Below are 56,274 nucleotides of genomic sequence, written 5' to 3'. Positions count from 1 at the left end.
CAAGCGTGGCTGGCGAACGGCCTAGGTTGCCAAGTAGCTGCAACCATTCGTCGACCAGCGGATACCGATCGAGGGCGACCTGCAATGACGTTGCTCGACGCATAGACGCGCGCTCCATCCTGCCGTCCTTCTACCGGAAGACGAGCATTCCACCTAACTTACTAGAGCGCATAGTTCGACGACCGCACCTGGATGCCATGCTGCTTCACCTTGTCGCGTAGGTGATGGATCGGATCCCCCATCTTTATACCAAGCGCCTTGGCTTCCGCCGATCGGGCGATTGCGCACCCGTCGTTGTTCGACAAGACGATGACCGGGACCCCGACCAGGCTGGCGTCGAAGGCGCGCTCGCAGGAGACGTAGTAGTTGTTGCAGTCGATCAGGGCGATCGGCGTGCTCATGTCATCTTGCGCGCCACGCCGACGACCGTGCCCCAAATCTCGACATGCTCATCGACCAGAATGTCCGCGAACCCTTCGGCCTTGGGGACAAGCCAGTGGCGGCCGTCGACATATCGCAGACGCTTCAGGGTCCGTTCGCCATGCACCAGTGCGACGACGATGGCACCCGTTCGCGGCGCCTTAGCCCGGTTCACGACGAGCAGATCTCCGTCGATAATCCCGGCTCCCGCCATCGACCGCCCCTCGACGCGCATGACATAGCTGGCGGCTGGATGCTCGATCAGCCACGCGCTCAAGTCGATCGGCTCCTGCATGTCGTCCTGCGCAGGCGACGGGAACCCTGCCGGCGTGTGGACCAGGAAGAAAGGCACCTCACACGGCACCAGCTCGAACGGGACGTCGTGAAGTCGCAGCGCGTCGTCGCGACGGTGCAGCGGGACAACGACCGGGCGGCCCGGGTTGGTTGAGGGCATGACCTATAGGATCGCGGCGAAGAGGAGCTGGTCGTGCTGCGCAGCCAGGACGGACCGTGCGTCCTGAGCAGCGCCGACGGCTTGCCGGTACTCCACGGTCCCGAACCGTTCGGCCTCGTCAAAGCTGAACGGGGCGGGATCCGCGGGCGGATAGACGTTGTAGTATATCACGCGGGCAGCCGCTCTCAGCTGCAGATCATGCTGCATTTTCTTGTTCCATCACTGTCGAGTCGCCGCGAGGGGCGGGGCCTCAAGCTAGGCATGATACCGAATGATTCGCAAGAACATTGCAGGAACATTGTTCTAATGCGATTAGCCGGGTCAACGATTAGAAGAATGCCAGATGTCTGATCACGATCGCTACCAGAAGGAGCCGAGGCCAGCGTTCGGCCGGTGGCTTGTGACCCAGAACGACCGAAGCGATCTCGTAGGTCAGCTCGCGGTCGGAGCCGTTGCCGACCGCCGCTTTCCCCGGACCGGGGATCCGGAAGCCGTTCGGAAGCATCTCAGCGCCATGCAGGGCGAGGGTGACATGTTCGCTGCGGTGGACGACGCGGAGTCCGACTGGTTGTCGGTGTGACGCAGGTCGCGTGGGACTAGGCGTTCGCGCTGATAGTTGATCACGGGCAGATGGGCGCCTGCCGAGTCGCGGCGTCCGGCACGCAGAACACGCCGCCAGGACAATCTGAAAGGTACCGGCAATGGGTGGTTCTAGCCGACTGCCTAAACGCCGTCGCCGACGCCAGCTGGACGAAGCACTCGTGCGTCAGGCGGACGCCTGACATTCTTTGACATCGTGGAAGGCATAGTTCCGTGAAGCGGATTTGCGCCGCTCGCCTTGTCGATGAACAGCTTTTCGCATCCGGCTTTGTTCAAGGCGGCGGCCTGCAATGGCAGGTCCCGATCGACCGTCGAAACTGGCGCATCACCGATCAGCGCCTTTCCCGTTTTTCCGTCGAAATTGGCGTTTTCGGGAAAATTGAATTGGGAACAGATTTTGGGAAAACGAAGCCCGCGTGTCGTTGTCAGACCTATCGCATGGGTCGAATTCCCGCTCTACGTTCCCTCGCGAGAAAGCCGGGCCGGTAAAGAACGTCCATTTGCAGACATGGGACACCTCGCTTAGGCTCGGCTATGATCGAACTCCATGATCCTCGTTGGGAGAAGCTGTCGCATGCCTACGGCAGCGCTGCCGACACCCCGGAACTATTGCGCCAACTCGCAGACGCGACCGGTCCAAACATCAGATACGACAGCGATCCTTGGTTCACGCTCTGGTCGAGCCTATGCCACCAGGGCGACGTGTATGAAGCATCCTACGCTGCCCTCCCGCACATCGTCGAGATCGCGTGCGACGCGAAAAGCGCAATAGATCCCAGCTTCTTCCAGCTACCCGCCGCGATCGAGATTGCACGCCATGGCGGAAAAGGGCCTCCAGTTCCGGTTGATTTGGCGACTGCCTATAACGATGCCGTTTCGCGCCTGACGGAGTGCGTTGCGCTACATCGTCACGAAGACTGGGACCAACCCACGCTTCTCTCAGCCGTATCTGCATTATCCGTTGCGAAAGGCCATCATAGGGTCGCGGAAGCAGTAATGCATCTCGACGACGATCTTATAACCAAGCTCATCGAACTAGATTTTGGCAATAGCTGACTGTCCACTATCCTCTTCAACCCGGACATTCCCGAAATGCATCGTCAACGGGAAGGGAAACCGCGGAATTCCTCAAGGCGTGACGACTTCATTCTGACCGCCAGTGCGTCACTGCCTACAACAGGATCTGACTGCATCAGGCAGTTACGGATGATAGTTCTCAAGGTAGATTATTCGCTCGATAGTTTGCCGTAAGACGCAATCACTAATGATAACCTCGTCTAACGTCCCTCCCACGTCATCGCCTCGATCTCGACGGCATCCCTCTTTCTTGGAAACGATCCACTTGCGTTCAGATTCTCGCAAAACCGATTTCTTCGCGGGATTTAACCGTAACATAATCATCTTATATGCTTGGTTTAGCCGATCATCCTGACGCTGAATTTCGGCGTAATTGCATGCGGTGTTATCATGATCGGTATTTCCCGCAGCAGTCGCTGCGGACATGCAAGAACGGAACTCGCGAGAGTATCGATGGGCAGGATCAGAAGCCGCATAAGCCGGCATCACAGCTCCGGCAGCTGCGATTACCACGATCATTGCATACGTCCGCATTTTCGTCCTCAAACAGCAAGATGCAGTGAATCTACGTTCCGTATCGCGCTCGACTGAACGTATGTCTATTCCCGATTAAGCATCCCTCGCGAGGAAGCCGGCCCGAGCAAAAACGCCGACTTGCAGTCATTCCGAGAGACCCGCTACGCTAGTAAAATGGCACTGCATCCTGATGTTGCTCGGCTCGCTGGAACACTCGAAGCAATGGTGACATTGCTAAAGCTGCACGGTGACAACGGATGGGCCGAGAAGGTTGAGCGGTGTAGATCGAGTATCGCACAATCCGATTATCACGGCGTCGATCGACTTTTGCGTCTCTACGGTGGAATGGGATCACTGAACGACGTGGTTCTGCAATCCGGTGGAATTGCCCCGGCAGAAGACAATGAGAGGTTTAACGCGCTTCGAACAGATGCTTGGAAACAGGTGAATGCACTGGCGCGAGACAGAGCGCGCGATGACGGTAACTAACCACCCAACCCGGCCATTCCCGAAATTCGATCGATACCGAGAACGCCGATCCCTTCCCGGCAGCCGTTCCTTTGTGGGAAGCTGACCTTGGCGACCCTACCGTCAGCGATTATTGACCGTCATTAGCAGGGCGGAAAAGCCGGATAAATGATGGATATGGATCGGGAAGAGGCATGTGCGGCCATATCGGTGCCGGAGAGCCTGTCCGCACCCTTGGTTGGGTATGAATGGGAGCGAGATAACGTCGGGGAGTCAGGCGGTGCCGTTTACCGGCACTTGGGGACTAGGCGATCCCAGCTTTTCAAAGGCGTCATGTCGGTATTGACGTCGCTATAAGGCAGCTTATTATGGCACCTGTTGCAACGCTATAAGGTGCTTTATGGGGATTCAGGATACCGCGAAGCGGATGCGTGAGCTTGCGGAAAACGCGAAGGAAAACGAGAGGGAAGAGGTATCAGTCACCTTTACTCCCAAGGATATTAAGGCGGTTACAGGATGGGACAGGACGTCAGCTCGGCGCGAAATGCAGCTCGGTGACGAGCTTAAGTCAAAAGGCTGGGGACACAGAAACCCGAATGGAACCTTCACCGTATTCTCTGGTGATGGGTGGAGATCTTTATCATTCTCCGACGCGGTAAACGCTGAGGCTGAGCTACACGAGTAATCTTCTCAAGAGCCACATCAGGCTTTTGCGAGCAGCGAGATTAGAAGGGTGCCAGTGAGTGATAGCACCGACCAGCTATTCCTGATTTCAGCCATTCCTGATCATCGATCGAGAGAGTTACCAAAGCCCACAAATATTGGACATCGGCCGGTGTCACGGCGGGGATCTACCTCGGTCTCGCGCTATGCGGCCACATGGCGGGCGATGAGTTGGCCGCTTCCGTTAAAATGACGATGGAATATGATCTAAAGCCGCCATTCGGCACCGGTGATCCGCACAACGCGCCCGCGGATCGCCAAAAGATCGTGACGGAAGTTCTACGGGGATAGGTTGATCGGTCCGGTAGCTTTGCACTGCCGGATAACGGCTACCGGGCCGATGACACCAAAACAGCCTTATTCCCGAAATTCGATCCCGATCGGGAAAGCCGGATCGGTACAATTCGGTCATGCGGGCAGAGCCTCCCTTCGCCGAAAGCGCCGTGCGTTTGCGGCGTGGAGGAAACGATGGCCCCGTGCCCGGCATTACGGACAGTGCCCGATCTAACGTTTGCCGGCTTCCCTACCGGCAAGGCCAAGGCCGCGATGGTCGAAGCCGTGGAGTTCGCCATCTGGCGGGCGTATTGATCTGCATCGGCTAGCGAAGTTTTAAGTCTCCCTGCCTTAGCGTTCGCCGGTAACGGGAGGGCGAGGGATGTTGAGACTGGCCGCAGCAGCTCTGCTGATCATGGGCGTTGCCTGGGGCGCGCACGAGTTCGCCAAGCGCGACAACCGCCACTATTGGCCCGTGGAGGCCAGCATCTCACGAATCGTCCGCAGCTGTACCTTTATCGCCGACGAGCCGGATGGCTATGGTCCGATGGTGGCCGGGGAAAGCTGCGATGCGGAGCTCGAACTGCTTACGCCGTTGCGCGGCAATCGACCGGGTAATATCGCCGCCGAAGCATCGGTAACTGTCGAGTACAAGGATCCGGTGAGCGGTATCGACACGACCGGCGTGGTGACCGTCCCCAAGAGCTCGGACGAGTTCTTCACAATGGACCGGGGCAAGGCAATGACCGTGCTGGTCGACAAGAATCAACCCGGTCACTTGATTTCTGCCTACGGTCGTTGACGTCGGTGCCGCTCACGCGAGTGACGAACCAATCGAAGTAGATTGCGCACGAGGCGCGCGTACCCACTCGCCACCGACCATCACGCACGGCAATTCTCAAATTACCATCCTCAATCGGGAATGTCGGCACTGGCTGGGCAGTGGCGGTAGAAGGTCGGTGTCGGCCGATCGTCGGTTTAGGCCATCGGTTTGGAACTTAGTGCCTGATATTAGGTGGTGAAGCTGGTGGAGCGGGAGAGCGCGTCCCATTCGTCACGCTCGACCTTCATGGCGGCGAGCTTCTTGTCGACCAAGCCTAGCGCGTCCTCGCCCAGGAACAGGCGCGTCGGAGGCGTGTCTGAGGCTACGATCGTGAGGAGCGCCTGCGCCGCCTTGGCGGGATCGCCCGGCTGATTGCCGCTCTTGGCCTGCCGCGCGGCACGGATTGGATTCATCACCGCGTTATAGTCGGCGATGCTACGCGGCGTGCGATCCATCGAGCGGCCGGCCCAGTCGGTGCGGAACTGGCCAGGCGCAAGCGCGGTGACGCGGATACCGAAAGCGGCTACTTCCTGGCCCAGCGCTTCCGAGATTCCCTCCAGCGCAAACTTGCTCCCGCAATAGGACGTGATGCCGGGCATGGTGATGAATCCGCCCATCGAGGTCACGTTGACGATGTGGCCGCGACGACGCTCGCGCATTCCCGGCAGCACGGCCTTGATCATCGCAACTGGTCCGAACACGTTGGCGGCGAATTGACGCTGGAAGTCATCGATCGACGCCTCCTCCATTACGCCTTCGTGGCCGTAGCCGGCGTTGTTGACGAGGACGTCGATCGGGCCGACGCGCGCTTCCATGTCAGCAACTGCAGCGGGGATCGCGCCGTAGTCGGTGACGTCGAGGACGAGTGGGTGGGCACGATCCGGAGAGAGCGCCGCGAAGGCGTCGGCATCGTCCTGCCGCCGCACTGTGCCGATCACACGATGTCCGCCATCGAGCGCGCCCAGCGCAAAGGCGCGGCCGAGGCCGGAACTGACGCCGGTGATGAGGAAGGTTTTGCTGCTGGGCACGTGACGACTCCACTAGATTATTGTCTATATCATGATATAGATCTCTGATGACGCGTGACAAGCCCGATCGTTCTCAGCCGGCGCGCGGCGAACCCGTCCGCCAGCGCGTGCTCGATGCAGCGGAGCGGCTGCTGAACGATGGTAAAGCCGAGTTCTCGATGCGCGACCTGGCGACCAAGGCCGGGGTCAGCTTTGCGACGCCGTTCAACCAGTTCGGCAGCAAGGCGGCGATCATGCACGCCCTGTCCGGACGCCGCATCGACACGATGACCGAGCGCTTCGCCGCCTTGCCGCACCCCACCGACATCGCAGCGCGCGTTGCCTTGGCGGTTGAGACCGCCGTCACGGTGATGCTGGAAGAACCGGCGGTGAACCGCGCCGTGATGGGCTGGATGGGCACGGGCGGACCGGCTCGAGGTGACGCCCTGGCGCGGTCGCAGGCATTGTGGGCGCTCGCGCTCGACCTTGGTGACGGGAATACGGAGGCGGTTGCGAGCGATCTTGCGCGGCACCTGGCGCTCGCCTTCCGCGGCGTCCTGTCCTTCTGGTCGGCGGGTGAGCTTGCCGACGAAGCGCTCGGTGTCGCGGCGCTCGACATCGCGGGCGCCCTACTGTGATCGTCACCGGACAGATGTCGGCGCCCAAGATTCAGTGTTTAACCCGGCAAAATCGAGTGAGGTATGCCCACCTGCTAAGGGAGCCGTTCATGAGGGCAGAATGCCAGTGCGGCCAGTCGACCGTCGAGGTCCCAGCCTTACGTCCGCCAGCGTCGCATACCATTGCATCACTCGCCAGCGCCGTACCGGGTCACCCTTCGGGTTGATGGCCGACTACCACACCGATGGACTGACCTTCGTGGGTGACGCTAGTTGCTACCAGCGCCCGACCGATGACGGGAATACGTTCGAGATAATCTTCTGCTCGACATGCGGTTCGACCGTTGATGCCCGCGCCTGCAAGCACCCGGCCATGATAGGCGTCGTTGTAGGAGCCATCGCCAATCCCGAGTTTCAACCACCCCTGCGATCTGTGTGGGAACAGACGATGCACCGCTGGATCACGATGCCTGGAGATGTCCCGCACTTCTCGAAAGTGCGGGAATAACTTTCCCGAAATGCGATCCCAGTGGGAAAGCCCTGACCGTCTCGGTCGTAGTTGCTTTCCGAGAAAGCTCCGGCCACCTCAAGCACCGTTCGATGTTGGAAATTTGACAGCGGAAGCAGTTAGTCGCGGAAGGCCCTCACGATCCGGCTGACCCCGTTTGACAATGCGAGGACCCTCAGGCTTGGGCTTGACCAAACGCAGTTCGGGCCGCGCGGCCTTCGCATCGGCAGCATCGTTCGTATGTCGCATCACGAACGGCTTCACATAGCGCGGCGCAACCAGCTTCACCTCAGGATTTTGCCCAATCATCCTTCGATGCCAGTGACGAGCGCTGCAACTCTCGGCAACAGCAATAAGCGATGCAACAACCCTCCATCGTGACCAAAGCAAGAGCCGACTGACCATGAACTTAAACAAGCTTGGCAGGAAAGCTTGTTGCGATAACTTGGTCGTCCGGTCATCGATGCCGTGTGAGTCTGAAACCCCCTCCGCCAGATCTACGCCTATCATGGTTTCGCTCGTGATATTCGCCGTGAGCTTCATTAAGCTTGAGCGATTCCCTTGAAGGATGCGATGCCGTCCGGGAGAGCGACAACCACCCCATCTGGTTGTTCAGAGCTAGAAGATGACGGTGGCGCAGAGCGCGATAGCCGTACTCGTCGCCGTGCTTCTCAAAGAAATTTGACATTAACCTTGGTGTTCTGGCCCGTCGCAGCTTTGAGATCTGCATATCTCGGCTGATTGTCAGCGACTCGTGTACTAGTAGCGAACGACACGGTAGAATCCAAGAGGGGTATGCGCCATCACCCCCGGTGGTCTACTTTCATTCGATGAACGGGATAATCACAAAGCAAAATTCGCCGGAGATGATTCGGTTGATGCGGGGACGACGCGCGGCGTACGCGAATGCCGAAGTCTGGCAACAACTTCAGATCGCCGTCGTCGTAGCTCTTCCCGCGCTCGGCGCCGCGGTTGGTTTGGCTCTACCGGAGATACGGCCATGGGTTGCCGCAATCGCGCTCGTCGCCACATTGCTCGACGTCTGGTTCCTGGATCCGATGCAGAAGACAGCCATCAAACTTGCGGCCCGCATCTCCGAGATATTCGACTGCCACGTTCTGGAATTACCTTGGAACGAGTTCGTAGTCGGCTCGAAGCCAGATCCCGAACTCATCGAAACAAAATGCGCCGCTTTCAAAGGTGATGAAGAAAAGCTGCGCGGGTGGTACAAGCCGATCGAGATCGCGAACGCCCCATTGCCGCTTGCAAGGATCATCTGCCAACGGGAAAACCTCTGGTACAACGCCGGCCTGCGCCGTCGAGCGGGGGAAGTGCTGGCAGCCATCGCGGCGTTCGTCGCCGTGACCGCCTGCATCCTCGGAATGGTGAACGACCTATCGATCGCGGAGTTCGTCGTCTTTCTCGCTGCACCCTCGTCACCGGTCATATTTTGGGCACTGCGTGAACGTGTCCGGCAGAGAGATGCAGCCGATGCGCTAGAACACGTGAAGGCAGCCGCCGATCGCTTTTGGAAGGTCGCATCATCGGAGGGCTGCCCTGACGCGGAGAGCGCGGCAAGGTCGAGGGAATTCCAAGACGCCATATATCTTCGGCGCGCGCTGAGCGCTTTGCCGCTCCCCGTAATCTACCGCGTGCTACGTCCGACAATGGAGCGAACTATGAAGGTCGGAGCCGCCGACCACTTGCGACAGATCGGCGTGACGGTTTCGTTGATATGACGATAGCATGCCGGCGGAACAACGGACGGTCGCGACGGTCTCTGCCGCCCAATAGGGAAACGTTCGCGCCGCGCAGATCGGCAAAAAGGAACGAAGCGTTGCGTGCATGGGCTGCGACCCATGAGAGTTTCTAGATCTGCCTTACGAGAACGATTGGTTGCGAGCGTGTGGTCGACAGGTTCATTTTCGATTATTCCGTTCTACGAGGCTTTTGTCCAAATAGTCGTCACCGCGCCTTGATTGTTCAAATGGTCTCGCCGATGCATCGTGCATGGCAAAGATGCGCACCCGACGAGGGCGGAACGGACCGCTCGACGACTACAACCTAGATGAGAATTGGTGGCAGAGTTCGGATGTCAAAACCGCTCGTCCAGCGGTTGGGGGCGCCGTTTACGGAACAAATGACACTCCCGTGGTCGTCAAGCAGTGGCCTCGCAAGAAGAACGTCGAAGATGCCGTTTTGCGGGAGATATGGCACGACGAGGTGCGGCAGCTGAACCGGCTGAAGGGACTGCCCCGGGCGTCCGCCTTTCTGGCGACCATTCGCGACTCGTTCGAAGACGAGTTCGCCTTCACCCTGATCCTCGATTGCGGCGACCGCGTACCGCTCGCTGAGCGCATCGGTACCGGGCGCGGACGCGGCTGGCTTGCAGCTCCGCGCTCGCTCGGCAGTCGCATTCGCCTGTGGGCAGAGGTCCGCCGTCTCTCGTGCGCGATCGGCATCCTCCACGGTCAGGGGCTCCTGCACCGAAACATCGACGCATCAGCAGTCATGACCGGCGGCGAAGGCGAAGCGGACTTCCTGCTGACGGGCTTCGAATGGTCGATGCGACTGATCTCCTCCGCGTCGCCCCGGCGAAGCAGAAGCGAGGGCGCGGTCCATTCCTTCTACGAGGACTGGCGGGCACTCGGGCATCTGCTTGCGCAGGTTCTCCAGATACCGTCGTCGTCTAAGCCCGGCGAAAGGTACCGGACGGATCCCTCTGCAAACATCGACTTCCTGACCGGACCCGAGAAGGATCTGCTCCGAACCTTGATAGCGGCGGATCCGCTGAGCAGATTGGACGCCGACGTCGTCGCCGAACAGCTCGACCTGATCACACCCACGCTGGATCAGCAACGACAGGGCACGGATCCGAAGCTCGTGTTGGCACTTCGTCTGGATGAGATGGGAGATTTGTCCAAGGCGCTGCGCCGGATCAGTGGGATGACGATCTCGCTCACGGACTACGAAGGGCAGAAGCGTCTGGTTCGCGAAGCCCTGCTCGAACGTCCGACGCTCGTAAAGATCAGCTCTAAAGGCGGTTTGGATCAATATCAGCTCAGTTGCGCGCGGTTCGTCCTGCCCGTGACCGCCATGGCGGCGAGTCGGGGAGGCGAGGCGACATGGTCCGTCGCGGAATGCCGGACGCTTCTCGGTGAATTGCCGCCAGCCGCCCTCGTGGAAGGGACGGGATCGCTCGAAGGGTGGGAGGTCGAGGTCACCGACGTCGGCGACGCGCGGCGCAGGATACCGAGACTTCAGGGGAAGACCACGAAATGGGACGCGGTGATCCGATCACCGATCAGAGATCCTCTAGCCATGGCCGTCGAGAAGGGTGGGCCGTATGCAGCGGCGATCTTGGTCCAAGCCATCGACATGCTGTGGCGTGCCACACAGATCTGGCCGGTGCGAAGAACATCGTTGGAGGACGACGGATCGATGGTCCATTTGAGGGTCGAAGGTCGGGATGACCGGATATTGGGAGCGCTGTCCGATGCACTTGGGATCGGACGACCGGCGGCACGGTTCCTACGAGCCGTCGGTGAAGAGGCGATTCGCATCGATGGTGAATGGCAACTCGTTTCGGAAGCCACGATGGGGAAAGTGCGAGGACAAGCAACTTCCTGGAACTTCGTCCAAGTTGAGCAGAAGGAGGCTGAAACCCGTTATCTTTTCCAGGCTCCCTCCGGCAGATCAGGCCTGCAGCTTGATGCCGATCTGTTTCTCAGATTGGGCGGTGGTGGCGACGATGCTCAGACCGAACGTCGCCTGTCTATTCTGAAGTCGCTTGGGGAGCATGGTGAGCTGCTCGACATGATCGCCGATCCCACCGAGGGACGACGTCCGTCCCGCGATGATCTGGGAGCCATCGAGGAACTCCGGGACGAACTGGACGCCTCCAAGTTCGGCGCTCTTGAAGGCGCTTGGAGCGACTTGCCGCTCTACCTCGTCCAGGGACCGCCGGGGGTCGGAAAGACCCGACTGGTGCAGGGACTAGTCAGTCGCAGATTAGCCGCTGCGCCGATGGATCGAATACTGCTCTCGGCCCAGAGTCATTCCGCCGTGGATCATCTTCTCGAAGAGGTGTCGAAGAGCATTGCGGACACCGTCGGCGGCGGTAGTGGCCGGATTCTGCCGCTACGTTGCAGAGCCGTCGAAGCCGAAGCCAGAACCGACTGGGATCGGGAAATACAGGCATCGAGGATATCCGGTTCGCTGTCCGCCAGCGACCTCGTCAAGGCAGCTCGTCCATCGTTGCGGAGAAAGGCGGTGCGGCTTGCCGAGCGCTATCGGCAGGGCCGAGTCAAGATCGACAGGGACGAGGTGTCGGAGATGGAAACTGGAGGCGTGGCGGCTGGAGCGGACGAGTCCGGCATGGATCGCATGGATCGCTCGTTTGAAAGTCTTCTCCTCCGGTCGGCAAACCTCGTCTTTGCGACGACGAACTCATCCGACCTCGCGCGGCTACTGGAGCAGCGTGGCCATTTCGACTGGTCGATCATCGAGGAAGCGGGAAAGGCCACCGGCGTCGAACTCCTTGCGCCGATGATGCTATCTCACCGGCGCCTGCTCATAGGTGATCACCAACAGCTGCCGGCATTCGATGCCGATAGGCTGAGCGCGATCCTCGGCGACCCGAAGATGGTCAAGGCCGCCTTGGAGGCCGGATGGTCCGTCATCGTACCAGTGTTCCGTAAGCTTGACATGGAAGATGCGTTGGAGACCCTGAAGGAAAGGGTGGACGAGCGCCTGTGCGCGGAAGCTGTCGGTATGCTATCCCTGTTCGAAACCTTGGTAGTGCCCCACGTCATCAAGCGGCCGCAAAATGCGGAGGGTAGCCCCATCGGGCGCCAACTCCTCGAACAGCACCGCATGCATCCAGTCCTCGGCAAAGTGATCTCCGACGTCTTCTACGAATCGAAGATCGTCACCTCGCAATCGACCAGAGCGAGGTTCGCCGGGACCCCGCCGGTCTCGTCGCGCAATTCGGACATTCTGCCGGACCAGCCGTTGGTCTTCATCGACACGCCCTACGTCCAGTCGACCAAGGGTGCATCGATTCCCGAGAAGAGACCGGCATGGAGTAATCCCTCGGAAGGGCAATTGATCATGCGCGCACTGCGAGAACTCGTGCCGACTCCGGGAACACGCCCGAGTCTTGCGATCCTCTCGCCGTACAGTCGCCAGGTCAAACTTCTCAAAGACCTCGTGTCGTCCGACGAGGAGGTGCAGAAAACTCTAGAAGGGTTCAGCCGAAAGCTGCCCGACTGGGTCGGCACCGTCGACTCGTTTCAAGGTAACGAGGCCGACGTCATTTTCATCTCGACCGTACGCAACAACGGTCGCACGGGGAGAACCGCGCTGGGCTTTCTCGGAGACCCCCGCCGGATGAACGTTCTTTTGAGCCGGGCGAAATGGCGGCTGATCATTGCAGGCAGCATCGATTTCCTCAAAGCCGCGGCGAGCGATACGAGCGCGGTGGAAACGACCGACCTCGGCTTCGTGCGCCGGTTCGTCGAAGCTCTCGCTCCCGCAGATGGCACCGTGTCGGAAGGTGTCCGGGTCGTTCCGTCTTCTGGTTTCGCGGGGACCGGTCGATGAGGATGATAGAATTCGCGCTGCCCGTGCTCGTCGGTACCGTAACCGTCCATGTCGCCAAGGGCCGCCGTTGGAGCGTCGTCGAGCATTTGCTTCTCGACGCGGTCTGCCGATTGCCACGCACTGCCGAGGACCTGGCCTTATCGGCGCAACTGCCGGAACGCATGGTGGTCGAAGCGTTCATAAACCTAATGCGGGCGGGTTGGATCGAACTGCGAGCCGAGGGGCGCAGCAGCGTTTTCGCGGCAACGGCCGGGGGCAGGGCAGTCGTCGATCAAGACGATCTCCCTGTCGTGACCCGACTGACGAAGAGGTCGGTGCGCTACGCGGTGGAGCAAGTAGGGGGATCTATTCTTCGCTACCGGGAACTGGACTTCATTTGGGCCGCACGCTTCGCGTCCCTGGACAACCGCGACGTACGTGTCATCCAGCCGGCGGCAAGGTTACCCGAACCACGGCAGGCGGATGTCGTTGCGTCCATGCTGCAGGAGGATGAGGAGTTTCGAGGCCTCGTGCCCAACACCGCCCGGCAGGGTAGTGGTTTCGCGCTGCTCAGTGTGAACGGCCAGAAGGTCAAAGGCCTTCCTACGGGAAGTTCAAGGCAGTTGAGGGATGCCGTCATTGCGGCGGCGGCGTCGCTTCCTCGGACCGGTGATGAGAAAGTCCGTCTACCTCCTGTCCCCCGAGCTTCCATTGCGATGCCCAACAGGCGGGCGACTTTTTCGAACGACGATCTCGTCGTCGGCGGTCCGGCGCACCGTGAACTCCTCGTCGGGATGATAAGGGCGGCGCGATCGTCTGTGGTCGTGCATTCGACATTTGTCGGCACCGGCGACTATCAGTCGATCGTGAAGGAGATGATGGTCGCGGCTCGCGACAAAGGGGTCAAGTCGGACATTCTTTGGGGCAAGGGCGACAGACCGGAGCAGGAGAACACGACGAGGGCCGCATGCGAACGCATCAATGCCGATGTGAAGACGGCCGGCTTGGATCAATTCATACGCGCCCACGCGTTTTCGACGGGATCCCATGCGAAGATGATCGTGGCCGATCACGGGCGCGGCGGCTGGGCCGCTGCGGTCGGTTCGTGCAACTGGCTGTCATCGGGGTTCACGTCGATGGAGGCGTCGGTCCGGCTGACGGATCCGTTGCTGGTGAGCGACGTCATGGAAACCCTGTCGCAGATGGCGCACCGGGTGACAGGGCTGAACGGCGGCGTTGCGGCAAGGCTCGCCGGAACCGCAGTCAACATCCGACGCCGTACAGTGCCCAGCTTGGCGAAGCGCGGAGAACTGAAAGTTGTTTTGGGACCCCAGCATGCGGAGTACGTGCTCGCGGCGCGCGACGCCGCTCGGCAGCAGATCGATCTAGGTAGCCACAAACTCGGTAGAAGTGCTCGGGCCTTGGCCTTGTCGCCAGCGGCTGCGGCGGTACGTGACGGACTCGTCGCCGCGCATCTATACTACGACGAATTGTCTGAAGGCGTATCCCATGAAGCGGCGGAGCGCCTCATCGAGGAATACGCCTCTGCGGGCGTATCGATCATTCCCGTCGGAGAGCCGAGGATGCACGGCAAGTTTCTGGCATGGGACGACGACGATCTGCTCATTACTAGTCAGAACCTTCTGTCCGCAGATCCGACCGACCCCTATGCCGAGGTCGGTATCGTCATCAAGGCCGTTGGCGTCGCCCGCAGCTTCAGGGAAAAATTCATAGGCAAGCTGGCTGCGCGACAACGGGCGTGAACTCAGGGTCGGCGCTACGCTAACGCGCCTTATCGAAACGAGCATCGGCAGGGGGGACATGGACCGACGTCAGTGGACCATCCGATGCAGCCCCTTGGAGCAACGGGAGAAGGACGAGGAGCCGCGCGGTGTCTTCGGTATGCACCGCCTGTCGATTGGTGGGATAGGCCGCTGGTTCCGCCCCGATCTCGATGATCTGACTACCCCAGGCGTCGGCGACGGCCAGCAGCCTGTCGATGAACGGATAGGATGCACTAGCGATCACCGTCGGGAAGGGCAGATGGGTCGAGAGTCCTTGCCGCGCCGCAGCCGCAATCGCCTCCTGGCCGAAGCCGACGGTAAGCGGAGACAGGAACAGTGCACCCTTGACCGAGCGGAGATAGCTTCGCGGCGACAATCACGCCCACCACGCGACAGCGAGGCATGCGACCCCTTGCGCAATGATGACGGCAGGTTCGCGGCGGCACGCGAAGACCGCATCGAGTTGGGATGCCCAGCGACCGGCCTGGAATTCCGCCAGATCCAATTCGAGAGTTAGCATTAACGAGGCGCTGGTAGCATCGCCCTTTACCCTGACGATCACCGAGTGTTGGGAATCGATCGAAGCTGGATAGCACACGGTCATAGGTGCGCTCCCACGAGGACATCAGGGTTGCGAGACACTTGCCGGGCCGACGACTCGATGCCGGACGTGATGGGTGCGAAGATATTCCTATTGTAACCATAGGCAATGGCGTTGCGCCGGTTTGCACGGAATACGTGCCCGATCGTCGTCCATGCGGCTCGCCCAAGAGCATCCCCAATCATGTGCCGGCCAGCGTCACGCGTCCGGCTTTCGCGCGTCGATCGCGGCTTGCCAGACCCGCAGCACGTTGCCGCTCCTACAACTTGGCGATCTGATCGGCGGTATAGTGGCGACGCTGGAGTTCCATGGTGACGTTGCCTGTTTAGCGGACGTCGTTCCAGCCGACCACGCCACCGCCATGGCAAAAGGGATTGAGTATCGTCCTCAGTTAGCCATGACTTGAGGCCAGTGCTCTTCGATCCGAGCCTTCGTTTTCAAGGCCGATGGAAGGCCCAGAGTTAGACCCGGCCTGTCCGCAGCTTGTTCGGCCAGCTCCTCGAATATCGAGATCGCTTCCGATATCTGCGTGTACGCACGGTGAGGATCCTTCTGAAGCTCCATGATGGCAAGGTCGGCGCGCCCGGTCGCAAGGCTGCTCAGGGCTTCCAGGGAACTACGGTCGGCGTCGTAAACCTCAACACGCATCTTGAACGCCTTGATGATGTTCGCCGATCCTGCGTCGACATCGCCAGAAGCAATTTCAATGTTCCCCAGAAAACCGATCGCCGCCGTCAGATCCGAATATATGCCTCGTTCGTGCGGCATCGCCGCGGCTATCGGCTCAAGTACTGAGACCGCCCGGCGCAGATGTTGCGCTCCGCCCGCAAAATCCCTTGTCGCAACGGTCATCTTCGCGAGATCGTGCACGCTCTCGGCGAAATCGCTGGCCCAGCCACCCGCCCCGCCATCGACCTGCACCAAGGTGCCGAATATGGCGGTAGATTCTATCGCGTAGGTAATGGCCTCGGATCTATTGCCTTTCCCCCATTCGGCTTTGCCGAGGAACTTCAGGCTGATCGCAACATTGCGGCGCAGTTCGTTGGTCGGTGTTCGTTCAATAAGCTCTCGGAAGGTCATCAGCGCTCCGGAGTAGACGTCCGCTGCGCGAATTAAATCGCCTCTCATAAAGGCGACGCGGCCTAGCTTCGCCTTCGCCATCGCCAACTCGCGACGATCATCGTCGTCATCGGGAAATGCAGAGAGCAGCTGTTTACGAAGGTCGACGGAAGATTGAAAGAAACGCTCAGCATCCGCCGCTTCTCCCCGGGCCAGGGCAAGATCGCCGAATCGCATCAGGAACACCGATCTATCGTGGAGAAGAAGGTAGGTCCGTCCCTCGACCTCAATCAGTTCGTCGTTCGCCCGGATGGCGTTGACCAAGCGCTGGCTCGCTTCGTCGAATTTCCAGTCGCTGATGAGGAGGGCGGCGATCTCCGAGTCTATGCACGACTTCTCTCTTGAATCGGCTTCCGTTTCCGCTGCCCTTGCCAAGTTTGCGGCAGCGGCGACACGCAGTCCGGCTTGAGATTGAAGACGCCCCATCTCCATCCAGGACGCGGAGTCCGAAGCGTCGACGCCAACCGCTTGCTCGTAGGCGGCGATGGCTCGTGATGGCTGCAGAGGTGCCAAAAGCCGGGCGGCTTGTCGAAATCGTTCGTTCTGCCTCGTTCGTTCAAGTTCCGCTCTGCGGAGCAACTGCTCGGCAGCCTCTTGCGGGGAGCTGGTCAGGACGTTCTGACCAATCCGACGATCGTCATGATCGTCCGAAGCCATCAGCTCACCCGTTGTCCTGCCGGCGAGTTCGGCTTGTTCCGCCCTCGCCCCTTGCTCCACCAGGCGACGGACCATAATCGCGACGGATTCCAGTGCTTCGGCTGAGGATACTGCGTGACGGTCGCCTGCGACGAGTACGCCTTCGAGCTGACCTTGCAGAATGCTGGTCTCTTCCTTCAGCTCGTCGATCGACGCAGGTTGAGGCTGGAACATCTCCCAGAACGACCAGCCGGCGCTGACCGCGGATAGGATCGCCGTCGCGACGGCAAGCGGATCACGCCCACTAACGAGATACGACAAGATGGCCTCAGGTCCGGGAACTGGCGGCTGCGGCAGAGCTGATTTAGCCGAAGTCCACGCCGTGACACCCGTTGCTACAGCAACTACCAGACCAGCCGCGACCTTCCGAAGTCGATGAAACAATGCGCAACCCTCCCGTAGCGGCGCCCGGTCTTTCGCCTGCAAACATTGCGGAATTGTTAGCGGCATCGTGGCCGTCATAGCCCGTGAAGTCGATGGGCCGCTTCGCACGAGGTCGTCGATGGCTTGGTGCAGCGGACGAAGGAGACCCGCGCTGCAGCGAACACGCCGCCATAGTTCATCCTTCGCGGGTGTACCGGACCTGCCGGTCATCCGAACCGACGGCTTTCCAGTCATGTCGAGTACGGAGGGAACGTGGAAATTGGCATGCGCGGTCGATGTACGGAACGAGAACGGACCGATCCGGGACCGCCCAGCCGATAAGGCATTGGAACGGCTCAACGGCGGTGCTCGGGACCACCGCTCAATCAAGACATCGTGGGTCATGGGCGGCAAGGCCGACATCGCGTGGAGGGCGAGAATTCGTCACGGCATTCAAGAAATTGGCGATCCGGCCCGGTGCATCGTCGAACCGACCGAATAACGATTGCGGACTTTCGCGGACGATCCCATAATCGATCGATGGCTAATGCACGTTCAACCGGCGTCCTTTCTTCCGGAAAACGGAGAAGTCTGACGAAGCGGAGGTTTTTCACGAAAGGGAGGAAACCTGCCGGTTTGGCGGCAGGCAGTGGAACAGGAATGTTCCTTTATCGCGGTCTCAAAATAAAGCCGACGTTCGTGGAGGACGATCGGTCACGGCAGCTCGAGGACGCGATGCGCGAGATAGCGATGAAGAATCACCTCGTTGGCGAATAGCACGCTGAATAACGACGTCTTCATCAACTGTCCGTTCGATGCCGAATACCTAGACGTCTTCCGCGCCATCATCTTTGCCGTGAAGGCGTGCGGGTTCATGCCGCGTACTGCGCAGGATGTCAGCGACTCGGGGCAGAGCCGGATCCAGAAGATCACGAATCTGATAGTCGATTGCGACCGGGGCATTCACGACCTGTCAGCCGTCACGTTGGATCCGGATACGAAGATGCCTCGATTCAATATGCCGCTCGAGCTCGGGATATCCCTCGGCATCAAGTGGACGGGGACGCCGCGTCAGCGCCTCAAGCGACTATTAGTGCTCGACGAGAAAAAGCATCAATATGACATGTCAACGTCCGACCTCAGCGGCTTGGACCTCAGCGCGCATGGCGGCGAGCCGGAGAAGGCGATCACATGCGTCAGGGACTGGCTCGTTCAGGACCGGGATTCCGCACTGCCCCACCTGGCCGGCGGTACGGCACTGTTCGCCGACTACCAGAAGGCTCGGATATTGATCGACGAATTGATCCGCGGTAGTCGATTGGAACCCTGGTCGAAACTGAGCCATCCGGATTATCTCCGTTGCGTAGACTCGAGCCTCAAGGTCTTGGCGGGTGCTTGAAGGTTACTCATGGGTGAGTCCACAGCGAACGGCCCTGAAACCGATGACGGCGTGCGGTGAGATCTTCGAAGTGATGCGCGCCGATGGCGGCGGAGGCGTGTTGACCGATCGCCCCGGTGCGCGTTCGATGCTTTCGGCAGACCCTGCTAACGTGCGTTATGACGATGACATGCCGCGTCAGGTCGACCGTATCGAAGGTCTGATGCAACCCGGCATGTCGTCACCGTCGGCCTCGTGACCGGCCTGCGAACGATCACGATACCGTTGCCGGTACCCGCCATCGTTCCCGAACATGACATCGGCCCATTCCTCCCCGTTTCGTCCCACGACCTTGACGTGTTCAACGAGATTGTGGGTGACGAGATCGATTCCGATTTCAGCTCGAGCATTGGTTGCTGCGACACCTGTTACGATGATTTCCGCGAGCGCTGGCCCGGAATCACGTTCCGGTCCATCGAGTTCCAGACCCAGGCGATGGAGATAGGCTGGCTCGTCGACAATCTCCGGTTGGTCGGGTTGTACAGTCCCGCCGAACTCTCGACCTTGCGGCACTTCGTGCAATGCCCGCGTTGCGGTACCTACATCCGCTGGCACGTCTGGATTTACGAACACCGCTTTACCGGGGTCGCCGAGCTCGAGAGGGAGGTCGTCGAATTGATAGCTTTGGGGGAGCGTACCCCCTTCCTTCTTCTCGAGCACCCGCTGGCGCGTCGCGTTCTGGAAACGGTGCGTACCCACATCTCCGGAACACCGTCGGTAATGCTGGATGCGACCCTCTATCGCGCCCGTGCGGAGGCAAGTGTGCTCGAGCATCGACAAGATCCCGCCGCGCTCGGTACGTTTGGCGCTCCGCCGCCCCAATTCGTGGTGGAGGGGCGGTTCAACCACGCCGGTTCGCCAATGCTTTACGCGGCAAGCGACGCGCTCACGGCGTCGGCGGAGGTCGCAGGGGAGGGTGACATCTGCCTGGTCGCGGCCGTGCGGGCGATCAAAGCTCTCAGGATCCTCGATCTCGTGGACGTCGACGAGGACCGCGCGTCGTTCGAGATCCTGGCCGCCATCTCCAATTCGGCGTTGATGGCCGCTCCTCGGACGACCGCCGGCTGGATGCGTTCCCAGTACGTTTTTTCCAGGTTCGTTGCGGACTGCGCGCTGTCCGCGGGATACGATGCGATACGCTATGGGTCCACGAAGGCTCCCGAGGGGGCAAACTACGTCTTCCTCGACGGCGGCGTCGATTTCGAACAGCAGTTCGTCCTCGAAGGCATTTCGGTGATCACGGCGGGTCGTCCCGCGATCCGCTACTGAGACCGTCGGATGAAAATCTCCGTCTAGTTACGTCATCCTTGTGACGTCGATTACCGCGTTTTCGAGTCGTCATGCATTACCGAATCCGAAGACCGGCTGGTTAGTTTCCACGCATTCACTGGCTGGGGAAGCCGTGATTGCGCAGGCGATCGAACGGTTGCCGATGCCTGCGTACCGCCGACGGCCGGTCTTCGATCCGTGCCTGCATTCTGGCATGGAGAGCGGCCATCGTGGGCGTGCCCGTGAACGTACCTTCTCGGGGACGACAGGATGGCCGTTGGAAGCCTTCGCCACTCCGACCAGCCACCGGCGTATCGCTGAGCGTGCAGCAATCAGTTCGAGCACCCAGCGAATCAGTGAACTGGGGGGCCCAAGGCCTGGTCACGAGCCAGTCCTTCGTTCCACATCCGGCGAAACGGCGGCGAACTCCCGTGCACCAGCGGTTTTAACCGTTGATCTTCAAGATTGGTGAACCGGTGAGCCGCAATGTCGCGGAGGAAAATAGATGCGCTCAATCGCGCATCGAGGAGACCTTCATGAAAGCAGAATACAATCCCGCTGACGACCTGCAGCTCGTCGCGCTCATGACCTCGAAGCTTCTCAAGGCCGACCACGGTATCGACACCCCGCCGGTGCCGGCAGACTACCGCCTCTTCGATAAGAAGCAGCATGCCAACCAGTCGCAGGAGCTCCGGGTCGGCATCAGGATCGATCGCGCCGTCACGGTGGACGTCGATCACATCTGGTGGGGTGAGGAAGCAACCGATCTGACGACGTTGACCGACATCGCGTTTCAGATGGCCGATACCATCAGCAGAATGCATGCTCAGCGGATCACGATCATCGAGATGCTTGCCGACGTGAAGGCCGCAGCGCGCAGGGAAGTCGCGAAGGGCCGCCGTCAAGGCATTCCGTACCGACTGGTTTCCGTGACGCCGGTGCCGTCGGCTTCCGACCATGGAGAAGTCTGCACAGAGGTCCTGGTCGAGACGCTCGGTGAGAATCTTCGGTTTCAACTTTCGCGGATCGAAGCACTCAACGGCGGAGATGTCACCGAGGTCTTCGAGGCATGGAAGGATGAGCAGAGTTCGCGGGCACGCCTGGCCGGCGCACTCGAAGAGGTCGGTGCCACCGGGCAGATCGATGCGGTCATCGTGAACGCGCTGGTGGCAGCGGGGCACGACATGGCCGAGGTCCTCGCCAGGTTGGCCACCGAGGAGGACCGGATCGTGGACATCGGCGGAGGCCCAGCGGAGGAGCGGTCGTTTCAGCTATACTGGAAGGAGGGGCAGGTCTTCGGCTGGCTGAACCTTGCCGATGGCGGTTCCTGGAATGAAGGTCGGTTGTACTTTCGGAACTCGCCAATCGCGTTGAAGGGCGTCGAGGGGAAGCGCGTCAGCGACGTATTGGCGAACCCGGTATTCGGCAACAACGTCCGGGTGACGTCGGCATCCGGTGACAAGGGAAAGATCGGTACGCTCAGCTGCACGCCGGACATGCTGAACTTTCATGCCGAAACAGGGCGCCTTTGGGCGGCTTGAGGGCACGAACCAGCCAGGTAGCCGCGTCGTGCCGTAGTATCGAGAACCGCGGCGAACGATCGCAAGCCGATGAACGATGACGTCCCGGTCGAAGACCATCAAGCGGAACGCAACGCCGCCTGATGGTCATCAGACGATCGAAGCGTGGTAGGCGTTTCGTAACGGCAACCGCCCCTTTTCATATGCGGCATATGGCTTGCGGGTTACCGCGCCATCTGCTTGGCGAGCACGGCGGCTGCGGATAGATCGAAACCGCCGGGCTCGTCCTTGATGATGCCATCCTGCGTAGGCCGGAACAGCGAGGCCAGCACGATGGTTTCGTTCGCGGTGTCGACCGACGCGCCTTCCTTCAGCGCCATGAAGGTTTCCGCGAAGGCCTTCTTCTCTTCGGCGTCGAGAGACAGATGCCTTTCGCTGAGAAATATCCGGTACTGCAACCTGGTCGCCCACAGGATGAGTGAACTGGTCAACAGAAGGCCTGCGACCGTGAGGGGGCCCTTGGCGGAGAACGGCCCGACGCACTGGGGCCGCGCTCCGGCGCGGCAACCGCCAACGTGGAAGCTCCCGGCGATGTAGTCGCCGAACCAGTATGGCGCGCCAATCCCGACGAGGACCGCGAACAACGTCGCGAGCCAGAACAGCCGTTGGGCGGTGACCGCACGGGACCTGTGGGTCTCCGAGCGTTGCTCCCACAGCGCCACGGGCGCCCGAAGGCGCAGTTGAGTATGGAAAAGCGCCTTCAGCTCGTCGAAGGACTCCTCGCGCGATCGTTGCTGCATGCCTCCCAGACGGTCGAGCGCCTGCAACCGCGCTTCCGCCTCGCCGAAGCGCTTCTGCACCTCCGCCTCGACGTCGGCTCGCCACGCACGCTGGCGTCGGTCGCGCGCACGCTCCGCCCGCAGGAGCGTCCTTCTGACGCGCACGATCCCGGCGGCGGTGAGATCGCGCATGTTCGAAAGGTGGGTCGCATGATCCGCATTGATTTCGGCCGCTTCGGCAACGCGGCCGTCGAGCGCAGCAAGTAGTTCCTGCGCCCTCGCCTTCGAAGTGCGGATGCCCGAAGACGCGAGCTTCGACGAAGGGAGAGCCGCAGCGACGTGACCGGCGGCCAGAAGGATCTCGCCACGCTTCAGGAAGGCGGCGAAGTCTTCCGCAGGACGGTGAACGCCATCGTCCGTACCGAGCTCCAACGCGACGAATCTGGCATATGCAGCGGCGGCATCACCGGTTCGACCAGCGGCGTGTAGGCCCAGCACGAGCTGACCCTCGGTCGACCCGCTCGGCGGAGGGGCTACCGTCGCCCTCCGAAACGAGTTCGCGGTGATGCGTCCGAACCCGTCCGGATCGGCGAGCATCGCACGAAGTTGATCGAACGCCGTAGCCAGTTGACGACCTCTCATCGGCTGACGCGCCGCCTGGATCTGCATATCCCCGTATTCGCTCGCGAGCTTGTCAAGGAACGGCTTCCACTCGACCTGCTCGCGCTCCAGGTGATCGACCATGGTCTGCCGTGCAGCCCTCTCGATCGGGGGTAGCGTCCTGTAGTTGATGACGTAGGTCATGTCGCTCATCGATAGGTGGGTCCTGATCCGTCCGCGCACCTCGTTCGGGTCCCTGATTGCTTTCCGCCGTATCCGGGATCACGGGTTTCGCATGCGTCGCCAACAACCATATGCCGGTGCCGCGAGATCATCATATCGTTCGATTCCTCATGTTCGAGAGGGCGCGCGCCGTGGCGCACCATGTCCTGCACCGAATTCGAGATGAAGGCCATCCGACTGGCGTCGGGGTGAGCACGGCGGCGTCGCTTGCTTTGGGAATCGAGCTATGAACCGCGATCGAAGGATCGTCGTTAAGTGAACGGACAGACCGCTCTACGGCGCCCCCGGTGAAGAGCCGTCCGCCAAACCGGACACGGCCAGTTGCAGAAGCTTCTCATGAAGCGCAACGTCGAAGCCGTCGTCATCGACGCCGAGTCCGTGCCGCAGGCGATTATTGGCCGACGAAACCAACGTCTCGACCGTGTCCTCGACCGGCACCAAGCCCATGTTCTCGAAGAGGACACGCATAGCGGAGGCGAACGTGACCCGTCCGAAGACCTCCACGTCGGCCTGGACCTGTTCCACAGGCGCCGGGCGCCTGATGTATCGAAGATAGAGTTGGTCGACGTCGGTCATGGTTCCGGGATCGGCCGGATTGTGACCCTCCAGTAGGGCTAGTGCGCGCAAGGTGTACCAGCCGCGCCCAGTGTTCGGCGCGCTCAATTCTGCCAGCCGAAACGCGCCGCCAAGTCCTGCAACGACGCAGCCAGAGCGTCGGCGCGAGCCGCCCCCAGGACGGCGATCAGCCGATCCGCCATCGTCCTGAAGTCCAGCGAGATCGTCGCGACCGGCGCCGCGTCGACGGCGTTGTGGCCGGGAGACCGCAGCGCCGTCGCATCGCCTTCGGACGCTTTCTCCCGGCCACGATGCAACCGAACACCGAAGCTGCCTTGATCCACGCCACCCTTGCCACCGCTACGGTCGTCGTTCCCCATGTCGCGCAGCGCCCGCGGCAGGATCGTCATGACGAAGGGCGCATCCGGCGGCACCTGGCCGACGCCTTCGAACTCGCGCTCCGCCATGGCCGCCAGCAGCAGCCGGGCGATCTCCGGCCAGAAATCGGTCACGATCCGGCGGCCGACGACCGGTGGGACGTAGGCCTGCACAAGTGCGAACACCACGGACAGCTGCAGCAGCTCGTCCAGGCCATAGGATGCACGTGCGAACTTCCCGACACGCGATGCGGCCGGGAACCCCGAACGCTGGAGATGCGCCAGACGTGACCTGAACGCCTTGTCCGCGCTTGGCGGAACGTCGTTGGTCTCTGCGAGGATCTCCTCGACGACCTTCAGTCTCATTGAAAGTGGAGCTGCCATCGTTGCCATCGATAGCAACTTGCAATTGAAAACGACAATGCGTAAATCGTTGCCATCGATGACAAGGAGTGAGGCTATGACGGATTTGAGGGCGGACATGCTTTTCGGCGCCAGCAAGGTGGCAGAGTTCATCGGGGTCGACCCCCGGAAGGTGTATCACTGGATGGATCGGCGGAAGGCCGGCAAGCGCGCGCCCCCGCTGTTCGACGTCGGCGGCGAAGTATGCGGTCGGAAGACGGAACTGAGCAGTTGGTTCTCCGGATATCGCGATTTGAGCAGCCCAGAGGCGCCAGTCGGGAGGTCGCAACCCCCGGAATATAAGAAGCTCGGCGTAAATCCTGACAATGCTGATCACGCTAAGAAAAATTACGGACCGAATATGCGCTCTAAAACTGAGCAAACCGTTCCGGAGAGTGAATAAACGTGATTATCTACGCCAATTGAAGGCTGCTCACTTTTCTTGAGCTAATCTATTATCGAAAAAAACTATAAATTACATGGTGTGATATGACCTATCGCGTTCTGCATTACAATCCCCACGCCGTCACTGTGCCCTTCTGGCGCGACCTTCGCGGCACGAAGATGCCGATGCCAGCGGACTGGGCCTTCCTGGTCGACTGCGAGACGGAGATTCCGCACCGGGAAACCACGATCTTCCTGGGTCATGTCGGCAAGCAGTCCGCGAGGAAGCGCCGCCGTCGGCGGGCGGGCAACACGGCCTACACGTACGCCGGCGAGCTGAAGCCCTACCTGGAATACCTGCAATGGCTCGAGATCGGCTGGGACGAGGCCGATCAGGAAGTGCTGTTCAACTACATCGACCGGCTTTGCGAGCGGCGACACTGGTTCACCGGCGAGGGGCTCGACCCGACGACGCTGGACCGGCGCGTCCGGCGCGTCATCCAGGCTTACGTCTACACGAACAAGAAGAAGATTTCCGATGTCGATCTCGACTCCGAAGATCTCCTAGCCGAGCTGTGGGAGGCGCTCGACGCCGAGAACGAAGATGCGGTCGCCGGCGAGCGGCGCAACGCGATACGCTTCATCGACGATGCCGACTGGGCGCTCATAGCCCAAGCGCTCGGGCCGCTGCCATCAGAACTCCCCGAACGCGACCCAGACGCCGCGGCGGAGCCCAAGAGAGCCCCGACGGGTCGCAACAGGCTCTTCGCGGAGATCGGCGTCACCACCGGCATGCGGGGTGGCGAGCTTGCAGGAATGCCTCTGGCTCCGTTTCTCACCGTAGAGGTTACCGATGCCAACCGGAATGGATGGACCAAGATCCTCCTAAGCGACACGAAGGGCGGATACGAGCGGCCAGTCTTCGTCGCCAACGCGCTAGTTCGCGAGATCCAGTTATACGCGTCGCGAGGTCGCGCCGCCGCGGTCGCGGCCGGGGCGGCGAACGGCAATGCCGACCCGGGGACCGTCTTCGTGAACGGCACGGACAGCGGTTCTACCGCCGGGCGTGCCATGCGTGCGCAGCAGCTGTCGGTGATCTTCCGCGAGGCTGTGCGCGCGGTCCTCCCCACGGAGGGGATCTCGATCGTCGACGAAGCCGGCGAGCGGCTATACGCCCGACCGAAGTTCCGCCTTCACGACCTGCGCCACACCTTCGCCCTGCGCCTGTTCAGTAAGCTGACTGACAAGGGGAAGGAACCCTGGGACATAATCCAGGGCCGCCTCGGGCATCGCAAGGTCGAGACGACCCGCGCTATCTATTTAGACGTTTCGCGAACATCGGAACCCTACGCCGCCGACCTCGTCGCGGCTGGAATGGATGCCCTGATCTATGGCTGACGATCGTAAGCCGCGTGTGCGGAACGCCGTGCGCTCGCGTCGCAAGTCCATCAACGAGAAGCACTTCGCCGCTACCGCGGGCAAGCCGTCCGCGCGGCTGGAGCGCAAGCCCGTGTTCGCCGCTGCGGACGGCAAGCTCGTGTCGGTCACCTACCAACGGATCCGCACCAATGGCGGCGACCTGATCCTTTCCGCCGCCGCACTGAACCGCACGCCCGCTCTCACCATGGCGCTCGCCCTCGCCTTCACGTCCTGCTTCCGCTCGAACCGTCCCGCCAAGGTGGTCGCCAATTACTGGGGATACCTCGGCGAATTTGCCGAGAGCGTGGCTCGGTCTGAGCCGGGCATCGACTTCGAGAACCTGGAGCGGAGGCACCTGTCGGGGTTCATCGACTGGCTGGACAGCCGCAACGCCGACGGGTCAGCGGTGCGCAACAAGGGCACGCGCTCTAACGCCGTGCGCATCGTTCAGAGGATACTCCGGCAGACCGGGTCATGCGGGCACATCGATTTCATCAAACGTCCGTACTCGAGCGTAGGGGGGCGCAACCTGCGAACGGCGAAGCGCACGCCTCGCCGTCGGGTGCCGAAGCCCGAGGAGGCACGCAGCCTGCTCCTCGCGGCGCTGCGCGAGATCCGGGAAACCATGACGCTTCACGATGCCATGAACGATCCGGCGCATCCTCTGCGAGAGGACGATACGACGCGACGCACGCTGCTGATCGCCTGTGACATGAGGGCGGAGTACGGCCACACGCCGCCGGGCGTTGCCATCTGCACTCGGATCGCGAAGCGCCACGGCGGCGATTGGGAGGACGCCAAGCGGGCGGCCTCGGCGTACTTGCCGACGCTGTCCGCATTGGCGCCCTTCTGCATCGTCCTCATGATCGCGCTACGCCTCGATGGGCAGATGATCAGCGATCTGCTCGCGAAGAATCTGAGCGTCATCCAGTCGCTCGGCCTCGACCGGCTGCAGGCAAAGGTCTGGCGCAGCAAGGTCAAGGACTGGAAGACCTTGACGGCAGCCCTCAGCGCCCACTGGCACAGCCCCGAGAAGCTCGTTGCCTTCCTGGACGGATGGAGTCGGGACCTGCGTGCCGCCACCGGCGGCAAGACCGGCGACCTCCAGTTCATCATCGCGCCGTTCGGCGCGGAACAAGCAAACGACATCGCCGGTAAGGGGGGAATAGGGCGTGCGATCAAGGAGTTCTGCGCGCGCAACGGCCTGCCGGCGATCACGACCAGCATCCCACGCAAGCTGGCAATCGAACTTGGCGACATGCTGTCGTCGGGGGACGCCACCGCCCGTGCCCGGATCGGCGCCCACACCGAACAGGTCAATCTCGACCACTACGATACCTCGGAGGCGGCCGCGCGGGGCGACGACGCCTACGGAGTGGGGCTCTTGCTCCTCACTTCGCACCGACTCGATCACGGCGCGTCTCCCGACAAGCGCCTCTACATACCCGAGGAGGACGTGATGGCCGCGACGCCGGGCTGGTGGTGCAGCAATCCCTTCGATCCGCCCGCCGGGAGCGGGCAGTCGGGACGGAGACCTTGCGCGGCCTACGGCTGGTGCCCTGCGTGTCCGAACGGCGAACCGAGGTTCGACGACCCCGTATCCTGCAAGCGGGTAGGACTGCTCCTGGAAGCGATCCTCCGATCAGAGCCCAACATGCCCCCCGACGTATGGGAGGGCACCTGGAAACCGATCGCCGACGAACTGGCGTTCAAATACATTCCGAAGTTCGAAGCTGCGCCGCTGATCACCGCCCAGGCCGCAGAGCTCGACATCGGCCCCATGATGGAGGTGATCAGTGCCCAGGACTTCTGAAATCATCGCGGCGACGCCGCGCGGACCCGTCGATCCCGCCGCCATGGCCAAGACCGATGCACCGGTCAGCCTGGGAAGCACGTGGAACTCCGAAAGATGGCTGCTCGACCAGGACGGCGCGGCTGCCTCGCGGATGTCCATCGACTTCCGCGACGTCCCGACGGCGCTCCAGGAGGCCGCGCGCGTGGCGGTCTGGTCGGCGCTCGTCGATCCGCGAGGGTACGAGCCGCCAACGATCGCAACGGTGATGTTGAAAATGCGATGCCTCGATGAGGTGCTCGCGTGGGTGACGCGGTGCAACGCCAAACTCGCCGACGTCGACGAGGACCTTTTCGATTGTTTCGTCGATGAGCTCGACGAACTGGTCGAGAGCGGCCAACTCGTCGCGAATGGCGCGGACCGCCAGACACGGGAACCAGTCCTGAGGCGGCTGCTGCCATGGACCGTGCTGCACGATCAGGCGGCGTCGATGCGCGAGTCGGGCATCGACGCCCTCACGTTCGACCCGTTCCGAGAGAAGTCAGCCGCCACGATCGCCAAAGAGCTGAGCGGGGCGGAACTTCGGAGTGTAAGGCCACTGCCCGACGAAATCGCGGTGCCACTCGTCGATGCAGCCGCGCGGCTTGCCGGAACGGCCAGCGACGAGATCGCGTCGGCCCTTGAAGCCTATGTGGCCGTGCGCCTTCTCCGCAGCGCAAACTGGAACAAGAACAAGGATCTTGCCCCGCTTCAGTTCTCCTCGCTGGAAGACGATGTGGATCCATGGCTCGCAGTCCCCGAGCATTCAGATTTGAGGGTACGCGCACGGATCATCCTGGACGGCGTGCGGCTCGTCGTAGGTGCCCACATCATGATGATCTATGCCTGCGGCGTTCCACGGCCGGGCGAACTCATGTCCGCCGCCTCCGGCATCGATGTCGTGACCGGCCTACCGACATGCGTGGAACGAACCGCGTCCGCATCGCAGCTCTTTGATCACTACTGGATGAAGGCCGTCAGGGAAAAGCTCACGGACGACGAGCCGGAGCCGGACGAATGGCTGATCGGCTGCACTGTGGCGGGAGACGACAGACCGCCCGAGGCAGTGCAGGCAATCATCGCGATCCAGCGCATACTCGAACCGCTTCGCCGCCTCGGCGGCGAGAAGACCGCGTCCCGCCTCCTCGTCTCGCCAGGCAATGGCGTGCTCAGCGTGCGCAAACCTGAGAGCATCAGTCCCATGGGCTACGGCGTCATGCGGAACTGGATGATCAGGTTCGTGAGCAGCGCAATCGACTGGGACGCCTTGCCGGACCACGCGCGCGACGGATCCGACCTCTCGCCCTACAAGCGCGCCCGCGGCAGCAACGTCACTCCCCGCGCCTGGCGCAAGACGCTCGTTCAATTCATGCTCCGGATCGACGGGCGGATGACGCTACCCTTGGCGCGGCGGCTCCGGCACAAGGTCCACACGGTCCTGAACGAGGCCTACCAGGACACGGATCCCGGTCTTTTGGAGGAGGTCGACGACGCCATGGCGCGAACGCTCGCGCGGACCCTCGTCAGCATCTCTACGGGCGAGCGGAAGGTCGTCGGGTGGCTGGGTGAAAAGATGGAACCGCACCTGGACGAGATCAGGGCACTGACGCGCGGACTATCCGGCGAGCCCGCCATCGCTATCGTCCAGTCGTGGGCGCTCGAGCGGAAACTCGGACTGCTCGCGGCTGGGCCCGGAAAATGTGGCCTCCGCCTCATGCCACGCCACGCGCTATGCCACCAGGTCGCCGGTACCGCAGGGTGGTGGCAGACCAAACCCCACCCGAACCGGAGCGATGAGCACTGCGCGAACTGCAAATGCTGTCTCGTCGATACGGACCATCTCCGCTTCTGGACCTCACGCTACGTCGCGGCCAGGGCACAGGTTCTCACCAGCAGGCGGCTCGGCCGCGAAGGCGAGTCGTGGACGCATGCGCAGCAGGCGGAAATCGCACGAACGATGCTCATGCGGCTGGAGACGCGCATTCCCCCGGACGAGGAGATCCTTACGTGACAGACGACGCCCTACCGCAGATACTAAAGGCCGCCGGACTCGATCCCGGCATCAGGCTCAGCCCGGTCGACAGGCGGCTCTGGGCCGCCTTCGGCCGGCTCAAGGCGCGTAATCCGGAGACCCTCGTGAACGAGCGCAACCGCGAACTCCTCAGGTCGGGCCGACTTGAGTACGGGGATGCGGCGTTGGCACGCGAGGCGCCCGCGTCGCGCAATACGATCGCCGCGAACCAGGAGCGGTTGAAACCGATCCTCGACGGACTCGCCGCCATGGAGGCAGCGCGCAAGGGCGCGCGGGAGGAGTCGTGGCTGGCGGACCGGGAAGAGCGCCGGTCGATCGCGGAGAAGGACAGGATCATCGATCAGCAGGCCAGCGTCATCGCGGCGCAGCAGGTCGCCATCTTCGGGCTCGAACGCCGCATCGAGGCGGTCGAGAAGAGAAGCGTCAAACCCGACAAGCCGTCGCCGGCGCTGGGCCGCCGTCGTCAGCGCGGACGCGCCAGCGCGCTGCTGGATCGCGCCGCCACCCAAGCTCCTCAATCATGAGGAGAACCTGACGATCGACGAACCGCCCGGCGATCGCCGGCGCCAGGGCGGACACCGCGGCACCGCCTGACAGGGCGGTGACTATCGATCGCGCCGAGGCCACGCCCGCAGTCCAGCGAGTCGCATGATCGGGGCGGAACCACGTCTGGTACGCCAAGGCGTCCATTAGCAGTGACGCCCCTGCAACGCCGCCCGCCAGTTCCCGGGCGAGGGGACTGGCGAGCAGGTCCGCTCCCAGATCGATCGCGATGGGCCGTCGCCATTCGCATTCGACTCCCTCGCAGGGCTCGACGCCGTCGACGCCTGCGGAGCCCCGGATCCACACCTCCTCGGCCGGATCGGCGCGCAAGTGCACGGGCGTCGGCATCCCGTCGGCGAACACCATGCGCCGCCAGGAGTCCTCCGCCGAGGTTCCGGGCAACTCCGCCATCGCGGCGCGCAGAAGCGCCGCGCGGGCATGGCGCATGCTTCGGATTGCGGCGTCGAGGTAGATCATCGAGAAGGAATGGCCGGTGCCGACCAGCTCGCCGCGAACGTCGGTCGCGAACTCGATCGCACGTTCCAGATCCGCGGAAACGCCTCGCATCATGGCCATCCCGTGGGCGCCGGCATGTCGAAGCGCACGAGCCGAGCGCGGTACTCGATCGCCGGAACCCCGTCGGTCAGATCCGGGACGGCTCGACGAATGGCGTAGCGGCGACTGGTGATCACCGGACTATCGACCGCGTGGCTCAAGGTGCGACCCCCCATCGGCCGGAGACGCGGCGGGATGGATTTCGCTTCGCCCGGGGGCGGGGCGGGGGCTGCGGTCAGGCGCTTCTGCACCGGGTTCCCGTTCACAACCCGTCCTCCGACCAGGGCATCTCGAACGGCACGAGCGGAACCCGGATCATCAACACCGGCGACCCGTCCGCCAGGTCGGGCATGACCCGGCGGATCGTGTAGTCCCGTGCGGCGAACATCGGATGGTCGAAAATCGCACCGACCGGGCGGCCGGGCATCGCCGCGGTCAGCGTGTCCGGCAACGGTTCGGGCAGCTTCATGATGGCCGAGCGCCCGAAGACGCTCAGCATGCAGGGACCGACGCTTGCGCAGAAACCCAGCACCGAGCCATAGGGCCGCACGCCGAACCTGCCGCGGGGGTCATCGGCGTCGCGCACAACGACCCCGGGGCTGGCGAACGAGCGCGCGAATCGTTGAACCTCGCCTTTGTACGGCGTCTGGAGCCACGCCTTCGGCCGTTGGAATGAGCGGATCACTGATGGAAGGTGATCGTCCATCGGACGCCATGGCCAGTTCTCGGGTGGACGGATGCGCTCCACGGTCCGAGTGAGGGAGATGCCTTCCAGCAACGCGAGCTCCAGCAGAAGCGGCGACGTGAGCTTGACCGTTGCACGCAGATAGGTCCGCAACAGCGTCAGCCGTTCCGCCTCCGTTCGGAGAAGAAAGTCCGCGATCCGTAGCGACGTCGCGTTTCCAAGAACGTCGGCACCCCCTTCGACATCCTCGAGACGGCGGATCATGGGCGGATCGCCGTCCGCGATCACGCAGCCAGTCCCAGGTGGGCGATGATCCAGCTCATCCATTCCGGTGAACTCGCCATCACGTCGATGGGCGTTCGGTCGCCCAGGTTCGCGTTCGACGCGCGGAGCCAACCACGGATGCGCTCCTCGTCGCCGATGACCTTGATGAGCACCGGTTCGAGATCCACGATGAGCCGCATCCGGCGCTCCCCGCAGATGAGTTCGTACGACTCCACGCGGTCGACGGGGCCGTCGCGGAATCCCCCGACGAGGGCGGATCTCTCCTCCGGATCGAGGTCCCAGCGAAACACGATGGCGTCCCACCTGGCCAGAACCGCGACGAGCGGCATCTCTGCGCCGGCGGTCATTCGCCCAGACCCAGTTCGATGAACTGGCGCAACCTGCGCAGATCGGGAAGCGGGCCACCCATCACCTCCAGGGGCGAGAACCAGTACCACAGCTCCGAAGGCATGCGCAGCCACTCGCAGAGAGCGGCGTCGTCGTCGAAGCGGAGACGATGCCCGATCTCGATGATGATGCGCATGCGGCGCTCGGTATCCGCAGGCGGAAAGGGCTGATCCTCGCCGCCGGCGGGCAGCAGCATGCGGCGCTCGCGCCAATCCAGCTCCCAGTTGATCGCCAGGTCACGCCAGGCACGACGCATCGCCATGTCCTCGATGAGGGCGGCTTCCTTCCCATTGATCATATTCGATCTCCCAGTTCGCGTTGATCGCCGCCGCCGGCTGGAAATTCGCGGTCGTGAGATGACCAACGAACCGCCAACCGCTCAGCGTTCTCGATGGGAGAGCAATACGCCGCAATTAAACCTTTTAGAAGAGCAAAAATCAGGTATTGCTCATTTCTCGAGAACAAACCGATCGCCGGTGTTTTCAGATGGAAGCTTGCGTCATGATCACGGCCTCACAGCTCTACGACCACATCGCCTGTCCTCGTCGGGTGGATCTCGATGCGCACCGGAGTACGGAACTGCGCGCGGAGCTCAGTCCGTTCATCCGGATGCTCTGGCGTCGTGGCGCATCTCACGAGACCGACGTCGTCGCCCGTCTGCCGGGCGACTGCGTGTTTCTCGCGGGGCTTCCCGGCGACGAGCGGGAGAGGTTGACGATGGAGGCCATGGATGGGGGTGCTGCCCTCATCCATGGTGGGCGGATCAGTTCCGGCGACCTGCTCGGCGACCCCGATCTCCTCGTCCGTCGCGACGGCGCGTACGTCGCGGCGGACATCAAGTCGGGCAGGGGGGACGACGGCGGGGACGACGACGAGGGCGAAGGTCGCCCCAAGGCATCCTATGCCGTGCAGGTTGCGCTCTACTGCGACGTGCTGGAGCGGCTCGATCGGTCGGCGGGCCGGATCGCGGAAATCTGGGACGTGCGGGGACGACGGGTCGAATACGATCTGTCGTCCCGGCGTGGGCCAAGGACGGCATCGACGTGGTGGGACCTGTACGAGGAGACTCGCGATGCGGTTCGGTCCATCCTCGCCACTCCCGACAGCACACTCGGTGCACTCGCAGCGTCGTGCGGGCTGTGCCATTGGCGCGCGGTCTGCACGGCGGAACTGGAAGCGCTCGACGACCTGACGCTGGTTCCCGCGCTCGGACGTGCGGCCCGCGACGCGATCGCGCCGATCGTCGGACGCGTTTCGGAACTGGCCGAGCTCGACCCCGACGGCTGCATGGACGGACGCGGCACGGTCTTCCGAGGTGTAGGACAGGAACGACTGCGAACCTTCGTCGCGCGGGCGAAGTTGCTGACGACTCCGGGGGCGACCGGATATCTGAAGGCGCCGATCGCCTTGCCCGGGATCGGTCACGAGATATTCTTCGACATCGAGGCGGACCCCATGCGCGATTGCGTCTACCTGCACGGTTTCCTCCACCGCCATGACGGCGACCAGGCCACGGAGCGGTTCGTCGCGTTCACGGCGGAGGAGGCGACCGCGGACGCGGAGCGGACGGCGTTCGCCGAAGCGATGGCGCACGTCGCCGCGCATCCGAATGCGACGATCTACTATTATTCGAAGTACGAGCGGACCGCGTACCGAAAGCTGCAGCGCCGCTATCCGGACGTCTGCCCGGCCGAAGACGTGGAGGAGCTCTTCACGCAGCCGCGCTCGATCGACCTCTACTGCGACGTCGTGACCAAGGCGACCGAATGGCCCACGAGGAACCACTCGATCAAGACGCTCGCGAAGTTTCTCGGGTTCGCCTGGCGCGACACCGATCCGTCGGGGGCCGCCTCCATCGAATGGTTCGATCGATGGATCGAGACGGGAGATCGGTCCGTCCTCCAACGCATAGTCGACTACAACGAGGACGACTGCGTCGCCACGCGGGTGGTCTTGGACGGCATCAGGAACTTGCGGTGAACATTAGCGTTGGCCGGTCGCCTACCCGAATTTGTCTGTCGACGCGGAAACGTAGGGTAGGATGACGGCGACGTTCGCAGCCTCGAAGGGGCCAGAACTTGCCAAGCGTCAGCTGGCGGCAAGCACGCCCATCCTGTTCAGGACCCGCTTCGCCAATCCTGACCTCTCCGGTGGCGCGATGAATGGTCCATCGCTGCTCGCGATGATGACGGCATGGATCCGTCGTTCGATCCCGATGGCGTCGCGATAGCGAACGGCGACGCAGCCGACGCCCGGCAACCTCGCCACGACGCTTTCTCCGGTACGCAGGCCGCCGGCGACGACCTTCGCGTCGTCGTCAAATGCAACGACGACGTTGATCGCCACGCCGAGTCCGACGTTCTCGATGACGATCTCGCATCCGCCCGCGCTCCAGCCCTTCACCTTCCGGATAACCGGAATGGCCCGTTCCGCGCGCATCCTGCGGTTCGTCAGGATGAGCGTAACCCAACCGGTGAGCGCGACGGCGATCGCTATTAGCGCTGTGATGAACTGCGCGGCGGAGAGGAAATTCGGTTCAGACATGGAGGTTGAAAAATGGTTGATTCGTTTAACATCGGGTTAAATCTGACTACGGCATTGCTCATCAACTTTCTGATTTTCGCCGCCGCCGTCGTGTTCACGTTGGACGTTCAATCGGCGGCTGCGCGCATCGCTCGGGGATTGCTCAGCTTCGTACTCGTTACGCTGCTCATCTTGATCGTATTCAGCCTGCCGCATGCTTCGGTGCTCTGAGTCAGCGACGGGTAACAGGGGGATCGATGTCCCATCGTCGTCAGACCGACCAAACGCCGAACGCAAATCAGGCCTGCCGCAAGCGTCAGTAGTCGGGATCGATGCGAAGGCGGCCACGCGGATTGGGAAGCTTGCGTCTCTTACCACCAACGATCGGCTCGAACTGCGGCATGAGAGATGCGAACGCTTGGAGACGTTCGTGAATGCGGGCACGATCACCCTTGGGCATCTCGTAGCTTCCGGGATGATCCATGTACGCACGTAGCCATTCACCGAAACCACCGGACCAGGTCATCCCGGTCGCGATCACGGCATCCTCGAGCTGATCGTACACGACCAGGGCCCGCCGCCATCGGTGTTCGTCGAAGTCGAGCGCGCCATCGGCGAACCGCCGCCCGACTTCCCGACCGCGTTCCATCAGCGCCCGCGATCGTATCGGGGGCATCGTCAGGTTGAGACCGCCCTCGTCCTTCGACAGCAAAACGTGGGCGATGCGCTCGCGCTGACCGGGCATCGTGGACAGAAGCTGATCCTGCCAATCCTTCGCCGAGGCCAACACGCTGGCGGCATAGTCCGCAACGCCGCCGATGGGATTGATCGGCAATCCCACGCCTTGTCCGGCAGCGTCCGGAATGAACACCCGCTCTTCGCCCAGAGGACCGTTGGGCAGACGATCCAGCGAAAGGGCGAAGGTCGGACGCTCGGGGAGCAGGGCGTCGAACAGGTGGATCGGAAAATTGCTGCTGATGCCACCGTCAGCCACCAATATCCTCGTCCGCTGAGGAACGCGTTCAGCCCCCGTCGCTCTGGCCAACGTCGCGGTGGCGAAGTCGAGAACGTGGAGCGGGATGGCGGTGAACAGAACAGGGAAGCTCAGGCTCATTCGAGCCGCCACCACCACCGGCAGATCGGCGGGGTTCGGGACGGACAGGAGGTCGTCGAAATGCTTTGCGGCCTCGGACGTGGAAACGATGTGATCGATCACATCGCGCGGGAACAGTTCCCTCCACTCCTCGATGTCGATCCCGGCTTCCAAACCGAGTCTGGGAAGCGTGTGAGGCCGCTGCATGGAGAGGTTCGTGGTGATCATGCGGAGGTTGACGATAGGGTTGGCCGGATCCGCGCCGGCGAGATCGCCGAAAGTCAGCGGCTTCCGCCGCGGGTCCTGTCCGAACGCTATGAACTGAAGCGCCTCGTGCATCCAATCGGTGATGGCCGGCCCATTCCCGTGCGGTTCGGAAAGTCCCGTGCAAAGGCCGAAGCCACTCCTTGGGAAATCCACCAGAACGAGACGCGTCGCCCGCACGACGAGGAACAACAGGAGACCCGCGAATGCGCCGAGCACAATGCCGGACGTCGCGCCGTCGAAAGACCACATCGCCAGGGCCCCTAGCGCAGCGCCGAACAACGAGCCGAACGGGAAGACGAGGGGAAGCGCCCAGATGATCGACGACCGCCCCCACCGCTGCGATCGGAGGAAATGCGCCATCAGGGGCGCGAAGCGGGGCCGAGGCTGAAAAAGATGGACGAGGCGTTCGGGTAGCTCCTCGCATCTCTGCTGAAGCCGTACGAACCCGGCAGGGTCCTCGCGGACCGATCTGGAGTATTCGGCGGCGGCGGCAAACGCCGCGGCGATCGCGCCAGCCGAGGTGCCGCCGATGGATCGGAAGCGGTAGCGGCGGGCGAGTTCGATGATCGCATAGGGATAGACGACCCCAGACGTGATCCCGCCCTTCATCACCACGTCGCAGTCCATCGCCGCCCCGGCGAACGCCTCGCCGTCCGGAAGCTTCGGCTCCGGCTCCGGCGCCGCGCTGGTGTCGGAGTCCGGTCTCAGCGTCATTTCGATCCCGTCCCGGACCTCGAAAACGATGCCCAGTCCAGCGCCCCGATTCCGCCCAACCGGTCGTGGAGATCCTCCACCACGTCCACGACGTTCCTGGCGAACGCGCCGCTTCCCAGCGACTGCCAGACTGCAATCGTGTCATCGTGCTCGAAACCGAACCGCTGCCGGCTCGTGTAGGTCCACCAGAACCACCATTCCAGGTAGCTAGTCTGTGACGGCAACCCCGCTGCGGCGAGTTCGCGACGGAGGCGCGCGTAGATTCTACCGGTCGCCATCGTGTCCAGGCGCGGACGCAAGCCAACGTAGGGCAGGCGGAGGTTGGCCTTGTCGAACGCGATGGAGAACTTGAACGGAAGCGCTTCGTCCAATTCGAGATCGATGTATTCCTTTCGCGGCAGGTCGATCCGAGTCGCGGCTGCTCCGTGCATGATGCGGAACCTCGTCGGTGCGAGTTCACGATGAAGATCACGAACGAACCTGTCCGACAGTGACGCCAGCAGATGGTCCGTCGAAGCCAGGAGCTCCAACGCCGCATCGCGCTGCAGATCATCGTCCAGGATGGATCCCACCACGATCCGCTGCCGTTCCATGTCCATGCCTCCCGAAAGCCAACGTTGCAGAGAGCTTCTCAGATCGTCGATCAGGCTAGTCACGTATGAGGCTTCGGACAATCCGGCGCATTCGGCGAGCCAGAGTTGAACATCCGCATAGTCGACGTTGACCAGGGAGCCGTCTCGGAGCGCCTCCCGCATGCCAGCCTCCTTCATCTGATCAGCAGGAAGATCGCCTTCCCAACCCTTCAGGACCACCAGTGTGGCGTTTGACGGAGATCGACGGCGCAGCTGATCCAGATAGTCCGCAAGCTGCCGATTCTGAAAACCCGCTACCGGTTTGTTCTCGATGCCCAGCGACCAGTCGTCGTCGAGGACGCAGACGTCGATCCGGCGACGTATCCGGTCGATCAGGTTGGTTGGAACCTCGAGTTCGACTCGCAGCCGTCGATGCGGCGGCCTGGCGATCCGGTGCCGGTCGCAGAAGGCGTGCAGAAAACGGGCTCCCTGCGCATGGGAGCCATCGGGGGCCAGTAGCCACGCGATCAGACGAGATACTAGAAGCTCGTCCAGCCCGGTGAAACTGAATACGCTGCATGTCGGTGCCATGGTAGGAGATGGCGACAGTCGCAGGTCGTCGAAGTGAGCCAGGCGTCCGCGTACGCCGTCGAGGAGGGCGACGAGGGGATCGGTCAAAAGCCAACCCTGTCAGGATTGGTCGCCATATCCGCGAACGGTGGTTTCACCACGCCTCCTTGCATGCCGCGTTTATGCGAAGCGTAACCGTTCCGGACGTTGGTCCAACACTCCGAGCCGGTTGCCGCGTCATGGTTGCGTCTACGGCCGCTAACAACATCGGGTCCTTTGATGAAGTCGCAGCGTCTGCACGTTACTCGCCGTGATCGTGGTCCCCCAATCCTCGTTTCCGCATTCGGTGATGACGATCGAGGCGACCCGGATCTTTAGGAAAGGAGCGATGGAACGTTCCTAACCGTCATCCAGTCGAGAAGGTCGTCAGTTTTGCTGGGCACGAGGCACAAATGACCCTGCTACTTAGTTGCGCGACGAACGATAGGGGGCCTCGGTAACATCGTCTAGACGATCCAGTTCCGATCGAAACGGGCGTGCACACGCTCGATATCCACGGCATGACGAGCTGGGCTCGCATCAGCGTACGCAATATCGAAAGGAATAAGCATGACGGCCGTCTTCGCATTCGTTCAGAACGACGTCATCTTCCTGGCGAGCGACACGCGGCGCGGATCGACGTACCCTTTGACGGTGCAGAAAATCCACTCATGGAGTGATGAGGTGATTCTCGGTCAGGCGGGCAACGGCGCTCACCAAAGCGGCCTGATCGCCGATCTTCGCAACAGGCGCGGCCACGCCGCTCACGCGACGGAGCAGGCACTTTACGCATTGTATAGGACGCACCGTCCGTTGCATTTATCCCAAGTAACGCCGCCAGCGGGCACGAACGGTACCATCCTCGTCGCGGAAACGACCACAGGTTCGAACGGCACCCTTTGGGCCTATGATTTCCACACCGGCAATCGATCATCGGTCAACGGGCCCATCGCCGCGATCGGAACAAATCCCGCCGTACTGACCCAACTTGCTCAGAACCACGCAAATCGATTGCAAGGTCAGGGGTCCCTCGCCGCCGACGAATGGGCTCAAATGTGCGTCGAGGACGCGATACGACAGTTCCCGGCTGACGTTGGTTGGCCGTGCGACCTGCTGATCGCAAGGCCATCGCCCCTTGGTGGGCGCATCATCGTGGAACGCCGCATCGACGCGACGTCGAAAACCGGGTTGCCCGAGTTTCAAATCTAGCGGTTTCGTCGCCAGCTCCGTCGCGCTACCGGGTTCGCGTGCGATGGCGGTCCAAGGCCGCGAACACCGGCTTCCGAGACCCGCGCAAGAGCCGTTCAACGGCCAGGCCATCGATGGAGCGTCTACGGCATCTGGAGCCTTAAACCCGTTCGGTCGCAAGGCCGAGAAGTGACCGACCTCCTCGAAGACAAATGGCTCAGGCCTCCGAAATTGGCTTTAGCGCGTTCAATTAACGGCATGCTGACGAGCCTACGCCACCGTCGCTTCAAGCGGCGTTAGCTTCTCTCTATTGGTCCGAAATGGGTCAAACACTTCCCGCTGAAGGATTGCGATGTAGGATGACGTCGAGGCGAATCGGTGTCGTTCCGGTCGGATGAATTAACAAAGGCGGGCAACATGGGCATCAAGCCGACACAGCATGGGATCAAGGTTCTGTTCGAGCAGAACCACAGCTTTCGCGTGCCGAAGTATCAGCGCGGCTACGCATGGGAAGACCCGGCCGTAACCGATTTTCTTTCCGATATCGCACGGTGTCTGAAGGCCCGCGAAGCGGGAAGCCGCAGCAGCCATTTCTTCGGTGGCATCGTGGCGGTGAAGACCGACGTGCCGGACTCAAACCGGACCCAGTACGAGGTGATCGACGGGCAGCAGCGGCTGGCGTCCTTCGTGTTGCTGGCCGCCCGCCTCAGTCAGAAGATCGCGAAGGTCATCGACGGCGCGTCCGCCGACGACGAGCAAGGCGAGGCGGACGTGCTAGCGAGCAAGTTCCTCAGCGAAACGTTGAAGCATCTCCAGCGGCTGTACCTTTCGTACCGCGACAACTTCGGCATGAGCTACATAGACGTGCCCAAGCTGGTGCTGTCGGAAGCCGACGGGAGCTTTTTCCAGGCTTTGCTGGACGGAGAGCCGTTGGATAGCGAACGGGCATCGCACGAGAGGCTCGAAACGGCCTGGACCCTGATGGGCGCCTTCGTCGACGACACCATCTTCGAGGGCGGAGATACGGCTGGAGCAGAAAGGGTCAGGATACTCGTCAACGAGGTTCTCGAGTTCGATTGCAGCGTCATCTTCATGGCGGCAGACAGCAAACGGGAAGCTTATCAGATATTTCAGGTACTCAACGACCGGGGCGTGCAACTGACCGACGGAGATCTCCTTCGCGCCCGCACCATGGAACTGCTCGATATTCCATCGCTGCTCGCCACGCAGGACAAGGTGGCGAAACGCTGGGATGAGGTTCTGCGGTTCGAACCGGGCGACGTGGACGACTACCTGCGGTGGTATTTTTCAAGCCACGAAGGAAAGCGTCCGTCCTCCTCGGCTCTCGCCGACGATTTCATGCGCGTACGCTTCAAGTTGCAGGACGATCAGGCAATGACCGGTGTCCAAGCCACTGCCGTACTCAAGGAGATGAAGGGGATGAGCGAAGCATTCGCGATGCTTCAAACGATTGGCGACGGCGAATGGCCGATGAAGTCGGATGTCAAGGTAACTCAATGGGACCGCGATCGTCTTGGAATGCTGGTCACTCAACTGCGCCAAACCAACGCCATGCCGCTCCTGCTCGCGCTTACGAAACTGACGCCTCCCCGCTTTGCCGAAGCGGTCTCCATGATCGAACGGTTCGTCTTCCGCTACAAGACGATCGGGAACGCACATATCAGTCCGATGACGGAGATCTATCATCGGAACGCGAAAGCCATCCGCGACGCGCCGACGACCTACAAGCTGAAGACCCTTCGAGACCAGCTGACGGAGCTTCTCAACAAGAACATGCCGGAATCACTCTTCCGCGCGAAGCTGAAGGAGACGCAATACACCACCCGAGGCGGCAACTCGTCGATCCGCTACATGCTTCTTGCGCTGGAGGACTACCGGGAATGGGTCGACGACGGAGCCGCCGGCGTTCCGAAATGCAAGGACAAGACGAACGTCGTCGATTTCGGCAACGCGACCATCGAACACATTTATCCAAGGTCGGCGAAGGCGGGGGAGAAGATAGCGACGCTCGAACCGCTGAAAGACACCTTGGGCAATCTGACGATCTTTTCACCTTTCGAGCAGAGCAAGGCGGCCAACAAGACGTTCACCGAAAAGCTCGCCACGCTGAAGAAATCGAAGATCAGGATGAACCGCGATATCGGCGCGCTGACCGAATGGAACGCGGCGGCCGCGAAAGCGCGTACCGCCGCGATGATCGATCTCGCCGTGAAGGTCTTCGTTCCATGACGCAGTCGCGAAAAACTTCGGGCGCTGCCCCTTCACAGTGGATCGTCCGTCGATCCCCGACGCGATTCGATAGCAGGCGAGAACGTCAAACATGAAATACCGTCGATCCGTCGTGACGTTCGTCGACATTCTCGGCTTTGCCGACCTGGTCCACGAAACGACGGCCGCCGAGGTGGACGAAATATTGGACGCCATAGCTCAGACAGCGGGTCTTCCCTTGGATGCCGAAAGTAGCGGGACGACCGCGCTACAGTTCTCCGACAGCGTCATCAGGGCACGTGAACTCGGATCGGACTCGATCTATGACGCTCTGCTCGAGGAGATACAGGAACTGGCAACAGCCCAGTGGATGCTTCTTCAGGTCGGGGTGCTCGTCCGTGGCGGCACCACCGTCGGCGATGTGTCGATGACCAACGGCCGAGCATTCGGTCCGGCCTTCGTCAGGGCATATCGCCTCGAGTCCACATTGGCGGGTTCACCCCGCATCGTCATAGATCCATCCGTCATCGCCGATCTGCGTTCGCACGTACGGTCTCGACCCGTCTCCCAGCGCAGAGCATTGATCGCGGACTTGCGCGACCACGTCAGGCACGGGGACGACGGTGTGTGGTTCATCGACTTCCTGAACAGCGCACGGGTCGTCAACGGCTCGGAGGTCGTCGAAAAGGCGCTGGGCGGAATTCGCGAGTTCGTCGTCGCGGAAGCTCGCAAATTCACTTCGAATCCGTCGGTTCTGCCGAAGTACCTCTGGCTCGTTCGCTACCACAATCAGTTCGTCCGACGTTCGTTTCGAACCAGGCCGGAGCTGCGGGTCAAGACGAACGAGGTGCCGGCTTCCGACGAATTCCTGAAACCAAGGCTGTTGCAGCCCCGTCTTCGATCAACGAGCGGCGCGACTTGAGACTCTGCCGATCATCATTTCGCCGCACGACGCACGACGCGGTGACCGATGATATCGACGCCGGTTTCATCGAGTAGGGTTTGCCAGCCCATCAGGTTGCCGATCCGGGCCGTGTCGCCGAAAAGACCGGCCTTCTCCTCGGCCCGCGTCAGCCGCTCGAAACGGGAACGCAGCGGATGCGTCGATCCGACGAAGGTCTCCTTGCGATGCAGTATCGGGGGGTTGGTGGACTTTGCGTAGTGGCGTGTCCGCACCTTGAACGTCTGCAAGTGCATCGACACGGATTCCGTGAGCGGGGGATGAGCCAGGCGTTCGAACCCCGGATAGCACAGGTAGGACAGTTTGGGTTCGTCGCGTCGGAGTTTGACGAGCGTGGCGCCATCGACCGAACCGAGAACGGCCCGACCGCAGCCCTCGTACAGCCGCAGCAGCACCGGCAGCTCCGCGACGGCGTCGACATGGACGTAGAGCGCGGTGGGCAGGAGCTTGCCGATGTGCGCCGCCGCAACGGCCGCGGCGAGGCGTTCGGGTTGGCCGAGCGAAAAGAGAAGCTCGTCGGCCGCATCGCAGGCCCCAGCGTAGTTGCGGAAGAACGCTTTCACATCACGTTGCATGTCCAACGGCAGTTCGCCCAGCCGCGGCCGGCCGTCGAACTTCGCGAGTGCTAGATACACCAGGAGATCTTCGGCCCGCGCCTTTCGGACTTCCTCCCATCCAGCCGGATCGCTGACGGCGACGAGAAGACGGTAGGCCCGATTGACGCTTCCGAGCGCTGCCGCGAGGTAGTCATGACAAGGCAGTTCGTCCGACGCCGGCAACCTCCCTCGCTCGATCAGAAACGCGGCAAGCCCATCGAGAAGGTCGCGGTGCTGTACGCTCAGTCTCTCGGAGACCCGGATGTGCGGACCCGAACTCGACCGGCGGAACCGTCGCGCGAGGAAGCCAGCGCGAGCGTCGTCCCGTCGGAACACGTAGAACACGCCGGGGGCCGCGGCGACGCTCTGCACGTCGAGCACCTCGTCGATCCACGCCTTCAATTCGGCTTGCTCGAAGAACTTCTGGAACGTGCCGAGGCGCGTGACCACGCCGTCCTCCAGGGTCGCGGCAGGGCGTTCCGGACGCTCATCCACCAGGCGTGCCGAAACAACGAGTACTTCCTCGGCAAGAGCCCAGGCGAGCCTGAGCGTGTCTCGCCGTTCGTCGATCCGCTCGATGACGTTCACGACGTATCCAAGATTGACTACGGAGGAACGCCGACGCGGTCCGTCGGGTGCATGCACCGGATCCCATCCCACGCTGTCGATGCCGGCATCGTCGAGACGCCGGACGTCGCCGCCGCGTCCGCAACCGTAGTCCTGGAAGGTCCGGTCATCACCTAGCAGTCCGTCGGCCATCGTGATCCTCAGGGGGCGCGACAGGTCGTTCCTGATGAGGGCCGTGCGGTGGCGGGCGATGTCCACGCCTATGTCCTCAGTCCGATACCAGTCCGACGAACGCGGCGACCCCGCCACGTATGCGCTTGTCGCCGGCCAGATAGGCGATTCCCCGGTGCAGGTGCAAACGAAACTGGCCATCAAGCGTCTCATCGTCGAGCTCGAAGCCATCGCGCAGGCAGCGTTCCTTCAGCAAGGCCAGGTAGATCTCGTGGTTTCGGCCGCCGAACACCCGCCACGACAACTCGACGTTGCTGTCCGCCGGTATTCGCGACGGCGGCGGTACGTTCGGTTCCGCGAGTGATCGGCAGAAGGCCCAGCGGCACAGCACGTTCCAATGCTCGATCCCGGTATGCCTCTTGAGCCGGATGAGCTGTTCCCGTGCCTGCTTGGACAGACGGATGTGTTCAAGCGACAAGGCGGGTGTCTCCGTTGAGGTAGCCATCCTCGATCACCGTCCTGCGGGCGGCCTCGTCGAACTCCAACCGGTAGCTTCGACCTATGAAGGGAAGCAACGCGGCGTGGTACGGCCCGGAGATCTCCTCGTCGGTGGACAGCAGGATCACCTGATGGCTGGCGTGGGGGAAGTAGCGCTCCACAAGTCGCGAACGATGATGCGAGTCGAGACGTCCGAGAGGCGTGTCGATCACGGTCGGGAGCGGACGCCCCGAAGCTTTCGCCAAGCCCCATAGGATCGCCACCGCGAGCAGTTGGCGTTCGCCTGCCGACAGTTGGCCAGGTACCATGACATGGCCGTCGCCGGCCGTCAGTTGCAGGGCGAAGGTGACGGGATCGATTGCCAGTTCGCTTATCAGTCCAGGCTTGCGGACCAAACGCTGGAAGCTCTCCAGCACCAGGGTCTCGATGCGCGACACGTGCCGCGCGATGACCGCTTCGCGGAAGCGGAGCAGAGTGCCGCGCACTCGTGCCGAATGCAGCAGAACGCGGTCGGCATCTTCGCCCTTGAACCGCTCCAATGCGTCCGCTTCCGCCAGTTTGGCCTCTCGTTCACGCAGCTGGGCGATATCGCGATCGGCATCCGCGAGCGCCGCTTCCGACGCCGATTTGGCCTGTTCGAGTCTTGCGACTTCCGCTTGCAGCCCGGTCCGCTTCGAGGACAAATCCTCGAGGGCGCCCGCACTCGGTATCGCCGCAAGCGCCGCGCCGGCGTCTTCGTCAGCCCGCCGAACGTCCGCTGCACGAGCCAGTGCGGCTTGGACGTCGTGGCGAAGCTCCCCGAGCTCGTCACCGGTCAGCCCTACCAGCGCAAGCCGGGCTTCGGACGACAACGCCAGGTGAACGTCGCGCGCGCCGACGAGCGCGTGCTGTTCACGACGACCTGAAAGGGCCGTCTCGATCTCCGAACGGGCGGATGCCTTAAGAGCCGCGATGTGCGGCAGTCGGAGCATTGCCAGATGCTCGTCCTGGAGGATGGCGGCCAGACCGGCCGCCCCGGCCGTGTCCTGTTCGTGACGGTCCCGCTCGGCGACGGCCGCCAGCAGTTCGTGAACCATCAGCAACGGGGCCGCACCCGCGGCCGTCTCCCGCAATTGCCGCTCCTCGTCGGATCTGTGCCGTGCAGCCGCCGCGGCATTCGCCTCGAGCGTGTCGCGTACCGCGTACAGATCACCGCCCTCACGTCGGAAGCGCTCGTCGGCCGTCCTCAAGTCTCGGTTCGCACGATCCAGGGCGTCGTTGTTCGCAGCTAGTTCACGTTGAAGCGCGAGCCGCTGCTCGCGTCGCCTTTCGAGGTCGTCCCTCGCCTCGTCCGCCGGTGTGACAACCTGCGGACCGGTCGCGTCGACGCGCTTGCGTCGCTCGAGAGCCGACAGATCCATCCCGAGCCGTTCAACGATGTCTAATCCGAGCAGGTTATGGACGGCCGTCGCGATCAGCGCAGGCGCCTCCTCCGGATCCGCGTAGCTCTCAACCTTTTCGCCATCGAACAGGAACAGACTGGCGATGCGCGCGGGCATGAATTCCTCGACCTGCTCCGGCCAATTGTCGGTTGCCAGCCTGTCGATCCTTCCGTCGCGAAGTATCTCCAACGTCTCCCGGCACGATCCACCGCGCCCGACCGCCCAGGACCGAACGACGCGATATGACTGCTCGACGCCGTTCGACGTGTGGCGGAACGCGAGCTCGACCCCCGCTTCCTGAACACCCGTTCCGCGGTGGATGCGTCGCCGAAGATGCTCCTCGTAGCCGCCGGCGGACCTTGCAGCCGACGGGGCCGCTCCGCCGAAGAGGCAGAGTTGCAACGCCTCGAGTATCGTCGTCTTTCCACCGCCGTTGAGGCCGCCGACGAGGACGATCGGCTTGTCCGACGAACTCGGCGTAAGCGTCAAGGACTGGCGCCCGCCGTAGACACCGAAATCGTGCAGGACGAGTTCGTCCAGTATCACTGGACGGCTCCATTCAGGTCGGACAACCCGACCATGAACGGCAGGGCCAACTCCCCGGCCTCGGCGCGAACGTCGTCGAGAATGCCGCGACGGTCCAGCGCACGATTCTCCGCTTCCTCGGCACTGTCGTGCGCCCCGCGACGGAATGCCTGATCGAGTGCTTTGAACAGTCCGTGGCGCCGCCCCATCGTCCTGTGCTGACGCTCCACGTCGAGAAGCTCGCGCGTCAACTGGAAGTGCAGATCGTCGTCGCAGATCTCGCGCAGCAGCGCCATTTCCTCGGCGCCGAGCGCCATGTTGTCGTCGAGACGGCCACCGGGAAACACGACGCCGGTCTCGCGCTCGTATATGCCGGGAAGGCTGTCCTCCAACTCGTGCTTCTCGATGACCCACAGCCTGCGGATCTCGGTCAATTCCTCCAGGGTGAGCAGTTCGAAGCCATCCATCTCGGGTGGTCCGTGATCGCGGATGTGACGCTGGGCCTGCAGGACCTTCGCAAGCCAGTGCTCGCGCGCGGCCTGCGTGTATGGACCGGGGATGACGCGATCCTTGTAGAGTTGGACCGAACCATTCATGCGGCGGAAGTCACGCAGATGGCGGTCGTCCTCGTCCAGCTCGTTCCGCAGCTCGAGCAGAGGAAGCATCCACTCCTTCTCCTGGTCGTTCTGTATCATCGCCGTCATCGATCGATCGCGTTCGACCAGCGTGCAGACCCAGCATCCGAAACGGCTGTCGCCGCAGCTTGGGGTAGACGAGTCGATCACCAACGGACACTCGCCGTCCGCGGAGGCACCCTGGTACATCGTCAGCAGATCCTTGTTCGCGAACCCCCACGGGTTGCGCACCTGCATCAGGAACGTCCAGACGTCGTCGTTCGTCCAGTTCTCGACCGGCGTGTAGACGAAGGAATTCTGCAAGCTGGCGTTCGGCGAGAGGAGGTCGCGGGCGCGTCCGCCTTCGAGACGCTCCATGACCCTGGCCCGGGCCTGACTTTCGGTCTTGCGCATGCCCAGCACCACGATCGCCTCGCCGTTGGCCTTGACCACATCGGAAATGAACTGGTTCGACGGGTTGATCTTCAGGCGTTCGGTGCACCATCGGAACTTCGGGCGCGGCGCAGGATAGCCGCGGCCGATCAGGTTCACCCAGAAGGTGTCGGTCGCCTTGGGGGTGAGGCGGTGGGCGGTGAGGGGGAGGCCCGCCTCGATCGCGGCCATCGCCATGTGGTCGAGGGAGCGCGCGACCCATGCGGCGACCACCGGGTTCTCGACCATCGTATCCGTGCTGATGACGTATACGGGTTTCGACCTCGCTTCGACGGGAATCCGGGACAACGCCATCCAAACTAGCTGCAGCGTGGCGGTGGAGTCCTTGCCTCCGCTGTAGCCGATGACCCAGGGGATGGCGTCGGCCTGATACAGATCGGCGATCTCTTCGATCAGCCGTGCGACCGTGGCCTTGAAACCCAGAGCGGCGAACGCGCCGACGCGGGGGGAGGAGGATGGTTCAAGCAACAAGATCGCCTCGATTCAACGCGTGTTCGGCTCGACGCTCGTCTGCGCCGAGGGGTAGGCCAAGCCTGGATTTGATGACGGCCGCCGTCATGATGACGCTTTGGCGACCCTTGTTCACGACGCCGCCGATCATGGCGCGACCCTCCCACTGGGGATCGTCGCGACGCCAGCGGATCTCGCCCAGTCCCTTCAGCTTCTCCGGCCAAGGTCGCGGATCGCCGAGCAGGGAATTGCCCACCCGGCCGAGGGCGTCCAGAACGACCGCCTGTCCGTGGAGGTTGGTCTCGCGGAAGGTGCCGGCCGTCATCCGTCCCTCGCCGACGTCGCGCCAACCGTCGAGTTCGCCCAGCACGGCCGACCAGAACGACACGACGACTTCCTCCTCCTCGTCACCAAGCTCGTGATTATCGAGCAGCGTGTTCGTCGCGGTGAACAGAGCGCTCAGCGTCAGCAGATGCTTCGATCCCTTGGCGAGGTTCGAGCGCTCGAGGTTCACGAGAGGCTTCATGCCGGGCAGCCGCTCGACGACCAGCTTCGCCAACTGCGCCTTGCGATCGCGCTGATCGTACAGCACGTTGAGCGACGTCGATGGTCGGATCGCATAGCGGTTGAGGTCGGCGAACATCTGCTGGCAACGTTCAAGCCCGCGGTCCATGAAGAACACGACCGAGATGCTTTCGTCTCCGAGATCGGGGCACTGGGCGAGCGCCATTTCGATCGCGGCGCGGCGGTGTTGCCCGTCGTTGATGATGAAGCGCGCATCCATCGGCACGTGGAGCACGCCCAGATCGGTCGAGCCCTCGTGAGGATCGAAGCGCACGTCCGCATCCACCGATGCGGTGATGGCGGAGAAGACGTAGCTGTCCCGGTTTTCGGCGATGTAGCGCGCGATCTCCGGCAGACGCTGCTTGTTCAGCTGCCTCTGCGCTCGTAGCTCGGGCACCATCTCCGCTTCGTTGAAGAGGAAGAGGCGCGGGATCAGGCGCAAGGGACACATCGACACGTAGAATTGTCGCTTGGCCTGCACGCCGCGGATTGCCGGAAAGGCATATTCGAAAGCGGGGTCCATCTCGCCTCTATCGTACTCGTACCATGGCCGCTATGCTACCAAAACACCGTTACTTCGTCAACGTGGGAAGCGAAATTCGGATCCTTATCATGCATAGTTCGTCTCAGTTCGTATACCTCGACAATGCCGCGACCACTGCGACGGACCCTCGCGTCGGCGATCTGATAATGCAGCTGATGACGCTGGAATACGGGAACGCGGGAAGCCGAACGCACGAGTTCGGGCTCGACGCCTCCAGGCAGGTATCCCGTGCGCGGGACCGGCTCGCGGCCTGCGTGGCCGCATCGTCCGACGAGATCGTATTCACCAGCGGGGCGACCGAGAGCGACAATCTCGCCATACTCGGCCTGGCGGATCATGGCGAAGCCACCGGGTGTCGTCACATCGTCTCCACGGCGATCGAACACAAGGCGGTCCTCGAGCCTCTAGCGCGTCTCGAAGCGAGGGGGTTCACCGTGACACGCATCACGCCGAACCGCGCCGGTGTCGTGTCGGCGGAGGAAGTTCTGGCGGCCGTCCGTCGTGATACGCTGATCGTCAGCGTCATGCATGCCAACAACGAGACCGGCGCGGTCCAGCCCATCGCCGCCATTGCCGCCGGACTGGAGAGGGACGGTCCCTATCTGCACGTCGACGCGGCCCAGACGCTCGGCCGCCGCACGGACGAGCTGCGGGACGCTCGGATCGACCTCGTGAGTCTTAGTGGACACAAGGTCTTCGGGCCAAAAGGGATAGGCGCGCTGGTCGCCCGACGGCGGGGGATGCGGAGGCCGCCGCTCACGCCTCTGATGGTAGGGGGCGGGCAGGAGTTCGGAATAAGGCCTGGCACGCAACCCGTGCCGCTGATCGCAGGCTTCGGTCTCGCCGCTGAACTCGCAATCGCGGAAGAGGGGGGGCGCACGACGCGTTGCGCCGCTATTAGGGCTGAGGCGCTGGCGGCTCTCGCTCCTTTGACGCCAACCATCCACGGCGGGGGCGATCCGCTGGCGAACATCCTTAGCTTCGCAGTTCCCGGGCTCGACTCCGAAGCCGTCATGGTCGCCCTGAAGGGGCTGGTCGCCATATCGAACGGTTCCGCATGCACGTCGGCGCGGTACGAACCCAGCCACGTCATGCTGGCCATGGGGCTGGACCCCGAGGAGGTCGCTGGAACGGTGAGATTATCTTGGTCGCATGACACCGGGACGATCCCCTGGGGTGAGATGGTCGCCCGCATGGACGACCTGAGAATTTAGCGAACCGTCCCTTCCGACGTCGGCTTCGTCCTCAAGAGGTGGTGCCACGGCCTCGATTTTTCTGGATCATGGTGATCCGGAGAAAAGAAGATGAAGACTTGGTTCACGCAGCCCGAGCGGGCGCGGCTCCTCGACGCAGGCGCGAATGCCTTGGACGACGAGGCGATCATACCGATGGCGCGACTGTTCCAGCCCGACGGCCCCGGCGTCTGGCTCGTCGGCGAACTCGATCCCCGCAACGCCGACATCGCCTACGGACTAGCGGACATCGGCATCGGCGTGCCCGAGATCGGCAGTTTCGATCTGGCCGAGATAGCGACGCTGAGGGGCGCGCTCAATCTCGCCGTGGAGCGCGATCTGTCCTTCGTGCCGCGCGCGACCCTCGCCGAACTCGGCCGTTGGGCGACGGCTGCCGGTCGGATCGTCCGGTGATCCGGGGGCCGGCCTCGACGATGCCGTCCAGGGCGCACGCACTGATGGCGAGGAACTCTCCTCCTGCCGAACAGCCGTCGGCTGCGCATCGCGCCAGCAGATCCTGCTCCGCGAGATGCGCTGCGATCGCGTCGCGGTACTGCCATGTCGCCAAGGACTGCCAGCGAACACCCAGCGGGGCGGGCAGGCCGCCGTTCAGCTCGCTCATGCGGCGTGCGACCTGGGCGCTTCGCCCGATCTTCGCCAGCAGTCGTCCGTCATCGAGGACGACGCCGTGCAATCGCGCGAGATACACGTAGGTCGGACCATCATGGCGTACGACGACCGCTTTGCCGAAGGCGGGGGGTGGGCCGCGTGACGGCTCCAGGCGGGGTGGGGCGGCGAGCAGGGTGTTGGCTTCGGCTACGGCCGTCGCGAGAGCTTTCGGTCGACCGGCGAACTCGTCGAAGACGCTCTTCTCAAGTCTGGCGCCACCAGAAGGCGTCCGCCTTTCGATGAGATCGACAAGGCGGTTCACCTTGCACATCACGCCGTGGGTGTTGCGATGACGAAACGCGACGGACTCGTCCCCGACTTCACGCAGACGTCGCGAAAGATCGCGGATCGATGGGTCGTGGGAGCGGGTCCTGCCGTTCCTGACCGCGACATCGAACGCCAGGATAGTCTCGGCCTGCGACCATTGACTGGTTGCGCCCACCACTGATCTAGGGCTTTGCGCGCAGCAGTTGCCGCACAGTGCAGGTCGTCCGGGCGCGGGCGGCCAACGACCGATCGATCCAGCCGAGAAGCGTCATGACGTCGGCATGATCGGTGGATAGATCGAGTCCGATAAGCAATTCATGGTGATCGATGCGATTGCGCAGGTTCGCGGCATGCGACGCCAGCGATGCCAGTTCGTGACGGCCTTCGGTAACGGGAAGAGCGGGAAATGCCGTACGCAGCCGCGTCATCCAAACCGGCGGATTGAAGATCGGACGCAGCAGGCCGACCCAGAGGCCGAACGACGACTTCTCCATCAGCCCGTCGGCGTCCACGACCGCGTCGCGTGCCATCAGACGGTGGATCGCCGTAGCGACCTCCTTGTGAACGGCGAAGTCGTTGATCCTGAGGAACTCGGGGTCGGTGAACCACAAAGGCCCCCAGCTCGCCTCCATCGCCGCCCCAACCTTGGTGCGAAGGCCGAGCTCCGCCTTCTGGAGCATGGGATAGAAGGCCGCCCCGACGGCTTCGTTCCAGTCGTGCAGAGCCAAAGCCCGCTCAGGGTCGCCGCCGGCTGCACGAAGGAATGCGGCAGAGCGCGCAGGGGGGATCACGCCAGCGAACGTATGGATATTCGGCAATTGATTTTTGACCGGCACCATTCTATTCACTCCGCGTGAGCCGATGACCGTCTATGCCCCTTCCGGGTACATGGAATCGGACCCCAGAGCCCCGCGACAGCCTCCATCAGGAGGTCCTCGCGGGGTTTCGCCGTTCTGGGCGACTCGTAAAACACTTCACCCTCTGACGACGCAGTGGACAGCGTCGGTTTAAGCACGTCCGCGATCGTTGCGCAATGCCTTTCATGTGCGATTCGGAACGATAGCTTTCCGCGTTCCATAATGATTGCGTTTTGTATGGTGTAGCCTTACATGGCCAGTAGCAGAACGGAGATTTCGGCATGGCGCGTTATGGTGTTGGCACCCCGGAGGTTCAGGCGGTCGTCGACGGCCTTCTGGTCCCGCTGTACTTCGAAACCGGTAGCGTCTCCGCGCTCACCAAAGCGCTCAATGACGTCCTGAGCCGCGCCGGCGGCGCAACCCTGCACGCCAACCGCGTCCATGCCGCGCTTTCGGACGACGCAACCCGCGGGCTGAACGAACAGACGTTCGATGCGCTCAGGCTGGCGGCCGAAGCCCTGGGGCCCCGGCGCCCTGATCAGCGGGCCGGCGACCGCGCCAGGCTAGGCGACGCCGCCGCACGCGCATTGGCTGCGAATGGCGGCGGACCGCTGGACGTTGCCGTGCTTGCCGACAAGCTGGCGATGCCGCCGGCGGCCGTCAGGTTGGCGCTGGCGACGTCCGTGAGTCCTCGAGAATTGAAACCGGAACCTTCGGTCATCCCAGTTCGCCCGGGTCCGGACTGGTCCTTTCAAAACGAGGCCGTCGCCCAGTGCCTGGACGCCATTCGACGGCGACCGGGCGGTAACATCGGGCTCGTACTTCCGACCGGCGCTGGAAAGACCCGCACCGCGTTCCGCATCATCCTGGAGACGCTTGCACGCGAAAGCTCCACCACGTCGCGCGCCGTATGGATCACTCATCGCCGGTCGCTTCATGCGCAGGCTCATCGCGAGTTGACCAAACTCGTCGACGAACACCCGGATTCGCTTCCGCCGGGAGCCGCCGCGCTGGCCGCAAGGGTCGCCTTCACGATGATCGGCGACGCCGGAGCCCTACTCGAGGATGGTGGCGGTCTCGCGCTGGTGGTGATCGACGAAGCGCATCATGCAGCTGCGGCGACCTACCAGCCGGTCTTCGACGCGAAGCACACCTTCCCGGTGCTGCTGCTCACCGCCACGCCGAACCGACCCGACCTGCTGCCGATCGGCATCGACGAGATCGCGTTCACCATCACCTATAGGGAGCTCGCTGAGCGAGGGGTTATCATCACCCCGCAGTTCGAGCCGTTCGACGTACCTGACTTCACCCTTTCCGGCGAGACGATGGGCAATCTCGTCGACATGCTCGTGTCCGAAAGCGCGGACCGGTTCACGAAGACCATGGTGCTCGTAACGCGGCTCGAGCAAATGCGCGAATTGCACGAACGCCTGGTCGTTGCGATCGAGTCCGCTCCGGGGCACCGGCTCAAGCCGACGGACGTCGGCTTCGTCGGAGGTGGCCAAAATTCTCATGGTCTGGACGCCGAGGACTTTCTGGCCCTGTTTGGCGCCAAATCGCAGGGAATCGTCATCTCTGCCCAGATGCTGCTCGAGGGTTACGACGACCCGCAGATCGATGCGGTCGTGATCACCTACCGGACAGAAAGCGTGATCAAGCTGATGCAGGCGGCCGGACGGTGCGTCCGGTACTCCCCCGGAAAGACGAAGGCATGGGTAGTTCAGGCGAACAATCCGGACCTCGTCTACCGCTTCGATCAGCGATGGCTCTATCAGGAGATCGATGACCGTCTCCTGCCGGAACTGCGCGATATCGACTTCGCCGACAACGGCGAGATGCTTGCCATAGCTGCCGAGCTTCTCGCGGGACATCGGGTGGATGGTCGTTCCCGCAGCGAGGCGATGGCGGCAATCGCCGCATGCGCGCCGGACGAACCGCCTCGCCTGATGTTCTACGGGCTTCCCTATTTCGGCGAGGCCGACCGCTTTGACTCGGATGCCCGCTGGGGCGTGTTCGTCGAGACGCCGCAGAACTCCGCTGTGTTCCGTGCCGTCTACAATCGGTTCAGCCTGATGGGCGCTCAGCGCTCGGACCCGACCGAGTTTCTCGACGTGCTCGGCCCAGGGCTTGGTCTGTCCGCGACGGATCAGCGTCTCCGGCGGCAACTGACCGGCGTACTGACCGCAGCCTACTTCGCGCACGAGGAGCTGACGCGCGCACCGGGGCCTGCGCAGGGGAACCGGGGTTACGCGCGAAACCACAGCACTACGTGGTTGCGTTACGTGACGCTGCGGTACCGGCCGGCGTTGCCGGGCATGCTGTCCGCGTTCCTCGCCGACTGCCACAACCGCGGCGCTCTCGAGCGCACCTATGCCTCCGACCCCGCCGCCTTCTCTATGGCAATCAAGACGCATCTTCCCTTCGGCGGTGCGGAAGGCCTGCTTCTCGACGCCGGGACGTGGAGGGACGTCGACATTTGGCTAGCCGCCATGCGCGACGAGCTCAGGCTGGTCGAGCCGGCGGCGCAACTGGCGCAGTTGGAGGCGATCCGTGCCAGGCTCGCACCACCACGGCTTCCAATGACCCACCTTTTTCGTGCAGACAGGCTGCTGTCGGACGAAGGGCTATACCATCTCACCTTGGCGCTGCCGGGAACCACCGAAAGGATAGAAGAATGAAGAAGGCAACCGGCGTCCAGCCCCGGCAACTCGACATGGGCAAGCCGTTCGAGCTCGGCCTCGACCAGATCGCCCTTGATCCCAACAATCCACGGATCGCGCCCAAACCAGCACCCGGCTATGCGGATCCCGAAGCGATCTTCGACGCCGCCCTTCAGGCGCGTCTCGTGATCGACGTCTACGACAAGTACAAGGCAGCCGACCTCGAGGCGTCGATCATCGAGCAGGGGTGGACCCCGGTCGACCAGATCCTCGTCTGGGAGCATCCAAGCGGCAAGGGTCACATCGTCGTTGAGGGGAACACGCGGGTGTCCCTGCTCAAGAGGTTGCCTGATCGGCTCGAGAGGGAGCAGAAGCGTCTCGATCGCTTGGTGAAGGCCGGCGCCCCGCAGTCGCAGGTCAATCCGCAGAAGGTGCTGATCGGAAAGATCAAGCAGCTGATCGCCGACACCCGAACCGTGACCGTCTATCCCGTCATCGCCAGTGACGCGGCCCAATTGCGGATCAAGCTGCCCCGTCTTCTGGGCGTGCGCCATGTGATGCCGGCCAAGGGCTGGGGCCCGTACGCGACCAACCTGTACATCATCTCCCTGTACGAGAGCGCCTACTACGACAAGCACGGCGAGGACGAGCCGCTTCGCCTCGAGCAGCCGATCCTCGATCAGATCGCGACGGAGCTTCCGCTAAAGCCGGACCAGATCCGCAAGGACATCCAGGCCGTCTCTGCGTTCAGCCACTTCAGGTTGAACTACGAGGAGCGGATCGAGGCCGCGGGCAACAAGCTCGGTGACGGCGATCAGTACTTCTTCGACAACATCCTCGCGAGCAAGCATGCGCGGGACGAGTTCGGGTTCACGTCCGATCGGCTCGAGCTTTCGGAAGAGGGCGAGGAGGCGTTGTTTCAATGGGCGTTCTCAAAGCCCAGGGAGACCACGGGCGACGATCCGGACGCGATCAACGAGAACATTCTGCAGAAGGCAGAGGACATCCGCCTTTGGCAGAAGATAGCACGCTACGACGCCAAATCCGGCACCACGAATCTCGCGCGGCGGCTAAGTATCGCGACGCCGGAGGAT

Annotated in this window: 57 protein-coding genes and 1 pseudogene (2 of these 58 cut by a window edge); 31 read left to right on the top strand and 27 right to left on the bottom strand. The window is 62.5% G+C overall.

From position 1 onward, the window contains the following. The 4 genes in view from U1708_RS08205 to U1708_RS08190 are tightly spaced (at most 43 nt apart) and all read right to left on the bottom strand, a layout consistent with a single transcriptional unit that may run on beyond the window. Positions 1-118 carry the 5' portion of a tyrosine-type recombinase/integrase gene (locus tag U1708_RS08205; protein ID WP_332744519.1) on the bottom strand. It extends 908 nt beyond the left edge of the window, so 118 of the gene's 1,026 nt are visible here — the first part of the coding sequence; the start codon lies at positions 116-118; its stop codon lies beyond the left edge, outside the window. Between the two features lie 43 nt (positions 119-161). Further along, on the bottom strand, positions 162-401 hold the full coding sequence (locus U1708_RS08200) for a Y-family DNA polymerase (RefSeq protein WP_443030002.1): 240 nt from the start codon (positions 399-401) through the stop codon (positions 162-164). After that, a complete protein-coding gene (locus tag U1708_RS08195; RefSeq protein WP_332744518.1) occupies positions 398-874 on the bottom strand; it encodes a LexA family protein in 477 nt (158 codons plus the stop codon). The genes U1708_RS08200 and U1708_RS08195 overlap by 4 nt, the downstream gene beginning before the upstream one ends. Before the next feature lie 3 nt (positions 875-877). After that, positions 878-1,081 carry a hypothetical protein gene (locus U1708_RS08190; RefSeq protein WP_332744517.1) on the bottom strand — a complete coding sequence of 68 codons (204 nt, stop codon included), beginning with the start codon at positions 1,079-1,081 and terminating at the stop codon, positions 878-880. Between the two features lie 136 nt (positions 1,082-1,217). Between U1708_RS08190 and U1708_RS08185 the strand changes: the two genes are divergently transcribed. The 3 genes from U1708_RS08185 to U1708_RS08175 all read left to right on the top strand — a co-directional run bounded on the left by U1708_RS08185 (position 1,218) and on the right by U1708_RS08175 (position 2,530). Continuing rightward, complete coding sequence (locus U1708_RS08185) at positions 1,218-1,454, top strand: hypothetical protein (protein WP_332744516.1); 237 nt, start codon at positions 1,218-1,220, stop codon at positions 1,452-1,454. Between the two features lie 233 nt (positions 1,455-1,687). After that, positions 1,688-1,963, top strand: a complete 276-nt coding sequence (locus U1708_RS20725) for a hypothetical protein (RefSeq protein ID WP_443030001.1) — start codon at positions 1,688-1,690, stop codon at positions 1,961-1,963. A gap of 45 nt (positions 1,964-2,008) precedes the next feature. Beyond that, entirely contained in the window at positions 2,009-2,530 is a 522-nt protein-coding gene (locus tag U1708_RS08175; protein ID WP_332744514.1) for a hypothetical protein, read from the top strand. Positions 2,531-2,674: 144 nt separating this feature from the next. On the opposite strand, the gene U1708_RS20720 is transcribed toward U1708_RS08175, so the two are convergent. Further along, positions 2,675-2,977, bottom strand: a complete 303-nt coding sequence (locus U1708_RS20720; protein WP_443030011.1) for a lysozyme inhibitor LprI family protein — start codon at positions 2,975-2,977, stop codon at positions 2,675-2,677. A 264-nt stretch (positions 2,978-3,241) separates the two neighbouring features. On the opposite strand from U1708_RS20720, the gene U1708_RS08170 reads away from it, so the two are divergent. From U1708_RS08170 to U1708_RS08160, 3 genes are all read left to right on the top strand, one after another. Further along, positions 3,242-3,556 carry a DUF6966 domain-containing protein gene (locus U1708_RS08170; protein WP_332744512.1) on the top strand — a complete coding sequence of 105 codons (315 nt, stop codon included), beginning with the start codon at positions 3,242-3,244 and terminating at the stop codon, positions 3,554-3,556. Positions 3,557-3,962: 406 nt separating this feature from the next. Next, positions 3,963-4,220 (top strand): hypothetical protein, encoded by a 258-nt coding sequence (locus tag U1708_RS08165; RefSeq protein ID WP_332744507.1) that lies wholly within the window; start codon positions 3,963-3,965, stop codon positions 4,218-4,220. Between the two features lie 693 nt (positions 4,221-4,913). After that, positions 4,914-5,333 carry a hypothetical protein gene (locus tag U1708_RS08160; RefSeq protein ID WP_332744505.1) on the top strand — a complete coding sequence of 140 codons (420 nt, stop codon included), beginning with the start codon at positions 4,914-4,916 and terminating at the stop codon, positions 5,331-5,333. Positions 5,334-5,542: 209 nt separating this feature from the next. Here U1708_RS08160 and U1708_RS08155 read toward each other — a convergent pair whose 3' ends face one another. Further along, positions 5,543-6,382, bottom strand: a complete 840-nt coding sequence (locus tag U1708_RS08155; protein ID WP_332744503.1) for an oxidoreductase — start codon at positions 6,380-6,382, stop codon at positions 5,543-5,545. 47 nt (positions 6,383-6,429) lie between these two features. On the opposite strand from U1708_RS08155, the gene U1708_RS08150 reads away from it, so the two are divergent. Both U1708_RS08150 and U1708_RS08145 read left to right on the top strand, forming a co-directional pair. Beyond that, complete coding sequence (locus U1708_RS08150) at positions 6,430-6,999, top strand: TetR/AcrR family transcriptional regulator (RefSeq protein ID WP_332744501.1); 570 nt, start codon at positions 6,430-6,432, stop codon at positions 6,997-6,999. Positions 7,000-7,099: 100 nt separating this feature from the next. Next, positions 7,100-7,486 (top strand): GFA family protein, encoded by a 387-nt coding sequence (locus U1708_RS08145; RefSeq protein ID WP_332744498.1) that lies wholly within the window; start codon positions 7,100-7,102, stop codon positions 7,484-7,486. A gap of 78 nt (positions 7,487-7,564) precedes the next feature. Here U1708_RS08145 and U1708_RS08140 read toward each other — a convergent pair whose 3' ends face one another. Continuing rightward, on the bottom strand, positions 7,565-8,029 hold the full coding sequence (locus tag U1708_RS08140; protein ID WP_332744496.1) for a hypothetical protein: 465 nt from the start codon (positions 8,027-8,029) through the stop codon (positions 7,565-7,567). 287 nt (positions 8,030-8,316) lie between these two features. Here U1708_RS08140 and U1708_RS08135 point away from each other — a divergent pair, with 287 nt between their 5' ends. The 3 genes from U1708_RS08135 (at position 8,317) to U1708_RS08125 (ending at position 14,832) form a co-directional block, all read left to right on the top strand. Next, positions 8,317-9,225: an S-4TM family putative pore-forming effector gene (locus tag U1708_RS08135; RefSeq protein WP_332744494.1), complete on the top strand. Its 909-nt coding sequence runs from the start codon at positions 8,317-8,319 to the stop codon at positions 9,223-9,225. 271 nt (positions 9,226-9,496) lie between these two features. After that, entirely contained in the window at positions 9,497-13,090 is a 3,594-nt protein-coding gene (locus tag U1708_RS08130; RefSeq protein WP_332744492.1) for a DEAD/DEAH box helicase, read from the top strand. Next, complete coding sequence (locus U1708_RS08125) at positions 13,087-14,832, top strand: phospholipase D-like domain-containing protein (protein ID WP_332744490.1); 1,746 nt, start codon at positions 13,087-13,089, stop codon at positions 14,830-14,832. The genes U1708_RS08130 and U1708_RS08125 overlap by 4 nt, the downstream gene beginning before the upstream one ends. A 19-nt stretch (positions 14,833-14,851) precedes the next feature. On the opposite strand, the gene U1708_RS08120 is transcribed toward U1708_RS08125, so the two are convergent. From U1708_RS08120 to U1708_RS08110, 3 genes are all read right to left on the bottom strand, one after another. After that, on the bottom strand, positions 14,852-15,229 hold the full coding sequence (locus U1708_RS08120) for a hypothetical protein (protein WP_332744488.1): 378 nt from the start codon (positions 15,227-15,229) through the stop codon (positions 14,852-14,854). Beyond that, entirely contained in the window at positions 15,230-15,457 is a 228-nt protein-coding gene (locus tag U1708_RS08115) for an RBBP9/YdeN family alpha/beta hydrolase (protein ID WP_332744486.1), read from the bottom strand. It lies immediately after the preceding gene. Between the two features lie 384 nt (positions 15,458-15,841). Next, a complete protein-coding gene (locus U1708_RS08110) occupies positions 15,842-17,731 on the bottom strand; it encodes a tetratricopeptide repeat protein (protein ID WP_332744484.1) in 1,890 nt (629 codons plus the stop codon). 441 nt (positions 17,732-18,172) lie between these two features. On the opposite strand from U1708_RS08110, the gene U1708_RS08105 reads away from it, so the two are divergent. From U1708_RS08105 to U1708_RS08085, 5 genes are all read left to right on the top strand, one after another. Further along, positions 18,173-18,409, top strand: coding sequence for a hypothetical protein (locus U1708_RS08105; protein WP_332744482.1), 237 nt, complete (start codon positions 18,173-18,175; stop codon positions 18,407-18,409). Beyond that, positions 18,399-19,031: a hypothetical protein gene (locus U1708_RS08100; protein WP_332744480.1), complete on the top strand. Its 633-nt coding sequence runs from the start codon at positions 18,399-18,401 to the stop codon at positions 19,029-19,031. The genes U1708_RS08105 and U1708_RS08100 overlap by 11 nt, the downstream gene beginning before the upstream one ends. Then, the gene (locus U1708_RS08095; protein ID WP_332744478.1) at positions 19,024-19,269 is read left to right on the top strand and encodes a hypothetical protein; all 246 of its coding nucleotides are present in this window, start codon (positions 19,024-19,026) and stop codon (positions 19,267-19,269) included. The genes U1708_RS08100 and U1708_RS08095 overlap by 8 nt, the downstream gene beginning before the upstream one ends. After that, positions 19,266-20,339 carry an RES family NAD+ phosphorylase gene (locus U1708_RS08090; RefSeq protein ID WP_332744476.1) on the top strand — a complete coding sequence of 358 codons (1,074 nt, stop codon included), beginning with the start codon at positions 19,266-19,268 and terminating at the stop codon, positions 20,337-20,339. The genes U1708_RS08095 and U1708_RS08090 overlap by 4 nt, the downstream gene beginning before the upstream one ends. Positions 20,340-20,791: 452 nt before the next feature. After that, a complete protein-coding gene (locus U1708_RS08085; RefSeq protein WP_332744475.1) occupies positions 20,792-21,880 on the top strand; it encodes a hypothetical protein in 1,089 nt (362 codons plus the stop codon). Between the two features lie 203 nt (positions 21,881-22,083). Here the strand turns inward: U1708_RS08085 and U1708_RS08080 are convergent, their stop codons facing one another. The 3 genes from U1708_RS08080 to U1708_RS08070 form a co-directional block, all read right to left on the bottom strand. Next, positions 22,084-23,451: a DUF6161 domain-containing protein gene (locus tag U1708_RS08080; RefSeq protein ID WP_332744474.1), complete on the bottom strand. Its 1,368-nt coding sequence runs from the start codon at positions 23,449-23,451 to the stop codon at positions 22,084-22,086. Positions 23,452-23,754: 303 nt separating this feature from the next. Continuing rightward, positions 23,755-24,057 (bottom strand): hypothetical protein, encoded by a 303-nt coding sequence (locus tag U1708_RS08075; RefSeq protein WP_332744472.1) that lies wholly within the window; start codon positions 24,055-24,057, stop codon positions 23,755-23,757. An 83-nt stretch (positions 24,058-24,140) separates the two neighbouring features. Beyond that, the gene (locus U1708_RS08070; protein WP_332744470.1) at positions 24,141-24,779 is read right to left on the bottom strand and encodes a hypothetical protein; all 639 of its coding nucleotides are present in this window, start codon (positions 24,777-24,779) and stop codon (positions 24,141-24,143) included. Positions 24,780-24,873: 94 nt separating this feature from the next. On the opposite strand from U1708_RS08070, the gene U1708_RS08065 reads away from it, so the two are divergent. The 5 genes from U1708_RS08065 (at position 24,874) to U1708_RS08045 (ending at position 31,005) form a co-directional block, all read left to right on the top strand. Next, a complete protein-coding gene (locus U1708_RS08065; protein WP_332744468.1) occupies positions 24,874-25,218 on the top strand; it encodes a hypothetical protein in 345 nt (114 codons plus the stop codon). Between the two features lie 86 nt (positions 25,219-25,304). Then, positions 25,305-26,597, top strand: coding sequence for a tyrosine-type recombinase/integrase (locus U1708_RS08060; protein ID WP_332744466.1), 1,293 nt, complete (start codon positions 25,305-25,307; stop codon positions 26,595-26,597). Then, positions 26,590-28,431: a hypothetical protein gene (locus U1708_RS08055; RefSeq protein WP_332744464.1), complete on the top strand. Its 1,842-nt coding sequence runs from the start codon at positions 26,590-26,592 to the stop codon at positions 28,429-28,431. The genes U1708_RS08060 and U1708_RS08055 overlap by 8 nt, the downstream gene beginning before the upstream one ends. A 43-nt stretch (positions 28,432-28,474) precedes the next feature. Beyond that, a complete protein-coding gene (locus tag U1708_RS08050; RefSeq protein ID WP_332744462.1) occupies positions 28,475-30,460 on the top strand; it encodes a hypothetical protein in 1,986 nt (661 codons plus the stop codon). Further along, positions 30,457-31,005 carry a hypothetical protein gene (locus tag U1708_RS08045; protein ID WP_332744460.1) on the top strand — a complete coding sequence of 183 codons (549 nt, stop codon included), beginning with the start codon at positions 30,457-30,459 and terminating at the stop codon, positions 31,003-31,005. The genes U1708_RS08050 and U1708_RS08045 overlap by 4 nt, the downstream gene beginning before the upstream one ends. Here U1708_RS08045 and U1708_RS08040 read toward each other — a convergent pair. From U1708_RS08040 to U1708_RS08025, 4 genes are all read right to left on the bottom strand, one after another. Next, complete coding sequence (locus tag U1708_RS08040; protein WP_332744458.1) at positions 30,905-31,600, bottom strand: hypothetical protein; 696 nt, start codon at positions 31,598-31,600, stop codon at positions 30,905-30,907. The genes U1708_RS08045 and U1708_RS08040 overlap by 101 nt on opposite strands. Positions 31,601-31,841: 241 nt before the next feature. After that, positions 31,842-32,552 (bottom strand): hypothetical protein, encoded by a 711-nt coding sequence (locus U1708_RS08035; protein WP_332744456.1) that lies wholly within the window; start codon positions 32,550-32,552, stop codon positions 31,842-31,844. Continuing rightward, entirely contained in the window at positions 32,549-32,896 is a 348-nt protein-coding gene (locus U1708_RS08030; RefSeq protein WP_332744454.1) for an antitoxin Xre/MbcA/ParS toxin-binding domain-containing protein, read from the bottom strand. The genes U1708_RS08035 and U1708_RS08030 overlap by 4 nt, the downstream gene beginning before the upstream one ends. Next, positions 32,893-33,234, bottom strand: coding sequence for a hypothetical protein (locus tag U1708_RS08025; protein ID WP_332744452.1), 342 nt, complete (start codon positions 33,232-33,234; stop codon positions 32,893-32,895). Before U1708_RS08025 ends, U1708_RS08030 begins: the two co-directional genes overlap by 4 nt. 203 nt (positions 33,235-33,437) lie before the next feature. On the opposite strand from U1708_RS08025, the gene U1708_RS08020 reads away from it, so the two are divergent. Both U1708_RS08020 and U1708_RS20715 read left to right on the top strand, forming a co-directional pair. Then, positions 33,438-34,916, top strand: a complete 1,479-nt coding sequence (locus U1708_RS08020; protein ID WP_332744451.1) for a TM0106 family RecB-like putative nuclease — start codon at positions 33,438-33,440, stop codon at positions 34,914-34,916. Between the two features lie 61 nt (positions 34,917-34,977). After that, positions 34,978-35,166: a GlyGly-CTERM sorting domain-containing protein gene (locus U1708_RS20715; protein ID WP_443029999.1), complete on the top strand. Its 189-nt coding sequence runs from the start codon at positions 34,978-34,980 to the stop codon at positions 35,164-35,166. Positions 35,167-35,246: 80 nt separating this feature from the next. Here the strand turns inward: U1708_RS20715 and U1708_RS20845 are convergent. Further along, positions 35,247-35,480 (bottom strand): annotated as a pseudogene (locus U1708_RS20845) (DUF8453 domain-containing protein); the annotation flags it as partial. A gap of 12 nt (positions 35,481-35,492) precedes the next feature. Here U1708_RS20845 and U1708_RS08010 point away from each other — a divergent pair. Continuing rightward, complete coding sequence (locus U1708_RS08010) at positions 35,493-35,690, top strand: hypothetical protein (protein WP_332744448.1); 198 nt, start codon at positions 35,493-35,495, stop codon at positions 35,688-35,690. A gap of 85 nt (positions 35,691-35,775) precedes the next feature. Here the strand turns inward: U1708_RS08010 and U1708_RS08005 are convergent, their stop codons facing one another. Together U1708_RS08005 and U1708_RS08000 are read right to left on the bottom strand one after the other, a co-directional pair. Then, positions 35,776-37,533, bottom strand: coding sequence for a patatin-like phospholipase domain-containing protein (locus U1708_RS08005; protein WP_332744446.1), 1,758 nt, complete (start codon positions 37,531-37,533; stop codon positions 35,776-35,778). Further along, positions 37,530-38,783 (bottom strand): PD-(D/E)XK nuclease family protein, encoded by a 1,254-nt coding sequence (locus U1708_RS08000; RefSeq protein ID WP_332744444.1) that lies wholly within the window; start codon positions 38,781-38,783, stop codon positions 37,530-37,532. Before U1708_RS08000 ends, U1708_RS08005 begins: the two co-directional genes overlap by 4 nt. Before the next feature lie 501 nt (positions 38,784-39,284). Between U1708_RS08000 and U1708_RS07995 the strand changes: the two genes are divergently transcribed. The 3 genes from U1708_RS07995 to U1708_RS07985 all read left to right on the top strand — a co-directional run bounded on the left by U1708_RS07995 (position 39,285) and on the right by U1708_RS07985 (position 43,053). After that, entirely contained in the window at positions 39,285-39,923 is a 639-nt protein-coding gene (locus U1708_RS07995) for a hypothetical protein (protein WP_332744443.1), read from the top strand. A gap of 396 nt (positions 39,924-40,319) precedes the next feature. Continuing rightward, on the top strand, positions 40,320-42,152 hold the full coding sequence (locus tag U1708_RS07990; protein ID WP_332744441.1) for a DUF262 domain-containing protein: 1,833 nt from the start codon (positions 40,320-40,322) through the stop codon (positions 42,150-42,152). A gap of 112 nt (positions 42,153-42,264) precedes the next feature. Further along, on the top strand, positions 42,265-43,053 hold the full coding sequence (locus tag U1708_RS07985) for a hypothetical protein (RefSeq protein ID WP_332744439.1): 789 nt from the start codon (positions 42,265-42,267) through the stop codon (positions 43,051-43,053). A 14-nt stretch (positions 43,054-43,067) separates the two neighbouring features. Here U1708_RS07985 and U1708_RS07980 read toward each other — a convergent pair whose 3' ends face one another. Genes U1708_RS07980 through dndB form a run of 5 tightly spaced genes read right to left on the bottom strand, consistent with a single transcriptional unit; the run spans position 43,068 to position 49,474 of the window. Beyond that, positions 43,068-44,513: a DNA phosphorothioation-associated putative methyltransferase gene (locus tag U1708_RS07980; RefSeq protein ID WP_332744437.1), complete on the bottom strand. Its 1,446-nt coding sequence runs from the start codon at positions 44,511-44,513 to the stop codon at positions 43,068-43,070. Between the two features lie 10 nt (positions 44,514-44,523). Further along, positions 44,524-44,904, bottom strand: coding sequence for a DNA sulfur modification protein DndE (dndE, locus tag U1708_RS07975; RefSeq protein WP_332744435.1), 381 nt, complete (start codon positions 44,902-44,904; stop codon positions 44,524-44,526). Continuing rightward, positions 44,894-46,891, bottom strand: a complete 1,998-nt coding sequence (gene dndD / locus U1708_RS07970; RefSeq protein ID WP_332744433.1) for a DNA sulfur modification protein DndD — start codon at positions 46,889-46,891, stop codon at positions 44,894-44,896. Before dndD ends, dndE begins: the two co-directional genes overlap by 11 nt. Next, positions 46,888-48,405 carry a DNA phosphorothioation system sulfurtransferase DndC gene (dndC, locus tag U1708_RS07965; protein ID WP_332744431.1) on the bottom strand — a complete coding sequence of 506 codons (1,518 nt, stop codon included), beginning with the start codon at positions 48,403-48,405 and terminating at the stop codon, positions 46,888-46,890. Before dndC ends, dndD begins: the two co-directional genes overlap by 4 nt. Then, positions 48,398-49,474, bottom strand: a complete 1,077-nt coding sequence (gene dndB / locus U1708_RS07960; RefSeq protein WP_332744429.1) for a DNA sulfur modification protein DndB — start codon at positions 49,472-49,474, stop codon at positions 48,398-48,400. The genes dndC and dndB overlap by 8 nt, the downstream gene beginning before the upstream one ends. Before the next feature lie 89 nt (positions 49,475-49,563). Between dndB and U1708_RS07955 the strand changes: the two genes are divergently transcribed. Both U1708_RS07955 and U1708_RS07950 read left to right on the top strand, forming a co-directional pair. Beyond that, positions 49,564-50,709, top strand: a complete 1,146-nt coding sequence (locus U1708_RS07955) for an aminotransferase class V-fold PLP-dependent enzyme (protein WP_332744427.1) — start codon at positions 49,564-49,566, stop codon at positions 50,707-50,709. 90 nt (positions 50,710-50,799) lie between these two features. After that, positions 50,800-51,141 (top strand): DUF2958 domain-containing protein, encoded by a 342-nt coding sequence (locus U1708_RS07950; protein ID WP_332744426.1) that lies wholly within the window; start codon positions 50,800-50,802, stop codon positions 51,139-51,141. Here the strand turns inward: U1708_RS07950 and U1708_RS07945 are convergent. Further along, on the bottom strand, positions 51,044-51,838 hold the full coding sequence (locus U1708_RS07945) for a GIY-YIG nuclease family protein (protein WP_332744425.1): 795 nt from the start codon (positions 51,836-51,838) through the stop codon (positions 51,044-51,046). The genes U1708_RS07950 and U1708_RS07945 overlap by 98 nt on opposite strands. A gap of 7 nt (positions 51,839-51,845) precedes the next feature. Then, a complete protein-coding gene (locus tag U1708_RS07940; RefSeq protein ID WP_332744423.1) occupies positions 51,846-52,502 on the bottom strand; it encodes a hypothetical protein in 657 nt (218 codons plus the stop codon). A 299-nt stretch (positions 52,503-52,801) separates the two neighbouring features. On the opposite strand from U1708_RS07940, the gene U1708_RS07935 reads away from it, so the two are divergent. Next, on the top strand, positions 52,802-55,198 hold the full coding sequence (locus U1708_RS07935) for a DEAD/DEAH box helicase family protein (protein WP_332744422.1): 2,397 nt from the start codon (positions 52,802-52,804) through the stop codon (positions 55,196-55,198). Further along, positions 55,195-56,274 carry the 5' portion of a hypothetical protein gene (locus U1708_RS07930; protein ID WP_332744421.1) on the top strand. The gene runs 213 nt beyond the window's last position, so 1,080 of the gene's 1,293 nt are visible here — the first part of the coding sequence; the start codon lies at positions 55,195-55,197; its stop codon lies beyond the right edge, outside the window. Before U1708_RS07935 ends, U1708_RS07930 begins: the two co-directional genes overlap by 4 nt.

Origin of the sequence: Sphingomonas arabinosi, assembly GCF_036663715.1 — a bacterium.
Classification (GTDB): domain Bacteria; phylum Pseudomonadota; class Alphaproteobacteria; order Sphingomonadales; family Sphingomonadaceae; genus Sphingomonas.
Note: the sequence above shows the minus strand (reverse complement) of the source record. Positions and strands in the feature narration are given on the sequence as shown.

Bases quoted from the DNA above. Each gene is read 5' to 3' on its own strand.
- U1708_RS08200 (WP_443030002.1), bottom strand. From the start codon at position 401: ATGAGCACGCCGATCGCCCTGATCGACTGCAACAACTACTACGTCTCC.
- U1708_RS08195 (WP_332744518.1), bottom strand. From the start codon at position 874: ATGCCCTCAACCAACCCGGGCCGCCCGGTCGTTGTCCCGCTGCACCGT.
- U1708_RS08190 (WP_332744517.1), bottom strand. From the start codon at position 1,081: ATGCAGCATGATCTGCAGCTGAGAGCGGCTGCCCGCGTGATATACTAC.
- U1708_RS08185 (WP_332744516.1), top strand. From the start codon at position 1,218: ATGTCTGATCACGATCGCTACCAGAAGGAGCCGAGGCCAGCGTTCGGC.
- U1708_RS08175 (WP_332744514.1), top strand. From the start codon at position 2,009: ATGATCGAACTCCATGATCCTCGTTGGGAGAAGCTGTCGCATGCCTAC.
- U1708_RS20720 (WP_443030011.1), bottom strand. From the start codon at position 2,977: ATGTCCGCAGCGACTGCTGCGGGAAATACCGATCATGATAACACCGCA.
- U1708_RS08170 (WP_332744512.1), top strand. From the start codon at position 3,242: ATGGCACTGCATCCTGATGTTGCTCGGCTCGCTGGAACACTCGAAGCA.
- U1708_RS08165 (WP_332744507.1), top strand. From the start codon at position 3,963: ATGCGTGAGCTTGCGGAAAACGCGAAGGAAAACGAGAGGGAAGAGGTA.
- U1708_RS08160 (WP_332744505.1), top strand. From the start codon at position 4,914: ATGTTGAGACTGGCCGCAGCAGCTCTGCTGATCATGGGCGTTGCCTGG.
- U1708_RS08150 (WP_332744501.1), top strand. From the start codon at position 6,430: ATGACGCGTGACAAGCCCGATCGTTCTCAGCCGGCGCGCGGCGAACCC.
- U1708_RS08145 (WP_332744498.1), top strand. From the start codon at position 7,100: ATGCCAGTGCGGCCAGTCGACCGTCGAGGTCCCAGCCTTACGTCCGCC.
- U1708_RS08140 (WP_332744496.1), bottom strand. From the start codon at position 8,029: ATGAAGCTCACGGCGAATATCACGAGCGAAACCATGATAGGCGTAGAT.
- U1708_RS08135 (WP_332744494.1), top strand. From the start codon at position 8,317: ATGAACGGGATAATCACAAAGCAAAATTCGCCGGAGATGATTCGGTTG.
- U1708_RS08130 (WP_332744492.1), top strand. From the start codon at position 9,497: ATGGCAAAGATGCGCACCCGACGAGGGCGGAACGGACCGCTCGACGAC.
- U1708_RS08125 (WP_332744490.1), top strand. From the start codon at position 13,087: ATGAGGATGATAGAATTCGCGCTGCCCGTGCTCGTCGGTACCGTAACC.
- U1708_RS08115 (WP_332744486.1), bottom strand. From the start codon at position 15,457: ATGACCGTGTGCTATCCAGCTTCGATCGATTCCCAACACTCGGTGATC.
- U1708_RS08110 (WP_332744484.1), bottom strand. From the start codon at position 17,731: ATGACGGCCACGATGCCGCTAACAATTCCGCAATGTTTGCAGGCGAAA.
- U1708_RS08105 (WP_332744482.1), top strand. From the start codon at position 18,173: ATGGCTAATGCACGTTCAACCGGCGTCCTTTCTTCCGGAAAACGGAGA.
- U1708_RS08080 (WP_332744474.1), bottom strand. From the start codon at position 23,451: ATGAGCGACATGACCTACGTCATCAACTACAGGACGCTACCCCCGATC.
- U1708_RS08075 (WP_332744472.1), bottom strand. From the start codon at position 24,057: ATGACCGACGTCGACCAACTCTATCTTCGATACATCAGGCGCCCGGCG.
- U1708_RS08070 (WP_332744470.1), bottom strand. From the start codon at position 24,779: ATGAGACTGAAGGTCGTCGAGGAGATCCTCGCAGAGACCAACGACGTT.
- U1708_RS08065 (WP_332744468.1), top strand. From the start codon at position 24,874: ATGACGGATTTGAGGGCGGACATGCTTTTCGGCGCCAGCAAGGTGGCA.
- U1708_RS08060 (WP_332744466.1), top strand. From the start codon at position 25,305: ATGACCTATCGCGTTCTGCATTACAATCCCCACGCCGTCACTGTGCCC.
- U1708_RS08055 (WP_332744464.1), top strand. From the start codon at position 26,590: ATGGCTGACGATCGTAAGCCGCGTGTGCGGAACGCCGTGCGCTCGCGT.
- U1708_RS08050 (WP_332744462.1), top strand. From the start codon at position 28,475: ATGGCCAAGACCGATGCACCGGTCAGCCTGGGAAGCACGTGGAACTCC.
- U1708_RS08040 (WP_332744458.1), bottom strand. From the start codon at position 31,600: ATGGCCATGATGCGAGGCGTTTCCGCGGATCTGGAACGTGCGATCGAG.
- U1708_RS08030 (WP_332744454.1), bottom strand. From the start codon at position 32,896: ATGACCGCCGGCGCAGAGATGCCGCTCGTCGCGGTTCTGGCCAGGTGG.
- U1708_RS08025 (WP_332744452.1), bottom strand. From the start codon at position 33,234: ATGATCAATGGGAAGGAAGCCGCCCTCATCGAGGACATGGCGATGCGT.
- U1708_RS08020 (WP_332744451.1), top strand. From the start codon at position 33,438: ATGATCACGGCCTCACAGCTCTACGACCACATCGCCTGTCCTCGTCGG.
- U1708_RS20715 (WP_443029999.1), top strand. From the start codon at position 34,978: ATGACGGCGACGTTCGCAGCCTCGAAGGGGCCAGAACTTGCCAAGCGT.
- U1708_RS08010 (WP_332744448.1), top strand. From the start codon at position 35,493: ATGGTTGATTCGTTTAACATCGGGTTAAATCTGACTACGGCATTGCTC.
- U1708_RS08005 (WP_332744446.1), bottom strand. From the start codon at position 37,533: ATGACGCTGAGACCGGACTCCGACACCAGCGCGGCGCCGGAGCCGGAG.
- U1708_RS07995 (WP_332744443.1), top strand. From the start codon at position 39,285: ATGACGGCCGTCTTCGCATTCGTTCAGAACGACGTCATCTTCCTGGCG.
- U1708_RS07990 (WP_332744441.1), top strand. From the start codon at position 40,320: ATGGGCATCAAGCCGACACAGCATGGGATCAAGGTTCTGTTCGAGCAG.
- dndB (WP_332744429.1), bottom strand. From the start codon at position 49,474: ATGGACCCCGCTTTCGAATATGCCTTTCCGGCAATCCGCGGCGTGCAG.
- U1708_RS07955 (WP_332744427.1), top strand. From the start codon at position 49,564: ATGCATAGTTCGTCTCAGTTCGTATACCTCGACAATGCCGCGACCACT.
- U1708_RS07950 (WP_332744426.1), top strand. From the start codon at position 50,800: ATGAAGACTTGGTTCACGCAGCCCGAGCGGGCGCGGCTCCTCGACGCA.
- U1708_RS07940 (WP_332744423.1), bottom strand. From the start codon at position 52,502: ATGGTGCCGGTCAAAAATCAATTGCCGAATATCCATACGTTCGCTGGC.
- U1708_RS07935 (WP_332744422.1), top strand. From the start codon at position 52,802: ATGGCGCGTTATGGTGTTGGCACCCCGGAGGTTCAGGCGGTCGTCGAC.